Here is a 53500-nt window from a genome sequence, read left to right on the forward strand (position 1 = left end):
GGCACCGTCAGGCGCACAAGACAAGTTCTGGCTGCTCGCGGGGCGGGGGCCTCAATCGCGGCGCCGGAAGTGTGTGCAACGACCGGGGACCCACCACCATTCCCCGGCGGGGGCCGGCGGCGGGGGCCGCTTGCCTTCCTCGGCCGTGCACCGGGATACAACGCCACCACCCCCCGACCCATTCCACCGTCGGGGTGCCGCCCACCACCAACCAACCGGACAAACCTCTCAGCCCACGCACTCGGGTTCCGCCCCGGCCCCCGCACCGCTCCGGCGGAGCACCCACGGAGGTGCCTCAGGACCGCCCAGACACCCACCCCGTTCCACCCACCGCCGACCAAACGCCGAAGGGTGGAACACCACGGGTGCCTCAAGGCCACGCAGACACCCATGACGTTCCACCCACCAGGAACTCCCCGCCCCGCATGCGACAAGCGCCAGCGATCATGAGGTTAACCGGACCTGGTGCCCGATTTGTCGGCGCCAACTTCATGATCGACGCAGACGGGGCAGGCGGGCCGTCCCGGGATGGGTTACGGCTCGAACTTGTAGCCCAGGCCCCGGACCGTGACGATGTAGCGCGGCGCGGACGGTTCCGGCTCGATCTTGGAGCGCAGCCGCTTCACGTGCACGTCGAGCGTCTTGGTGTCGCCCACGTAGTCGGCGCCCCAGACCCGGTCGATGAGCTGCCCCCGGGTGAGCACCCGGCCGGCGTTGCGCAGCAGCAGCTCCAGCAGCTCGAACTCCTTGAGCGGAAGCTGGACGCCCGCGCCCTCCACGGTCACCACGTGCCGCTCGATGTCCATCCGGACCGGGCCGGCGGCCAGCGTCGGCGCGCCCGACTCGCTCGCCTCGGTGCTCTGCCGGCGCAGCACCGCCCGGATCCGGGCGACCAGCTCACGGGGCGAGTACGGCTTGGTCACGTAGTCGTCGGCGCCGATCTCCAGGCCGACCACCTTGTCGATCTCGCTGTCCCGGGCGGTGACCATGATGATCGGGACGTGCGACCGCTGGCGGAGCTGGCGGCAGACCTCGGTGCCCGACATCTCCGGCAGCATCAGGTCGAGCAGCACGATGTCGGCGCCGGTCCGGTCGAACTCGGTGAGGGCGGAGGTGCCGGTCGCGGCGACCGAGACCTCGAACCCCTCCTTGCGGAGCATGTAGGACAGGGCGTCGGAGAACGACTCCTCGTCCTCGACCACCAGTACGCGGCTCAACGGGTGTTTCCTTTCCTGTGGTCAGACCTGCCGGAGCTCGGCCGGGCCGGCCTCGATCCCAGCGGAGGCGAGTGTCGCCTCCAGGTCGTCCGGGGGGCGGGCAGGCAGCCGGAGAGTGAACGTCGAGCCCCCACCAAGGGTGCTCGACACATCCACCCGACCGCCATGGTTGCTGGCGATGTGTTTCACGATGGCCAGCCCCAGGCCGGTGCCACCGGTCGCCCGGGAGCGGGCCTGGTCGGCGCGGTAGAAGCGCTCGAAGATCCGGTCGACGTCGTTCGGGGCGATGCCGATGCCCTGGTCGGCCACCGCGATCTCGACGTGTTCGTCGGTGGCCCGCGTGGTCACCCGGACCGTGGTGTCCTCGGCCGAGTAGGTGACCGCGTTCTCCACCAGGTTGGCCACCGCCGTGGCGAGCTGGCTGTCGCTCCCGTACGCGGTCAGGCCCCGCTGCCCGGCCACGACGATCTCCACCCGGCGGGCGGTGGCCGCGGTGCGGGTCCGGTCGATCACCTCGGCGAGCACCCAGTCCAGCGAGACCGGCTCGGGCGGGGGCTGGGGTTCGGCGCCCTGGAGCCGGGTCAGCTCCAGCAGCTCCTGCACCAGCCGGCCGAGCCGGGTCGACTCGTGCTGGATCCGCTCGGCGAACCGCCGCGCGGCGATCAGGTCCTCGGACAGGCCGGGCCCGTCGTCGGCGGCCGGCTCGGTGGCGTCCACCAGCGCCTCGGCGAGCAGTTGGAGCGCGCCGATCGGGGTCTTCAGCTCGTGGCTCACGTTGGCCACGAAGTCGCGGCGGACCCGGGCCAGACGGTGCGACTCGGTGACGTCGACCGCCTCGATCGAGATGTAACCGGCGCCGAGTCCCATGGCCCGCAGGTGCACGCCGAGCGGGTTGTCACCGGCGCTGTCGCGACCTCGGGGCAGGTCCAGCTCGATCTCGCGCCGCACGCCCGTGCGGCGGACCTGACCGGCCAGCGTACGGATCAGCGGGTGCGCCGCGATCGAGCCCGGCGTCGCCCCGGCCCGGAGCAGGCCCATCGCGCGGGCCGCCGGATTCACCAGCACCGGCACGTCGTTCGGGTCGAGCACCACCACGCCGGCGCGCAACGAGTCGATCGTCTTGCGGCCGAGCCCGGAGAGGCCCCCCTGCGCTTCGTCCGGAATCGTCGGCCTCCCTGCGTCCCGGCGGGCGGTCCCGCCGCCCCGCGACGCCCACCGGCGCCGCCACTGCTCCACCGGCCCGGACAGCATCGACCCGGCGACCAGTCCGGTCACCAGCGCCACGGCCACCGCGATGGCCACCGCCCATTCCACCCGGCGATCGTAGGGTCATTGTTAACCCAGGGATCGGTCAGAAGGGGATGAATCACTCTCGCTTCCGGGAATGTTCACCCACGGGTCCCGCGTCGTTCATCCGCGTTCACCCTGGTGCCGGCCGCCCGGCCTACCGTGGGGCGCGCACCTGCTCATGCCGTACCCGAAGGAAGTGACGATGCGCGACGAGTTCCGGGCCGACCTGCAGATTGTCAGCCAACTGCTGGTGGACATGGCCGAGGCGGTGCGCGCGGCGATGCGGCAGGCCACCAGAGGGCTGCTCACCGCGGACCGCGTGGCGGCCGAGACGGTGATCGCGCGGGATGCCGAGATCGACGATCTCTACCGGCACGTGGAGGAGCGGGTCTGCGACCTGCTGGCGCGACAGGCTCCGGTCGCCTCCGACCTGCGGGCCATGATCACCGCGTTGCACGTGGCGGCCGACCTGGAACGGATGGGCGATCTGGCCGACCACGTGGCCAAGACGGCGTTGCGCCGGCACCCCTCCCCCGCGGTGCCGGCCGAGCTGCGGCCGGTCTTCACCGACATGGCCGGCATCGCGGACCGGATGGCCGAGAAGATCGGCGCGGTGCTGGCCAAGCCCGACGCCGACGTCGCCGCCGAACTGGACCGCGACGACGACGTGATGGACGACCTGCACAAGAGCCTGTTCGGCGTGCTGCTCGGCGACGACTGGCCGTACGGGGTGGAGACCGCGATCGACGCGACGCTGCTGGGCCGCTTCTACGAGCGCTTCGCCGACCACGCGGTGAACGCCGGTGAGCACGTGGTCTACCTGATCACCGGATCCTCGTCCGCCTGACCCGACCCGCACCGGGGGGGGGAAGAAGGGGTCCCTTCTCAACAGGGGAGTGTTGAGAAGGGACCCCTTCTCTACCAGAGGCGTCAACAAGGGGCCCGGCCTTACATCAGCGGCCCTGGTTGGCGACCGCGGCGGCAGCCGTCTTGGCCGCGTCGGGGTCGAGGTAGGTGCCCCCGAGCACCTGGGGGCGCAGGTCGGCGTCCAGGTCGTAGCGCAGCGGGATGCCGGTCGGGATGTTCAGCTTGGCGATGGCCTCGTCGGAGATCTGGTCGAGGTGCTTCACCAGGGCGCGCAGCGAGTTGCCGTGCGCCGCCACCAGCACCGTCCGGCCGGCCAGGATGTCCGGCACGATCGAGTCGTACCAGTAGGGCAGCATCCGGTCGACGACGTCCTTGAGGCACTCGGTGCGCGGCATCAGCTCGGTCGGCAGCAGCGCGTACCGGGGGTCGCCGACCTGCGACCACTCGTCCGCGTCGTCGATCGGCGGCGGCGGCGTGTCGTACGACCGGCGCCAGAGCATGAACTGCTCCTCGCCGTACTCGTCCAGGGTCTGCTTCTTGTCCTTGCCCTGGAGCGCGCCGTAGTGGCGCTCGTTGAGTCGCCACGACCGGCGTACCGCGATCCAGTGCCGGTCGGCGGCGTTCAGCGCCAGCTCGGAGGTGCGGATCGCCCGGCGCAACAGGCTGGTGTGCACCACGTCCGGCAGCAGGTCGTGCTCACGGAGCAGCTCGCCGCCGCGCCGCGCCTCGGTCTCGCCCTTCTCGGTCAGGTCGACGTCCACCCAGCCGGTGAAGAGGTTCTTGGCGTTCCAGTCGCTCTCGCCGTGCCGCAGCAGGACCAGCGTCCCGATGGTGGGCCCTTCGCTCGCAGTCATGCGGATCATCCTGCCGTACCGGCCCGGTGGACACGCGGGGACCGGTGGTGACGACCACCACGTGGAAATGCGGGTGACCGGCGTTCCGGCAGGCCACTAGGTTGTAAGGCGTCTGAGTTTGATCGGTCATTACCAACGGGGGGCGTCGGGGATGCGGACGGTACAGGGCTGGTTCCGGGACACGGCGGGCGGCTTGCCGCGTTCCTTCTGGTACCTCTGGACCGGCACGCTGATCAACCGGCTCGGCTCGTTCGTGCTGATCTTCCTCGCCATCTACCTGACCCGGGAGCGGGGCTTCTCGGCGGTCCAGGCCGGCCTGGTGATCGGCCTCTGGGGTGTGGGTGGCGCGATCGGCACCACGGTCGGCGGCACGCTCACCGACCGCTGGGGGCGGCGGCCCACGCTGCTGACCGCGCACCTCGGCGCGGCCACCATGATGGTCGGGCTCGGCCTGGCCCGCCCACTCTGGGCGGTGGCGGCGGGCGCGTTGCTGCTCGGCCTGTTCGCCGAGGCGGCCCGCCCGGCGTTCGGCGCGATGATGGTCGACGTGGTCCCGGAAAAGGACCGGCTCCGCGCGTTCTCGCTCAACTACTGGGCGATCAACCTCGGCTTCGCCTGCGCCGCCGTGCTGGCCGGGCTCGCCGCCCAGGCCGGGTACCTGCTGCTCTTCCTGGTGGACGCGACCACCACGCTGGTCACCGCGCTGATCATCTTCACCCGGGTCAGGGAGACCCGGGTCGCGCCGACGGTCGTGGTCACCAAGGGCGCGGCGGTTCCGGCCGGCGCGCTGCGCACCATCCTCCGGGACCGGGTCTTCCTCGGCTTCGTGGCGCTCAACCTGTTCGCCGCGCTGGTCTTCCTCCAGCACATCTCGATGCTGCCGATCGCCATGGGCGACTCCGGGCTCAGCCCGGCCACCTACGGCTCGGTGATCGCGCTCAACGGCGTGCTCATCGTGGTCGGGCAACTCTTCGTGCCCCGGCTCATCTCCGGCCGCAGCCGGTCGCACGTGCTGGCGTTGTCCGCGCTGATCATGAGCGTCGGGTTCGGGCTGACCGCGTTCGCGGACACGGTCTGGCTCTACGGCCTCACGGTGCTCATCTGGACGCTCGGCGAGATGCTCAACTCGCCGTCCAACGCCACCCTGATCGCGGAGCTGTCGCCGGCCGCGCTGCGCGGGCGCTACCAGGGCGTGTTCTCCCTCTCCTGGCAGCTCGCCGGCGCCAGCGCGCCGATCCTCGGCGGCCTGCTCCGGGAGCAGGCCGGCAACACCGCGCTGTGGCTGGCCTGCGCCGCGATCGGCGCGCTGACCGCGATCACCCACCTGGTCTCCGGTCCGGCCCGGGAACGGCGGGCCGCCCAGCTCCGCGCCGCCGGCACCCCGGTCACGCCGGTCACCCTCACCCGCACCCCGGCGCCGGAGTCCGCCGAGGCCGCGGCGGCGTCCCCCGCCGCGCCGGTCCGGACCGGTTCCTGAGTACGCCGCGCGCACCCGTGACGGACGCGGTCGCTACCGTGTCGGAAGGGATCAGTAAGGAAACCTTCCTGGAGGACGGGTGCGCGGCCTGCGACGCTGGTGGGACGACACGGCCGGCGGGCTGCCCGCCACCTTCTGGTACCTCTGGTCCGGCCTGCTGATCAACCGGGCCGGCGCGTTCGCGCTGCTGTTCCTGTCGCTCTACCTCACCGCCGCGCGGGGCGCCTCGCCGTCGCTGGCCGGGCTCGTCGTCGGCGCCTACGGGATCGGCGGCGCGGCCGGCACGCTGCTCGGCGGCGTGCTGGCCGACCGCTGGGGCCGGCGGGCCACCCTGCTCGCCGCCCACCTCGCCGCCGCCGGGCTGATGGCCGCGCTGGCGTTCAGCCGGCACCTGGCGGTGATCGCCGTGCTGGCCACGCTGGTCGGGGTGGCGCACTCGATGCCGAGCCCCGCGTTCGTGGCGGCCATCGTGGACGTGGTGCCGGAGGCCCGCCGGTCCCGCGCGTTCAACCTCCAGTTCTGGGCGTTCAATCTGGGCATAGCGGTCGCCTCGCTGCTGGCCGGGGTGCTCGCCGAGGCGAGCTTCCTGGCGCTGTTCCTGGTCGACGCCGGGGCCACCCTGGCGGCGGCGGTGGTCATCGCGCTCAGGGTGCCGGAGACGCTGCGCCACCGCCCGGCGGTGACCCCGGAGGCGGTGGTGGGGCGGCGACCCGGGCTGCACACCGCGCTGACCGACCGCACCTTCCTCGCCTTCGTCGCGCTGACGTTCCTGCTGGCGGTGCTGACCATGCAGACGTCGACGATCATGCCGTTGGCGATGCGGGCGGACGGCCTGCGCCCGTCCGCGTACGGGCTGGTGGTGGCGCTCGGCGGGGCGCTGATCGTGGCCGGGCAGCTCTTCGTGCCACGGCTGATCGAGCCGTACCGGCGCTCGACCGTGCTGGCCGTCTCGACCGGGCTGATGGCGCTCGGCTTCGGCACGCTGACCGTCGCCGACGGGCTGCCGCTCTATCTGGGGGCAGCGGTGGTCTGGACCGCCGGGCAGATGCTCGCCGCGCCACCGAACGCGCAGATCAACGCGGATCTCGCGCCACCGGAGCTGCGCGCCCGTTACCAGTCGGTGTTCTACCTGACGTTCCCGGCAGCGTCCTTCGTGGCGCCGGCGCTCGGCGGGCTCAGCCTGGAGCGGCTCGGCGACCGGCACTGGCTGGTGGTGGGCGGGCTGGGCCTGCTGGCCGCCGCCGGCCACCTGATCGCCGGGCCGCCACGGGAGCGCCGGGTCGCCGCGCTGCGGGCCGCGTCCCGACCGGTGGAGACGATCCGCCGGTGAGAACGGCCGAGCGCCCACCCCGACCCCCGTCGAGATGGGCGCTCGCACCGTACGCCCGGCGGCGGCGGGCGACACTCACCCCCGTAAGCGTCGCCCGCTCGCGCCGCCGGTTTCCCCGGGCGGCACCGTCCCCCAACGGTGTGCTCCGCCCGATCTTCGCGTCGCACCTGCGCGGATCTGATCGATCCGCCGCTCCCCCGAACGAAAACAAGCGCGACGCGGTGCAATAAAGTTAGTTCGCCCGGATTCCGGATTCAACCCGGATCGCTGTCTTACCCGTCACAGCATCCGTGTCGGGAATCCGGCTGTCCCTGCTACGGCCTCCCGGGGTGGCCAACACGCGGATTCCCGCCGGCCATTCCCGTAAACCTCAGCCGTCCTCGCGATTCGGGTTCTCGGTACGGAAGAAGTTGCTCTGCCGACCGTCCCGCAACTGCTCCTGGTAGATCAGATTGAGCCGCCGTGAGTCGAACGTCCGGAACCAGGCGTCCCAGGTGATCTCCCGGAGCCGGCTGCTCTCCCGGTAACCCGGCAGGTTGAACGTCAACACGCCGGGCCGGTCGCCCCGCTCGGTGCCGGCGATGGTGGCCGGTTTCGCGCCCCGGGCCCGCGCCCAGCGCTGGATCACCTCGTGGTTGCGGGTCACCAGGCTGCGCCCCGGGCGCTCCGGACGGTCCGCGAGAGACGTGATGAGCTGGGACGATCCGATCGACCGGCTGGACGCCGGCCCGCGCGTCGGCGCCGCCTGCGCCCGTGCCGGGGCCGACTTCCGTGCCGACGCCGCCTTCGCCCGGGACGAGGTGGCCCCGGCCCGCGCCGACGCCGCCTTCGCCCGGGAGGGCACCGCCCTGGCCCGCGCCGGTGCCGCCTTCGCCCGGGAGGGCACCGCCCCGGCCCGCGCCGGTGCCGCCTTCGCCCGGGCGGCGGTCGCCTTCGCGCGGGCGGGGGCCGCCTTGCGCGTACCCGTCGCCTTGGCCCGGGCGCCGGTGGCCCGGGTGGCCGGCGCGGCCTTGGCCGCCGACGTGGCCTTCCGGCGGGCCGGCGTGGTCTTCCGGGCGGCGGTCTTCTTCGCGGCGGTGGTGGTCTTCTTCGCCGCCGCCGGGCGACCGGCCGGGCCGGTGCTCCGCCGGGCCGCGCCGCCGCGCCCCTCCGCGCGCATGGTGCGCGCGAGCGTCTTCACCAGTTCCGGCTTGCGCAGCGTGGAGGTCCCGGAGACCCCGCGCCGGCGGAGCTGGCCCCGGATGTCGTCGACCTTCATCCGGGAGATCTCGGACTCCGACACCTGCGGGGTGTTCGGCGTCCGGTTACCGGTGTGCCGCTTGGTCCGGGTCGCGGTCGTGCCGCGACCTGAGCTGTTGCGCTGAGCCATGGGACACGCTCCTCGACAGTCCGTCCTCGGCGCGCGGCGGGTCCCGATGCTCCGCACCGCGCGAGGCGGCATACCCGTCAGGCGGGGCCTGAACCTCCGGCGGCCGGGCCGGCCGGGGTCGACGGCTCGAAGAGATGGGCGAACGCGGCCAGGTTGGCGGTCGACTCGCCGCGCTTCACCCGCCACTCCCACTCCCGGCGGATGGCGGCCCCGAAGCCGATCTCCAGCATGCTGTCGAACGACTCGTCGGCATAGGTCAGCACGGAGCCGAACAGGCGGTCCAACTCGTCGGCGTCGAGCCCGGCCAGGTTGACCCGGCCGGTCAGGTAGACGTCGCCGACCGCGTCGATGGAGAACGAGACGCCGTACATCCGCGCGTTGCGTTGCAACAGCCAGGCCCACAGCTCCTCGCGGCGCTCGTCGGGCTGGCGCATCACGAACGCCTCGATGCGCAGCGCGTGCTCGCCGACGATCAGGTTGCAGATCGTCTTGAGCTTGTGCGTGCCCGGCAGGGTCACCGCGTACGACGCCTCGCCGGTGGACTCCCACTCCAGCTCGCGCTCCGCGCAGACGGCCTCGATCAGCGCGGCGACCTCACTCGTACGGCTCATCGCGTCCACTCTACGGTCGGCCGGGCCTCCTCGCCCGACGGGCGGTCACCAGGAGCAGCTCAGCGCCGGGTCGCCGAGCCGGCCGGCCAGCCGGGCCCGGTGCTCGGTGATCGCCTCCCCGTAGACCGCGAGCAGCCCGGCGACGGTCCGGTGCCAGGAGAAGTCGCGGGCGTGCCGCTCGGCGCCCCGGGCCAGCACGGCGCGACGCCTCCGCTCGGGCAGCAGGCGGGCCAGGGCGTCGGCCCAGTCGACCGGGTCGTGCCCGTCGATAAGCATCCCGCTGACGCCGTCGCGTACCGCGGTGACCAGCCCGCCCACGGCGGCGGCCAGCACCGGCGTGCCGCATGCCTGCGCCTCCAGCGCGACCAGCCCGAACGACTCGTTGTGCGACGGCACCGCGACCAGGTCGGCGGCGCGGTAGAGCGCGGGCAGGTCGTCGCCGGTCCGCGGCGGGAGGAAGCGGACCCGGTCGGCCACGCCGAGCGAGTGGGCCAACTCGATCAGCGCGGTGGGCCGGTCCAGCCCGCTGCCGCTGGGGCCGCCGCAGATCACCACCGTCAGCTCGTCGGCGAGTGCCGGGTCCCGCTCGCGCAGCGCGGCGACGGCGCGGACCAGCACGTCCGGGGCCTTGAGCGGCTGGATACGGCCGACGAACGCGACCACGTAGCCGTCGACCGGCAGACCGAGCCGGCGGCGGGCGGCCCGGGTCGCGGCCTCCCGGTCACCGGCGGCCGGGCGGAACCGGTCCAGGTCCACGCCGGGTTCCACCACGGCCACCCGGTCGGGGTCGGCGGCGTACCTGTCGAGCAGGTCGCGGGCCTCCACCCGGGTGTTGGCGACGAGCCGGTCCGCCTCGGCGACCACCTGCTCCTCGCCGATCACCCGGGCCTTCGGCTCCGGCCGGTCACCGGTCGCGAGCCGGGCGTTCTTGACCTTGGCCAGGGTGTGCGCGGTGTGCACCAGCGGGACGCCCCAGCGCTCCTTGGCCAGCCAGCCCACCTGGCCGGAGAGCCAGTAGTGCGAGTGGATCAGGTCGTAGTGGCCGGGCGGGCGGGCCGCCTCGGCACGCAGCACGCCGGCGGTGAACGCGCAGAGCTGCCCGGGTAGCTCCTCCTTGGTCAGCCCCTCCAACGGCCCGGCGGTGACGTGCCGGACGGTCACCCCGGGCGCCATCTCCACCACCGGGGGCAGGTCACCGGCGGTGGCCCGGGTGAAGATCTCCACCTCGACGTCGGCCTCGGCCAGCCGCCGGGCGACCTCCAGGATGTAGACGTTCATGCCGCCCGCGTCGCCCGTGCCGGGCTGGTGCAGCGGCGAGGTGTGCACCGACAGGGTGGCGATGCGACGTGGCCGGGGCCACGGCAGGGCACCTCGCTGACGACCGACACCGGTGTGCACATCCGCCACGTCCGCTCCCTCTGTCACGGTTGATGCCGTCCCGCACGACCGGCGCCTCTTGGTCAACCCGTACGCCGGGTGTCATCTTCCCCATCGGGGTTCGGAAATGCCTGCCGCGGGTTCCCGGGCGTGACGGACCTCATCACGTCGCGGACCGCGACGGCGGGTGAGAATGACCGGATGACCTCAGTCGCCATCGTCACCGGAGCGTCCAGCGGGATCGGCGCGGCCACCGCCCGCCGGCTGGCCGCCGAGGGTTTCCACGTGCTGGCCGCGGCCCGGCGTACCGACCGGCTGGCTGCGCTGGTCGCCGAGATCGAGGCGGCCGGCGGCGCGGCCACCGCGGTGGCCTGCGACGTGACCTCGGACGAATCCGTCGCCGGCCTGGCCGCCGCCGCGGACGCCGCGCCCGGGCCGGTCACGCTGCTGGTGAACAACGCCGGCGGCGCACGCGGCCTGGACCCGGTCGAGACCGCCGACGTCGGCGACTGGCAGTGGATGTACGACGTCAACGTGCTCGGCACGCTGCGGGTCACCAAGGCGCTGCTGCCCGCGCTGGAACGCTCCGGCGCCGGCACCGTGGTGATCGTCAGCTCGACCGCCGGGCACGTCGTCTACGAGGGCGGTGGTGGCTACACGGCGGCCAAGCACGCGCAGACGGCGATCGCCGGCACGCTCCGCCTGGAGTTGTGCGGCCGGCCGGTCCGGGTGGTCGAGATCGACCCGGGCATGGTGCGGACCGAGGAGTTCGGCCTGGTGCGGTTCGACGGTGACGCGGAGCGCGCCGAGGCGGTCTACGCCGGCGTGGCCGAGCCGCTTGTCGCCGACGACGTGGCCGACTGCGTCGCCTGGTGTGCCACCCGCCCGCACCACGTCAACGTCGACCGGCTCGTGGTCCGCCCGCTGGCCCAGGCCGCGCAGCACAAGGTGCACCGGGTCTAGCGTGAAGCGCGAGGAGTGAGCCGGGTCCGGGAGCCCCGCACCCGCGAACCGGGGAGGCGCTGATGAAGCCCCTGGGCGTCGTCACCCGCGGCACGACGAACCCGAACCGGCTCCGGCGGGTGGACAACTGGATCGTCGGGGCCTGCGGCGACGCGCTCCGCGCCGCCGCCGACCCGCTCGTGGTGGACCTCGGCTACGGTGCCACCCCGGTCACCCCGGTCGAACTGCGGGCCCGGCTCGCGACCGGCGTCCGCGCGGACGTGCGGGTGGTCGGGCTGGAGATCGATCCGGTACGCGTGGCCGCCGCCCAGCCGGCCGCGGACCCGCCCGGGCTGACGTTCGCCCGGGGCGGCTTCGAGCTGGCCGGGTTGCGTCCGGCCCTGGTGCGGGCGTGCAACGTGCTGCGCCAGTACGACGAGAGCGAGGTCGCCGACGCCTGGCGCACGATCACCGGGCAGCTCGCGCCGGGCGGGCTGCTGGTCGAGGGGACCTGCGACGAGCTGGGCCGGCTCGGCGCCTGGGTGCTGCTGGACGCCACCGGCCCGCGCACGCTCACGCTGGCCGCGAAGCTGACCACGCTGGGGAGCCCGGCGTCGCTCGCCGAGCGGCTGCCGAAGGCGCTGATCCACCGCAACGTGCCGGGTGAGCGCGTGCACGAGCTGTTCGGCGCGCTGGCGCACGCCTGGCGCTCGGCCGCCGGCTACGCCCCGTTCGGCCCCCGCCAGCGCTGGCTGCGCACCCTGGCCGCCCTGAAGGAGGCCGGCTGGCCGGTCCAGGACCGCCCCCGGGCCTGGCGTCACGGCTACCTGACCCTCCCCTGGCCCGCCATAGCCCCCACCGACGGGGTCAGAGGGTGCAGTTGACCAGGACGGGTTCGGGGTGGAGGGGGATGCCGAAGCGGGCGTGCACGCCGTCGCGGATCTCCCGGGCCAGGGCCACCAGTGCGGCGGTGCTGGCGGTGCCGGACCGGTTGGTGAGCGCCAGCGTGTGCTTGGTGGAGATGGCGACGCCCTCCGGGCCGGCGTACCCCTTGCCGAAGCCGGCCCGCTCGATCAACCAGGCCGCGCTGATCTTCACCACGTCACCGGCGCCCGGCCAGGCCGGCGGCTCACCCACGCCCAGGCCGGCCGTGCGCGCCCGGAGCAGCTCGTACGCCTCGCGGTCGAGCACCGGGTTGGTGAAGAACGAGCCGACCGACCAGGTATCCGGATCGGCCGCGTCGAGCACCATGCCCTTGCCGGCGCGCAGTCGACGCACGGTGGCCCGGGTGTCGGCCAGAGGCGCCCGGTCCCCCACCTCGACGCCGAGCGCGCGGGCCAGCTCGGCGTAGCGGATCGGGGCGGACAGCGGCGAGCGGGTGAGCCGGAAGTCGACCGAGAGCACCACCCAGCGGTCGCTGTACTTGAAGATGCTGCCCCGGTAGGCGAACCCGCAGTCGGCCGCCGGGATGCGGACCACCTCGCGGTGCGCGCGGTCGTACGCCTCGACCGCGACGATCGTGTCGGCCACCTCCTGGCCGTACGCGCCGACGTTCTGGATCGGCGTCGCGCCGGTCGAGCCGGGGATGCCGGAGAGGCACTCCAGGCCGGCCCAGCCGCGCTCGACGGTGGCCGCGACCAACTCGTCCCACGGCTCGCCGGCGGCGACGCGTACCGTGACGGTGTCGCCGTGCTCGGCGACGACCGTGAGGCCCCGGGAGCGGACGAGCACGACGGTGCCGGGGAAGCCCTGGTCGCCGATCACCACGTTGCTGCCGCCGGCCAGCACCAGGACGGCCTGGTCGCGGGCCTCCGCCTCGCGAATCTTCCGGACGATCCCGGCGGCGTCGCCGGCGATCTCCAGCCGGCCGGCCGGGCCGCCGAGCCGCAGCGTGGTGTAGCGCGCCAGGGTCGCCGGATCGGTCGGTCCGGCGGCGGTCGTCGGTTCGGCGTAGACGTCTGGCACGCCTTTCACCCTAGGCTGAGGGGTAGCCGTGGCACCCACTGGTGGCCCGGTCACCCCCGGGAGGATGGCGATGAGCAGACTGCACCACACGAAGGACTTCTGGATCGGCGCGTTGCGGACGGAGGGGCCCGCGTTCGCCACGGCGGTGGCGGAGGCTCCTCCCGAGACACCCGTGCTGTCCTGTCCCGGCTGGACGGTCACCGATCTCGCCCATCACCTGAGCCGTGCCTACCTCTGGGTGGGCACGGTGCTGACCGCCGGTGGGACGGCCCGTCCGGAGCGGCACGAGGTGGAGCCGCCGGCCGGTCTCACCCCGGCCCAGTGGTACGCCCAGGAGTACGAGCGGCTGACCGCGCTCCTGGAGGGGCTGGACCCGGAGGCGCCGGCGTGGAACTTCGCGCCCCAGCCGAAGAAGGCCGGTTTCTGGCCGCGTCGGGTGGCGCACGAGACGGCGGTGCACCGTTGGGACGCCCAGCTCGCCATCGGCGCGGGCGACCCGATCGAGGCCAAGCTCGCGGCCGACGGCGTGAGCGAGGTGCTGGACACCTGGCTGCCGGCGGGCCGGCGGGTGCGGTCCGGCCAGTGGCACGGGGTGGTCCAGTTGACCGCCACCGACGCCGCGCAGGAGTGGTACCTGCGGTTGCGGGGCGAGGGGGTCGCGCTGCTGGACACCGCGACGATCCTCGACCACGACGACCACCGGGCGCGGGCGCAGGTGACCGGCACGGCAAGTGATCTGCTGCTGGCGCTGATGGGTCGGATCAGCTTCGACACGCTGGGCGTGGCCGGTGACCGCACGCTGTTGGACGGGCTACGGGTGGGCTGACCGAGGCTGCGATACCGGGCGGAGAGGGGCGGGATCGACCCCTCTCCGCTTTTTTCGGGCACTAAGAGAGCGCTCTCTTGACAGGATCGAGGGCATCGACCACGCTCTCGTGAGAGCGCTCTCTGAGTACCGGAACCGCCCTCCACCACCCCTTACGACCCCGAGAGGTCAGGACAGCATGCTCACCTTCACGCGCCGTCGACTGGCGGCGGTGGCCCTCGTCGCCGCCACCGCACTGCTCGGCGCCACCGGCTGCGGCGGCGGCGACGAGCCCGCCGCCGACGGGCCGGTCACGCTCACCGTCGACGTCTTCGGCCAGTTCGGCTACGCGGATCTCTACCAGGAGTACATGGCCAGCCACCCCGACGTGAAGATCGTCGAGCGGGGCACCGGCAGCAACCTCGACGAGTACTCGCCGAAGCTCACCCAGTGGCTCGCCGCCGGCAAGGGCGCCGGCGACGTGGTCGCCATCGAGGAGGGGCTGCTGGTCGAGTACAAGGCCAACCCGCAGAACTTCGTGAACCTGCTCGACCACGGCGCGGCCGACCTGAAGGGCAACTTCCTCGACTGGAAGTGGAACCAGGGGCTCACCGCCGACGGCAAGCAGCTCATCGGTCTCGGCACCGACGTCGGCGGCATGGCCATGTGCTACCGCAAGGACCTGTTCGCCAAGGCCGGCCTGCCCACCGACCGGGAGGCCGTGTCCGCGCTCTGGCCCACCTGGCAGGACTACGTCAAGGTCGGCGAGCAGTTCACCGCGAAGAAGACCGGCGCCGCGTTCCTCGACGCCGCGACGAACACGTTCAACACCATCCTGCTCCAGACCGCCGGCAACACCAGCGGCTACAGCTACTACGACACCAGCAACAACCTGGTCGTGGGCAGCAACCCGGCGGTACGGCAGGCGTACGACACCACGATGGACATCATCGACTCCGGGCTCTCCGGCAGGTACGGCTCCTGGTCCGAGGAGTGGGTCTCCGCGTTCAAGCAGTCGAAGTTCGCCACCATCGCCTGCCCGGCCTGGATGACCGGCGTGATCGAGGGCAACGCCGGCCCGGCCGCCAAGGGCAAGTGGGACATCGCCCAGATCCCCGGCAACGGCGGCAACTGGGGCGGCTCCTTCCTCGCCGTGCCGAAGCAGAGCAAGCACCAGGCCGAGGCGATCGAGCTGGCCAAGTTCCTGACCAGCGCCAAGGGTCAGATCGGCGCGTTCAAGCTCAAGGGCCCGCTGCCCTCCTCCCCGCAGGCGCTGGCCGACCCGGCGATCGTCGACTCGAAGAACGCCTACTTCTCCGAGGCCCCGGTCGGCAAGATCTTCGCCGAGGGCGCCAAGAGCCTGAAGCCGGTCTACATGGGCCCGAAGAACCAGGCCGTCCGCACCGAGGTGGAGAACGCCGTGCGCACCGTGGAGCTGGGCAAGCGCTCCCCGCAGCAGGGCTGGACCGACGCCGTCGCCAACGCCGAGAAGGCCGCCGCCAAGTAACCCGGGCAACGCGTGCGGGCGGTCCCGGCGACGGGTGCCGCCCGCACGGCGGAAAGGAGTTCTCAGGTCATGGCCGTCCAGCTCGACGCCCGCCCGCCGGTCGCACCGGCCCCCCGGCACAGCCGTCCCGTCCGGGGCGCCCGGCTCAGCCGGTTCGACACGAAGTACTCGCCGTACCTCTACATCGCTCCGTTCTTCCTACTGTTCGGCGTCTTCGGGGCGTACCCGCTGGCGTACACGTTCTGGGTCTCGCTGCACGACTGGGACCTGCTCGGCGCGGAGCACCCGTTCATCGGCCTCGACAACTACAGCCAGCTCCTCGCCGACCCGGACTTCTGGCACTCCGTGGTCAACACGCTGGGCATCTTCGTCATCTCCACGGTCCCGCAACTGCTGGCCGCGCTCTGGCTGGCCAACCTGCTCAACCGCCAGCTCCGGGCCCGCACCACGTGGCGGATGGCGGTGCTGGTCCCGAACGTCACCTCGACCGCCGCGGTGGCGATCGTGTTCGCGGTGCTGTTCGGCCGCGAGTTCGGCATGATCAACTGGCTGCTCGACCACGTCGGCGTGAGCGCGATCGACTGGAAGGCGAACAGGTTCGCCGCCTGGGTCGCCATCTCCACCATGGTCGACTGGCGGTGGACCGGCTACAACGCGCTGATCTTCCTGGCCGCCATGCAGGCCATCCCGCGCGACCTGTACGAGTCGGCGTCGATCGACGGCGCCGGCCGGGCCCGGCAGTTCTGGTCCATCACCGTGCCGCTGCTCAAGCCCACCATCATCTTCGCGGTCATCATCTCCACCATCGGCGGCCTGCAACTCTTCACCGAGCCGCGGATGTTCAACTCCGGCACCAACGCGATCCGCGGCGGGCCGCTGCGCGAGTCGCAGACCGTGACCATGTACATGTTCGAGAACGCGTTCGCGCCGCACTACAACTTCGGTTACGGCTCCGCCATCGCCTGGCTGCTGTTCGCGCTGATCGCGGTGGTCGCGGCGATCAACGTCCTGCTCCTGCGCCGGCTCGGCGGCGGCTCCCGCAAGGAGGTCTCCCGATGACCCGCGTCTGGTCGGCCAGCCGGCTCACCTACCTGGCCCTGGGGCTGTCGGCCCTGCTGTCGATCTTCCCGATCTACTGGATGTTCGTGGTGGCCAGCCGCACCAGCGACGCGATGGGGCAGGTCCCCCCGCCGCTGACCCCCGGCGGCAACCTCGGCGCCAACATCGCCCGACTCTTCGACAACACCGACGCGTACTTCCTCACCGGCCTGATCAACTCGACGATCGTGGCCGTCACGGTGACCGTCTCGGTGGTCTTCTTCGCCACGCTGGCCGGATTCGCGTTCGCCAAACTGCGCTTCCGCGGTCGCAACGCGCTGCTGCTGGTCATCGTCGCCACCATGATGGTGCCCACCCAGCTCGGCGTGATCCCGCTCTACCTGCTGATGACGAAGTTGAACTGGAACGACCGGCTGCCCGCCGTGATCGTGCCGGCGCTGGTCACCGGCTTCGGCGTGTTCATGATGCGGCAGTACGCCGGCCAGGCGGTCAGCACCGAGCTGATCGAGGCGGCCCGGATGGACGGCTGCAACACCGCCCGGATCTACTGGAACGTGGTGCTGCCCGCGCTGCGCCCGGCCGCCGCCGTACTCGGCCTGCTCACGTTCATGACCACCTGGAACGACTTCCTGTGGCCGTACGCGGTGCTCAACGACCCGGAGAACCCCACCGTGCAACTGTCGCTGCGGGCCCTCTCCGACGGTTACTACCAGGACATGTCGCAGGTGTTCACCGGCACGGCCATCGCCACGTTGCCGCTGCTGCTGGTCTTCGTCCTGTTCGGCCGCCAGATCATCGGCGGGATCATGGAAGGTGCGGTCAAGGCATGACGGATCTCCGATTTCCCGAGGGCTTCGTCTGGGGCGCGGCCACCGCCGCGTACCAGATCGAGGGCGCTGCCCGCGAGGACGGCCGCGGCCCGTCGGTCTGGGACACCTTCAGCCGTACGCCGGGCGCGGTGCACTCCGGCCACACCGGCGACGTGGCCTGCGACCACTACCACCGGTACGCCGAGGACGTCGCGCTGATGGCCGAGCTGGGGCTGGGCGCGTACCGGTTCTCGGTGGCCTGGCCCCGGATCCAGCCGGACGGCACCGGCCCGGTCGAGCCGCGCGGGCTGGACTTCTACGACCGGCTCACCGACGCGCTGCTGGCGCGGGGCATCGACCCGATCGTCACGCTCTACCACTGGGACCTGCCGCAGTCGCTTGAGGACCGGGGCGGCTGGACCGTCCGGGAGACCGCCGAGCACTTCGCCGACTACGCGGTCGCGGTGCACCGCTGCCTCGGCGACCGGGTCCGCACCTGGACCACGCTCAACGAGCCGTGGTGCTCGGCGTACCTCGGCTACGGCAACGGGGTGCACGCGCCGGGCCGGCAGGACGCCGGGGACGCGTTCCGGGCCGTACACCATCTGCTGCTCGGCCACGGCCTGGCCGCGCGGGCGCTGCGCGCGGCCGGCGCGGAGACGCTCGGGATCACGCTCAACCTGGCCGACGTGCAACCGGCCGACGCCGGCAGCGCCGCCGACGCCGAGGCGGTACGACTCGTCGACGGGCTGCACAACCGGATCTTCCTGGACCCGCTGACCGGCGCCGGCTACCCGGAGGACGTGCTGGCGCACGTCAGCCGGATCGTGGCGACGGACTTCGTGCGGGACGGCGACGAGAAGATCATCGCCGCGCCGCTGGACCTGCTCGGCCTGAACTACTACTCGCCCACCTACGTCGCCGGGCGGGCGGACGGCGCGGGCGGCAGCGCGTACCCGGGCACCGAGGGCGCGGTCGAGTTCCTGCCGGCCGCCGGGCCGCTCACCGACATGGGCTGGGCCATCGAACCGGCCGGGCTGACCCGGCTGCTGGAGCGGGTGGCCGCCGACCACCCCGGGCTGCCGCTGATGATCACCGAGAACGGCGGCGCGTTCCCGGACGCCACGCTCGACGAGACCGGCCGGGTGGCCGACGCCGACCGGACCGCCTACCTCGACGGCCACCTCCGCGCCGCGCACCGGGCCATCGCCCGCGGGGTCGACCTGCGCGGCTATCTCGTATGGTCGTTGCTGGACAACTTCGAATGGGCCGAGGGTTACCGGAAGCGGTTCGGGATCGTCCACGTCGACTACCTGACCCAGCGGCGCACACCCAAGCAGAGCGCCCGCTGGTACCAGGAGGTGATCGCCCGGAACGGGCTGTGACGAGGTGGTGGTAACGGGGATGACGACGGCACAACGGCCGACCCTGGAGGCGGTGGCCCGGCGGGCCGGCGTCTCCCGGGCCACGGTCTCCCGGGTGGTCAACGGCTCGACCACGGTCGCCGAGTCGATCCAACAGGCGGTCCGTCGGGCGGTCGAGGAACTCGGGTACGTCCCGAACCTCGCCGCCCGCAGCCTGGTCACCCAGCGCACCGACTCGGTCGCGTTGGTCATGCCGGAGGCGGCCACCCGGGTCTTCTCCGACGACCAGGTCTTCCCCGGCATCATCCGGGGCGCCGCCCAGGAGCTGGAGGCGGCCGACAAGCAGCTCGTGCTGATGCTGGCCGGCTCGCCGGCCGGGCACGAACGCGTCGAGCGGTACACCACCGGGCGGCACGTCGACGGTGTGCTCTTCGCCTCGCTGCACGGCGAGGACCCGCTGCCCGGCCGGCTCGCCCGGCTCGGCATCCCGGTGGTGTGCAGCGGCCGGCCGCTCGACGGCGCCGACGTGCCGTACGTCGACGTGGACCACGAGGGCGGCGTCACCCGGGCGGTGGAGCACCTGATCGCCACCGGCCGGCGGCGGATCGCCACCATCGCCGGCCCGCAGGACATGGTCGCCGGCATCGAACGGCTGATCGGCTACCGGGCCGCGCTCACCGCCGCCGGGCTGCCGGAGCGGGTCGCGTACGGCGACTTCACCCGGGAGTCCGGCACCGCCGCGATGCGCGAACTGCTCGCCGCCGACCCGGAGCTGGACGCGGTGTTCGCCGCCTCCGACCTGATGGCGCACGCCGCCCTGCGAGCCCTGCGTGAGGCCGGGCGGCGGGTGCCCGGGGACGTCGCGGTGATCGGGTTCGACGACATCGAGACGGCCGCCTACACCGAGCCGCCGCTGACCACCGTGCGACAGCCGATAGTGGAGCTGGGCCGGGCGATGACCCGGCAACTCCTGCGCATCGCCGCCGGCGAGCACGTCGAGCAGGCGCTGATGCTCCCCACCGAGCTCATCCTCCGCGACTCCGCGTAAGCGGGGCCACCTGTTGACGCATTCCGCATAGCAGGGGGCCCCGCTCAACAAACCGTTCGCGGTGCCGGCGCGGGGTGGCTAGCGTCGCCCGGATGAGTGAAGCCCTGATCCGGCCCGCCCGTGTCGACGACGCGCCCGCCGTGGTGGCGCTGCGCGCGCTGGTCTTCCCCTACCTGGTACGCGGCGTCGAGTCGACCCGCCGGATGATCGGCCAGCCGCCGCCCGGCGAGGACTGGGCGGCCTGGGTCGCCGAGGCGGACGGGCAGGTGGTCGGCTGGGTGTCGGCGTACCGCAACACGCAGACCTCGACGCCCGGGGTCGGTGAGATCTCCACGCTGCACGTCCACCCGGGCCATCGCGGCCGGGGCACCGGCACCGTGCTGCTCGACACCGCGCTCGACCATCTGCGGGCGCTCGGGTCGACCCGGGTCCTCACCCACGCCCGCGCCGAGTCGCTCCCGTTCGCCCAGCGGCACGGCTTCACGCCCAGCCGGGAACTGCGCTACTCCGCGCTCGACCTCGACCCGACCCCACCGGCGCCGGAGCCGCCGCCGGGCGTACGGCTGCTGCCGACCGCCGGGCTCGACCCGCGCCGGGTCCATCGGGTGGACTCCGAGTCGGCCCGCGACGAACCGGGTGACGTGCCGACGGACGCGCTCGGCTACGACCTGTGGCTCCACGAGTGCTGGGAGAACCTCGGACTGGACCGGGAGGCCAGCACCGTCGCCGAGATCGACGGCGAGCTGGTCGCGGTGAGCCTGGTGAAACGCGACGGCGACCGGATGTGGTCGGACTTCACCGGCACGCTGCCGGCGTACCGGGGTCGGGGGTTGGCCCGGCTGACCAAGCAGGCCGCGCTGCACGCCGCCGCCGCGCGGGGGGTGCGGACCGCGTACACCTCCAACGACGAGGCGAACGCGCCGATGCTGGCGATCAACGCGGCGCTCGGCTACCGGCCGGTCGACAGCCAGTGGTCGTGCCGACGCACGCTCACCTGAACCGCCCGGCGAAGCGGTAGCCGGCCGGCGCATGCTCAGCGTCGTGCCGGCACACGCTCAGCTCGGTCGCCCGGCGGCGACCCGCACCGCGGTCGCGTACGCGTCGGCGCCGAACAACACCAGCCGGGCCTCGACCAGGTGCGCCGGGTCGGCCGCGTGCAGCACGGTCAGCGCCTGCGCGACCGCGTCCTCGACCGGCCAGCCGTAGATCCCGGCGGAGATCAGCGGGAACGCAACAGTCAGCGCGCCCAGCTCGTCGGCGACGCGCAGGCTGTTGGCGTAGCAGTCGCGCAGCAATGCCGAGCGGTCGTCGCGCGGCGAGAAGACCGGCCCGACGGTGTGCACCACCCAGCGCGCCGGCAGGTCGCCCGCGGTGGTGGCGACCGCCTGCCCGGTCGGCAACCCTCGCCCGTAGCGGGAGGCGCGCAGCGCCCGGCACTCGGCCAGGATCGCCGGCCCGCCGCGCCGATGGATCGCGCCGTCCACGCCCCCGCCGCCGAGCAGCGACGAGTTCGCCGCGTTGACGATCGCGTCGACCTGCTGGGCGGTGATGTCGCCCTGGATCAGCACCGTGTCCATGGTGTCAGCGCTCCTCGTCCATGGTGTCAACGCTCCTCGACATGCTGCCCGAGCGACCGGCGGGTCAGCAGGGCGGCCCCGGCGACGGCGGCCGGCATGACCAGCACCGCGCCGAGCGGGATCAGGAAACACAGGAAGACCGCCACCCCGAAGCCCAGCGCGGTCGGCCGGTCCGCCCGTAGCCTCGACCGCCGGTCCGGCAGCCGCAGCCCGCGCCGCTGGAACGGCGCGCCGACCAGCTCCAGCGCCAGGAACCAGCCGCCGACCAGCGCGCCGACCACCGGCACCACCGTCTGCCCCACCAACGGGATGAAACCGGCCACGAACAGCGGTACGCCGACCAGCGCGGAGATGGCCACCAGGCGCAACGAGTCGGCGATGCTGCGCCGCATCGAGGCCCAGAACGGCACCTCCACCATGCCCGGGGTGCCGCCGAGGCGGTCCTCGACCCGCTCGGAGATGGCCTCGTAGAACGGGTCGCCGACGGCCAGCGTGACAGCGGTGAACGTGAGCACCCCGACCAGCGCGGCCACCCCGACGACGGCCAGCCCGGCGGCGACCCGCAGCAGCCCGCGCGCGGTCGACGACCAGTCGTCGGCGAACGGGGTGAGCCAGGCGGCCAGGTCGTCCACGAAGTAGAGCAGGGTGGCGAAGAGGGCCAGGTAGAGCACGCCGGAGATGAGCGCCGGCACGACGCCGAGCAGCATCAGTTTCGGACTGCGGACGTACATGCCGAAGCCACGCAGCAGCAGGCCGGCGCCGCCGAGGAAGCGGGTCGCCGCGCCGGTGACAGGCGCGACGGTACGGGAGGCGTTCACGACGGCACAGCCTAGTGGGCCCGCGCCCGCACAATGGGTGGGTGCGTGCGTCGCGGCTGATCTCGTTGGTGCTGCTGCTCCAGTCCCGGGAGACGATGACGGCGGCCGAGCTGGCCCGCGAACTGGAGGTCTCGGAACGCACCGTCTACCGGGACGTGCTGGCGCTCTCCGCCGCCGGGGTGCCGGTCTACGCCGACCGGGGCCGGGCCGGCGGCTACCGGCTGCTCGGCGGCTACCGGACCCGACTGACCGGGTTGAGCCGCGACGAGGCCGAGGCGTTGTTCCTGGCCGGGCTGCCCGGGCCGGCCGGCGACATGGGACTGGCCGACGCGGTGGCCGCCGCCGAGTTGAAGGTGCTGGCCGCGTTGCCGCCGAGCCTGCGGGACGCGCCCGCGCGTACCGGTCAGCGGTTCCACCTGGACGTGCCGGGCTGGTTCCGGGAGAGCGCGCCGCCGCCCCGGCTGGCCGAGCTGGCCGGGGCGGTCTGGCGGGACCGGACCGTCGAGCTGCGCTACCGGCGCGGTGACCGGGAGGTGACCCGCACGCTGGCGCCGTACGGGCTGGTGCTGAAGAACGGCGTCTGGTATCTCGTCGGCCGCGTCGGCGACGGGTGGCGGACGTACCGGGTGGACCGGGTGGTCGACGTCGAGGTGGGCGCGGAACGCTTCGACCGGGACGAGCGCTTCGACCTCGGCGCGTACTGGCGGGAGCAGGCCGGGGCGTTCCTGCGCGACCTGCTGCGGGACCGGGTCACCGTGCGGCTCGGGCCGGCCGGGCTGCGGGTGCTGCGGCACCTGGTGGACGCGCCGTTCGTGTACGAGGAGGCGGTCGCCGCGGCCGGCCGGCCCGACGGGCAGGGCCGGCTGGTGCTCCGGCTGCCCGTCGAGTCGGTCGACGTGGCGTACGGCCAACTGCTGGCCCTCGGCCCCGAGGTGGAGGTGCTGGCGCCGCCGGAGCTGCGGGCCCGGTTCGCCGAGGCGGCCCGCCGCGCGGTGGCGCTCTACACGGACGACGCCGGTCAGCGGTAGCCGGTGTCGTCGGCCGGCTTGCCCGGCGCGACCACCTCGTCGTGGTAGCGGGCCCAGTGCGGGCGGGTGCCGTCGAGGTCGGTGAAGCCGTACACCTGGGCCAGGCCGCCGCTGTCCAGCGACTGCCCGTTCCAGCGGGCCCGGTCCGGGTCGGCGGCCAGCGCGGCCACGGCCCGGCCCACGAACGCCGGCGTCTCGGACATGACGAAGTGCGGGTCGGTCTTCGCCCCGTCGCGCCAGTTCGTCTCCGTGACGCCGAAGTGCTCCAGCATCGCCTCGGAACGCAGCCAGCCGGGAGTGAGCGCGACCGCCGTGCCGCCGTGCGGGGCCAGTTCGTGCGCCTGGGTGAAGCCGAGCCGGTTCACCGACACCTTGGCCAGGTCGTAGAAGACGGAGAGGCGGTACGTCGCGTCGTTGTACGCCTTCGTGCCGTCGCCGATCTCGACGACCAGCCCGCCCGGGTTGCGGATCAGCAGCGGCAGCGCGAAGTGGCTGGTGATGATGTGGGTGTCGACGGCCAGGCGCAACGTGCGGAAGCCGGCGTCGAGCGGCTGCTCCCAGACCGGCTTCTCCCAGGTGATCAGTGGGTCCGCGCCCCAGATGTCGTTGACCAGCACGTCGAGCCGGCCCTGCTCGGCGTCGATCCGCTCGACCAGGCGGCGTACCTGTTCCGGGTCGAGGTGGTCGACGGCGACCGCGATGCCGGTGCCGCCGGCGGCGGTGACCAGCTCAGCGGTCTCCTCGATGGTCTCCGGCCGGTCCATCTCCGAGCGGCGGTCCCGGGTGGTGCGGCCGGTGGCGTAGACGGTGGCTCCGGCGGCGCCGAGCTGCACGGCGATCTGCCGGCCGGCGCCCCGGGTCGCGCCCGCGACGAGCGCGACCTTTCCGGTCAGTGGTGAGTTCATGGGTTCACCGTTTCACCGATACCTGACAGCCGAAGTCCAGTTTCCGGGACGATCCGGATCAGCGATCATGACGGCATGCACCTGCTGCTCTCCGGCATCGTCGGCTCGGTCGCGTACGGGCTGGCCGGCCCCGGCTCGGACACCGACCGGCTCGGCGTCTTCGCGGCACCGACGGTGGCGTTCCACGGTCTGCGCCCGCCCCGGGAGTCGGTGGTCACCACCGAGCCGGACGTCACGCTGCACGAGGCCCGGAAGTACGCGCTGCTGGCGCTGAGCGGCAACCCGACCGCCACCGAGCTGATGTGGCTGCCGGACGACTGCTACGAGACCCGGACCGGGCTCGGCGATCGACTGATCGACATCCGGTCGGCGTTCCTCAGCGCGCCCCGGGTCCGGGACGCCTATCTCGGCTACGCCGCGCAGCAGTTCCGGCGGCTGACCACCGCGCCGGCGGACGTGGGTGGCCGGCGACGGTCGGCCAAGCACGCCCGGCACCTGGCCCGGCTTCTGCACCAGGGCCGGGTCCTCTACGCCACCGGCGTGCTGGAGATCCGGCTGGCCGACCCGGAGTGGTTCCGGGCGTTCGGCGAGCGGGTCGCCGGTGGCGCGCTGGCCGAGGCACACGCGCTGGTGGCGTGCGCCGAGGCGGACTTCGCCCGGATCCGCACGCCGCTGCCGGAGCGACCGGACGAGAAACCGGTGGAGCGGTGGCTGCTCGACGTCCGGGCGGCCCACCTGCCCCGCTGACTCAGTCCGCGAGGCGGACCCGGACCCGGCGGTTGGCCCGGCCCTTGCTCTCCACCTTGACCACCTGGACCTTGCCGATCTGGGCGGTGGAGGCGACGTGCGTGCCGCCGTCGGCCTGCACGTCCAGCCCGACGATGTCAACGATCCGCACCTCCTGCTCGTCCGGCGGGATCAGGTTGGACTGGGTTCGGATGATGTCCGGCAGCGCCAACGCGTCGGCGCGCGGCAGCACCCGGACCGCGACCGAACGGTCGGCGGCCACCTCGGCGTTGACCAGCTCCTCGATGCGGGTCTTGAAGTCTGACGGCACCTCGGGGAGGTTGAAGTCCATCCGGGCCTCGCCCGGTTCCATGTTGCCGCCGGTGACCAGCGCGCCGAAGTCCCGGAACACCACGCCGCAGAGCACGTGCAGCCCGGAGTGGGTCCGCATCAGCATGGTCCGGCGGGCGTCCTCCACCGCGCCGGTGACCTCGACGCCGACCGGCGGCACCGGGTCACCCTCGGCCGGGATCAGCCACAGGTCGTCGCCCTTGCGGGTGCCCACGATCCGGGTCTGTACGCCCTGCCAGAGCAGCACCCCGTGATCCGGTGGCTGGCCCCCGCCGCCGGGGTAGAACGCCGACCGGTCCAGCACGATGCCCTGCTCGGGGTCGGCCGCCAGCACCCGGCACGTCCACTCGCGCAGCGTGGGGTCGGCGAGGTCGAGGCGGTGCGTACGACCGTGGTGTGTGACGCCCATGCCGCCCGACGTTACCCGTTGAGGAACGCCGAGATGCGCTCCCGTACGTCGGCGCGTTCGGTCCAGAGGACGCCGGGCCGGTCGTACACGTGCAGGGTGGCGGCCGGCAGCGCGGCGGCGAGTTGCTCGGCGACGGCGACCGGGTGCAGCTCGTCGTCGACGCAGCCGATCACCAGCGCCGGGGCGGTGACCGCGGCGAGCGCGGCGGCGTCGTCCAGCGGGGCCTCGCCGGGCAGGCTGGCCAGGCCGGGAGCGAGCCCGTCGCGCAACAGTTGGTCGAGCCGTTGCCGCAGGTAGGCCCAGCCGGCCGGGGTGTTGCGGACCGACGGTGGCAGCTCCAGCGACACGACCTCGGCGAGCGCGTGCGCGTCGCCGTCGGCCACCGCGTCGAGCAGGCCGGTGAGGCGGGCCCGCGCCACCTCGCCGCGTGGCGCGTCCAGCACCGCAGGGAGGAAGAAGACGAGTTTCTCGAAGCGTTCCGGACTCTCGGCGAGCAGCCGGCACAGCGCGCCCGCGCCGAGGCTGGCGCCGAACGCCCGGGTGGCGCCGCCCAGGTCGGCGACGGCGCGCAGGTCACGGGCGAGGTCGAGGTAGGTCCACGGCCCGGGTGGGGAGTCGGACCGGCCGTGCCCGCGGAACTGGAAGAAGATCCGCCGGCCGGTGACGCCGCTGCCGAACGGCCGGGTGGTGGCGATGCCGTTGCCCAACCCGTGCGCGAACACGGTGACCGGATCGCCGACGCCGGTGACCAGGCGTTCCAGGCTCACCCCGTGCGGGGTGTCAACAAGCTCGGTGTCCGGCTCGGGCAGCGCGGGCCGGCCGGTCCGCGGCCCGCCGGGGCCGGGCCCCCAGGTGCGGGGGCCGCCGTCCGGCGGCGGGGGCCAGCGGAAACCTCTCACCAGGACCCTCGGCCGTCGTGCAGGTCCCGTAGGCCGGGTCGCACGTCGAGCAGGTAGATGAGACCGGCCGCGATGCCGACCAGTCCGAAGAGGCTGATCGGACCGAAGCCCAGCAGCGTCAGCAGCAGGCAGACCGCCAGGATGGCGACCCAGCCGCCCTTGGGCAGCGTGCCGAGCGCGGCGAAGCCGTCGCCGCGCTGGGTGATCGCATGCACCAGGGCCACACCCTGGATGACCAGGGCGAAGACGAGCAGGATCAGCTGAATCACATTGCGGACTTCGAACGCGAAGATCGGCGCGGCGTAGGCCATGTCGGCAAGCTTATGCCGAGACCCCGGAAACGTCCGACAGGACGCTGTCCGGGGTCTCGGTGGAGGGTCGGGTCACTCGGCGGCCGGGCGGGTCCGCTTCGTGGCCTTCGGCAGCTTCGCCGACGGGGTGGCCGGCTTGCCGGCGGCGGCCCGGGTGGCGGTCGCCTTGGTGGCCCGGGTCCGCTTCACGGCGGCCGGCTGGGCGGCCACCGCCTCGGCGACCTCGGCCGGGCTCGGCACCTCGGTCTTCGGGGCCTCGGTCGTCCCGGTCTTCGGGGCCACGGTCGACACGGCGGCCGGGGCGGTCTCGGCGGTCGCCTCGATGTCGGCGTTCACCGTGTCGGCGGCCTCCAGCACGCCGGCGCCGACGACCCGCTCGCCCCGGGCGACCAGCTCGGCGTACGCGGCCAGGGCGCGCTCCTGCGCGGCGTACGCGCCGGACACCACGGCGGCGGCGTTGCGCGTGGCGACCTCGCGGAGCTTGTCCAACTGAGCAGCCTCGCGGAGCTTGGCCAACTGGGCGGCCTCGCGGAGCTGGTCGAGGTCGGTGGAGCGCAGCCCGGCGGCGGTCAGGTTGGCCGTCTTCAGCGTCTCGGTGGCCTTCTGGCGCAGCTCGTAGCCGGTGCCGACGGCCTTGCCGCCGAGGTCCGCCACGACCCGCGTGCCCAGGCCGCTGACCACGGTGGGCAGCTTGCGGAGCTGCTCCAGGGCCAGCTCACCGGCGCCGGCGGCGGCGTAGAGGGGGGCGGGGATGCGGTTGGTCTTCGGCTGGGTCATGACTGCTCCTCTTCGGCCGCACCGGCGGCCTTCCGGGCCGCCCGGCGGGCGGTCGTGCGTTCACGGGCGGCGGTGGTCGGCGCGGGCGCGGGGCCCGCCTCGGTGACGGCCACCGATTCGAGGACCGCCTCGGTCGGGGTGCCGTCGGGTGTCACAGGGCCGGTCGCGGCCGGCGCGACGGTGGCCGGGGCCTCGGGCGCGGCGGCCGGCTCGGCGGGCTCAGCACCCTCCGCCGGCTCGGACGTGGCAGCCGTCGGCCCGGACGTGGCAGCCGTCGGCTCGGACGTGGCAGCCGTCGGCTCGGTGGGCTCCACCGGACCGGCCGTGCCGGTCGCCTCGGCGAGGCGCGCGTTCTCCCGGCGGAACGTCTCGTAGATCTGGGTGAGCGACTGCTTCTGGGCCATGGTCAGCTCGGCGTCGACCGCGATGGCCGCGAGCACGCCCTGTCCCTCCTTGTCGTCAAGCAGTCCGGCCCGCAGGTACATGGCCGGGGTGGAGACGCGGAGTGCGCTGGCGAGCTGCTGGAGCACCTCGGCGCTCGGCTTGCGCAGCCCGCGCTCGATCTGGCTCAGGTACGGGTTGCTGACGCCGGCCTGCTCGGCGAGCTGACGCAGTGAGATCTTCGCGTTGCGCCGCAGGTCGCGAATGAACCCGCCGACATCGGGAAGGTCCTTGCTGGTGGCCATGACTCAACGCTAGCGCGCACTGCTAGCTGCTGCAAGCAGAGTGCTAGCCAGAGTTAGCGACGTCACCCGAAGTGGGTTGCGGGGTCGGCGTCCGCCTCCGTACCGTTCCGCCGTGACGAAGATCGAGATCAACGGCGCGACGCTCGCCTACGACGAAGCGGGCAGCGGCAGCGCCGTGGTGCTGCTCCACGCCGGCATCGCGGACCGGCGGATGTGGCGCGACCAGGTGCCGGCGCTCGCCGCCCGGCACCGGGTGATCGTCCCGGACCTGCGCGGCTACGGCGAGTCGGAGCTGCCGCCCGAGCCGTTCGCCCACCACGACGACGTGGTCGGGCTGCTCGACGCGTTGGGCGTCGAGCGGGCCGCGCTGGTGGGCTGCTCGTTCGGCGGCCGGGTCGCGGTGGACACCGCGCTGGCCCACCCGAGCCGGGTGAGCGCGCTGGCGCTGTTCGGCGCCCCGCTCTCCGGCCACGAGTGGTCCGAGGAGACCGAACAGCTCTGGGAGAGCCTGGTCGGCGATGTGGACCCGGAGGACTTCGGGGCCACCGCCGCCGGCGAGGTGCGGTTCTGGGTGGTCGGCCCGAGCCGGCAGCCGGCCGACGTCGACCCCGAGCTGATCCGGTTCGCCGAGGAGATGGACCGCCGGGCGCTCGCCGCCGAGCAGGCGCTCAGCGCGATCGAGGTGGGCGAGCTGGACCCGCCGGCCGCCGACCGCCTGGGCGAGCTGCGGATGCCGGTGCTGGCCGCGGCCGGCGCCGACGACATCCCCGACATCCGCCGCCTGGCCGACCGCATCGCCGCCGAGGCCCCGCACGGGGTACGCCTCCCCGACCTCCCGAACGCCGCCCACCTGTTCCCCCTGGAGCACCCCACCGAGGTCAACACCGCCCTCCTCACCTTCCTCCCCTGACCACCCCTCGTTGATCTTGCAGTTGCTGCCCCGGCAAACCGGGCACAACGGGCGAGACAGGGGCCGCAAGTGCAAGATCGGCGGGGTCACCAGAGGGGGCGGACGGCGCCTACCGGGAGACCGCCGCCCAGCAGGGGCACCTCGGCGTACTCGGTGAGGATGGGGGCGGTCAGGCCCAGCCGGGCCAGGGCGGAGGTCAGGACCGGCATCCGCGGGCGGGCGGCGCCGTCGTCGATCTTGAGGGCGACCGCGCCGACGCCCGGGACCGCCGCCGCGATCACGCCCTCCGCGCCGATCTTGGCGAGCAGACCGGGTACGCCACGCATCAGCCGGGTGTCGTCGGCCTGGGTGCCGCCGACCAGCTCCGGGTACGCGCGCATGGCGTCCGCCACGATTCGCTCCACGGTGCCCGGCTCGGCGGTGACCAGCCGCAGGAAGGCGCGCGCCAGCCCGGTCACCGACACGGCGTGCACGGGCGCGCCGCAGCCGTCCACCCCCACCGCCGCCGCCCGCTCCCCGGTGAACTCCTCGACGGTGGCGGTCAGCCGCTGCTGGAGCGGATGCTCCGGCCGCCAGTACCCGTCCTGCGACCAGTCGGCGGCCCGGCAGGTCAGCAGCATGCCGGCGTGCTTGCCGGAGCAGTTCATCAGCACCCGGGACGGGCCGCCACCGGCCCGCAGCACCGCCTCCCGGGCGGCCTCACCGAACGGCAGGTCCGGCGGGCAGTGCAGCGCCTCCGGGGTCAGGCCGGCGCCCCGGAGCAGCGCGGTGACGCGTTCGACGTGGAACTCCTCACCGGCGTGGCTCGCGGCGACCAGCGCCACGTCGGCCGGGTCGGTCAGCGCGAGCCCGGCCCGGAGCATGCCGATCGCCTGCATCGGCTTGTTCGACGACCGGGGGAAGATCGGCGAACCGACGTCGCCGGCGCCGGCGACCGGCCTGCCGGCGGCGTCCAGCACCACCACGGAACCACGGTGGACGCCCTCCACGAACCCGGACCGGACCACCTCGGCGAGCGGCACGCCGCCCTCGTACGTCTTTCCCACAGGGTGGACGGTACCGACGGGACCATCACGGACGGCAGCGGGGTGACCTGGGACGCCGGCCGCACGCGTACAGGTGCGGGTGCTCGTGCGCCGCTTACACGCCGAGCAGCGCGCGGGCCTCGGCGGTGGTCAGCGGCGGGCGCTGGGCGAGTTGGGCGAAGCCGACCGCGCGCGCGACGAGCTGCATGTTGGACTCCACCGGGCGGCCCTTCGCGTAGGTGACCGTGTCCTCCATCCCGACCCGCAGGTGACCGCCGGTGGCGAGCGAGGACAGCATCACCGGGATGGTGCTGCGGCCGATGCCGGTGGCCGCGAACGTGGTGCCGTCGGGCAGGTCGCGGAGCATCTGCTGGGCCGCGACGAGAGTGGCGGTGGTGCCCGGCATGCCGCCCGGCACGCCCATCACGAAGTCGACATGGACGTGCCCGCCGTGCGGCAGGCCGTACTTGCCGAGCAGCCGCTGCAACGCGGTGAGGTGGCCCAGGTCGAAGATCTCGTACTCGGGGACGACGCCCCGCTCCTGCATCCGGGTGTGCAGGTCGACGATGAACTCCCAGCGGTTGAGGAACACGTCGTCACCGAAGTTGACCGTGCCCATGGTGCAGGAGGCCATGTCCGGCCCGGCGTCGAGCACCGCGAGCCGGTGCGCCTCCGGGTCGGTCACCGCGCCGCCGGAGGAGAGCTGCACGATCAGGTCGGTGCTCTCCCGCAGCGCCGACACGGTGTCCCGCAGCCGGCCCGGGTCGAGCGTGGGCCGCGCCTCGTCGTCCCGGATGTGGACGTGGATCACGGCCGCGCCGAGCGCCTCGCACTCCTTGGCGGTCAGCAGCAGCTCGTCGAGCGTCACCGGCAGCGCCGGCACCTCCGCCTTGGCCGACTCCGCGCCGGTGGGGGCAACCGTGATCAACGTCCCTGTCGTCATGCCCCGGATCCTAGACCGGCCACCAACCGCAAGTCTTCCCGTGTATGACGTGTTGAGCGGGGGCCCTTTCTCTATCGGAGGCGTTAACAGGGGGTCCTTCCTTACACGTCGACGGCGGCGGCGGTGTCGCCCACCATCAGGCGGGCGTCGTCGGGGGTGTTGCGCTTGAGCACGGCGAGCGCGATCTGCCCCAGCTCGTAGTGGTGCACGGCGGTGCCGACGAAGCCGACCGTGCGGCCGTCAAGCGTGACCGGCGTACCGGCGGACGGTGGCTGGTCGGTGGTCACGCCGTCCAGGTGCAGCAGCGCGAGCCGGCGCGGCGGCTTGCCCAGGTTGTGCACCCGGGCCACCGTCTCCTGCCCCCGATAACAGCCCTTGTCCAGGTGCACGGCCGGGGCGATCAGGTCCACCTCGGCGGGGATGGTGCGGTGGTCGGTGTCCACCCCGGCCCGGGCCCGCCGGGCGGCCACCCGGATCGCCTCGTACGCCCACAGGCCGGCCACCGGCACGCCCGCGCCACGCAGCCCGGCCACCACCTCGGCCATGGCCGGGCGGGGCACCAGCAGGTCGACGCCGAGCGCCACCCGCCGGGCCCAGCCGCCGGACGGCAGCGGCTTGACGTCGTACACCACGGAGGGCCGCGCGGGCAGCTCGCCGGAACGGAACTTCGGACCCGGCACCCCGACCAGGTCGGGTGCGGCCAGGCCGGTGACGCCGAGCGTGCCGAGCGCGTCGACCGCCGCCGGCCCGACCAGCGAGAGCAGCGCGTGCTCGGCGGTCGCGTCGCGCGGGTCGACCTTGCTGAAGAAGCGCATCTTCTCCAGGTACGACAAAAGCCCGCCGGTCATCCCCGGCTCGGTGTCCAGCCAGGTGGTCTCGCCGTCCTCGGCGACCAGCGCGTGCTGCTCGACGTGCCCGTTCGGGGAGAGCACCAGCAGCTCGGTGCCCTGTCCGGGCGCCAGCGCGGCCAGGTGCTGGCTGGTCAACGTGTGCAGCCAGCCGATCCGCTCCTCGCCGGGCACCGCGATGACGCCCCGGTGCGAGCGGTCGACCAGGCCGACGCCGGTGGCGAGGACGCGCTGTTCGCGCATCGGATCGCCGTAGTGCGCGGCCACCGGCGCGACGCCGGCCGCCCGGTGGGCCGGCTCGGGCTGGTCCCGGGTCTCCTCGTCGATGGCGTCGGCGGCCACCGCGCCCGCGATGTCGATCATTTGCGTTCCCCGTCCTGTACGCACCGACCGCAGACCCCGAAGAGGGCCACGTGCCCGATGTCGACCTGAAATCCGCGCTGCCCGGCGAGCTGGTCGGCGAGCGGCCCGAGCATCTCCGGGGAGATCTCGTCGATCGCCCCGCACTCCCGGCACACCAGGTGCACGTGCTCGTGCTCGCCGGCCGCGTGATAGGTCGGCGAGCCGTGCGACAGGTGGGTGTGGGTCACCAGGCCGAGCCGTTCCAGCAGCTCCAGCGTGCGGTAGATGGTGGTGATGTTGACCCCGGCCGCCACCTCGCGGACCGCCGTGTGCACCTGCTCCGGGGTGGCGTGCCCCAGGTCCAGGACGGCCCGGAGGACCAGCTGCCGCTGCGCCGTGAGCCGCAGCCCGCGCGAGCGGAGCAGTTCCGCGAGGGAGGATTCCGACACCCTCCGATCATAGTTCGGCCGCCGTGCCGGTCCCGGTCGCCGCCGGGGTACGCCGCTACGCTGCGCCGGTGGAGGGTGCGCGGCAGCATGGCCGGCCTGATCGCCGCCCGGGTGCCGAGCGAGGCGTGACCCGGGTGGCGGTGCCCGGCCGAGGGCTGGTCCCGGCCGGCGAGCCGGTGCTGCGCGGCGACGACCGGGGCGTCCTGCACGGCGACGGCCTGTTCGAGACGCTGCACCTGCGCGCCGGCCAGCCCTGGCTGCGCGACGCCCACCTGGCCCGGCTGCGGGCCGGCGCGGCGGCGATCGACCTGCCGTTGCCGCCGGTCGAGGCGCTGGTGGAGCTGCTGGACGCGGTGCGGGTCGGCTGGCCGGCGGAGACCGAGGGCGCGTTGCGGCTGGTCTGCACGCGCGGGCCGGAGGACGACGGCCCGCCCACGGTGTACGCCACGCTCGGCGAGGTGCCGGCGGCGGTTCGGCGGGCCCGGCGGGACGGGGTGACGGTGGCCACCCTGCCGCTCGGCGTGGCCGCCCGGTCCCGCCCCGAGCTGGGCTGGCTGCCGGCCGGTGTGAAGTCCATCTCGTACGCGACGAGCACCGCGGCCCGGCGGTGGGCGCGACGTGCCGGCGTGGACGACGTGCTCTGGGTCTCGACGGACGGCTACGTGCTGGAGGCGCCCACCGCGAACGTGGTGTGGCTCAGCGCCGGCACGCTGCTGACCGTGCCGGCGGCGGCGACCGGCGTACTGCCCGGCGTGACCGCGGATCACCTGCTGGCAAGGGCGCCGGAACTGGGCCTGACCGGGGCCGAGCACCTACCCACCGTCGCCGACCTGCACCACGCCGAGGCGATCTGGCTGACCAGCTCCCTACGTGGCCCCACCGAGGTCAGGTCCCTGAACGGAACCCCCCGCCCCCGTTCCCCCCTGACCCCCCACCTGCAATCCCTCCTGGGCTTCCCCACCCCGCCCTTCCGGCGTTGATCAAGGAGTTTGCGTCGGAGTTGATCTCCCTGTTGACGCAAACCTCTTGATCAACGCGCCGGGAAAGGGGGGAGGGGGGAAGGGAGGTGGGGGGGGAGGGGGACAGTCAGCCGGCTACTCGGGTCAGGCGGGCGGAGAGGTGGGGGGTCAGGGGGTGGCCCATGGCGGCCATCTCCTGCGCGTAGAGCAGCGCGCCCTCCACGATGCCGAACAGGCGGGCGCCGGCGGTGACCTCCTTCGCGGTGGCCGTGCGGACCACCGCGTCGCTCGCGAACTCGATCTGGGTGCCCTTGCGCTTGCCGATGTGCAGCTCCATCACGCCGGTCGGCACGCTCATCAGCGCCTCGATCTCGTCGGTGACCCGCTCGCCGTCCAGCACCGGACGCCACCAGCCCACCTCGCGACCGGCCGGGCGGACCGGGCGGCTCTGCTCGTCCAGGATCCACGCCCGGGACTCGTAGAACAGGAACGGCCGGCCGTCGTGGCTGATCCGGATCTCCTGCGCGTAGTCGAAGTCCTCGATAGTCGGGAACCCGCCCCGGCCCCGGCCCCGCCACACCCCGATGTACGGCAGGAGCCCGTCCAGGCTCGGGTGCAGCTTGGGACCGACCCGCAGGTCGTGGCTCTCCTCGTACGGGTACGGGTCGACCGGCGGCGCGTTCAGCCACGGCGGCTGGAGCGGATTCTCACTCACGGGTTCACCACTTACCTCTTGCGATCCGGACTGCGACATAGACCAGGCCGCCGGCGAGCGCGCCCAGACCGGCGACCAGCAGGCTGACGAACCCGATCTCGGTAACCATCCGGGCCATCCTATGCTGGGCGGCATGACGCGCACTCTCGTCGTCAAGGCCACCGCCGGCGCGGACGCCCCGGAGCGGTGCGCCCAGGCGTTCACCGTCGCCGCCACCGCAGCCGCGGCCGGGGTCGACGTGTCACTCTGGCTGACCGGCGAGTCGACCTGGTTCGCGCTGCCCGGGCGGGCGGAGTCGTTCGAGCTGCCGCACTCGGCGCCGCTGGGCGAGCTGCTGCACGTGGTGCTGGCCACCGGCCGGGTGACCGCCTGCACCCAGTGCGCGGCCCGGCGGGACATCGGCCCGGACGACGTGATCCCGGGCGTACGCATCGCGGGCGCGGCGGTCTTCGTCGAGGAGGCCGTCGCCGACGGCGCGCAGGCCCTGGTCTACTGACCCGCGCGCCGGGTTGTCCATTCTGACCGGTGCGCCGATCCTGACCCGATATGCCGGGTACCCGCCTACCATTCTGATGTGAGTGAGGCGATCGAACGGTTCTTCGCGTCGTTGCCGGCGCGTGCCCCCGCCGTGCTGCGCAGCCCGATCGGCGGCACGCTCCGGATCGACCTGGCCGACGGCAACCGCACCGAGCACTGGTATGTGACGCTGGCGCCCGGGTCGGCCCGGGTAGGCCGGCAGGAGGACCGCCCACCCGACGCCGTGCTGACTGTCAGCACCGAACTCTTCGAGCGGCTGGTCACCGGCCGGGAGGCCGGCATGGCGACGGTGCTGCGCAACGAGGCCACGTTCGGCGGGCACGTCGTGCTGTTCCTGGCGCTCCGCCGCTTCCTGCCCGACCCGCCCGGCGTGCGGGACCCGAGGGAGACCGCCCGCGAGCACGCCCGGCGGTCGGCGTGAAGGAACGGGTCAGCATCCTCGACGGCAACACGTTCCTGGTGAGCGACCGGCGCGGCAACATCGAGCCGTCGTACGACTTTCCCACCGGGCTGTTCTCCTTCGACACCCGGTTCCTCTCCACCTGGGTCCTGTCCCTGGACGGCCAACTGCTGCACGCGCTCTCCATCGACGACGCGCTGTCGTACAAGACGCGGTTCTTCATGGTTCCCGGAGAGCCGACGCACTACCTGGACGCCGACGTCTCGGTGATCCGCAGCCGCTCGATCGGCGGCAGCTTCGACGAGGAGCTGACCCTGCTCAACCACTCCGCGCAGGAGAAGGAGTTCCGCCTCCGGCTCGACATCGCCTCCGACTTCGCCGACCTGTTCGAGATCAAGCACCGGCGGGAGAAGAAGGGCAGCACCACGCCCACCGTGGAGGAGAACGGGCTGCGGCTCACCTACCGGCGGCAGGGGTTCCACCGGGAGGCGAGGATCAGCAGCACCGCCCCGGCCGAGGTGGACCGGGGCGGGATGACGTTCCGCATCCGTATCGGGCCACACGGCGAGTGGACCACCCGACTGCACGTCGCCACCATGATCTACGGGGCCCGGGGCGAGGACATCCGGGCCACGCTGCCGCTGGGCGGCCACCGCTCGGTGGCGGCCATCGAGGCCGAGCACCACGAGCTGATCGAGCGCGCGCCGACGCTGGGCTGCGACTGCGAGCCGCTGGCGGGCGCGTACCGGCGCAGCCTCACCGACCTGGCCGCGCTCCGGTACGAGTCGATCACGCTCGGCGTCCGGCTGGTCGCCGCCGGCCTGCCCTGGTTCATGACGCTGTTCGGCCGGGACAGCATCTTCACCTCGCTCCAGATCCTGCCGTTCGTCCCCGAGCTGATCCAGCCGACCATCCTCATGCTGGCCGGGCTCCAGGGCAGCCGGATCGACGACTTCCGCGACGAGGAGCCCGGCAAGATCCTGCACGAGCTGCGCTACGGCGAGACCGCCGGTTTCGAGGAGCAGCCGCACTCGCCGTACTACGGCGCGGCCGACACCACCGCGCTCTTCGTGATCCTGCTCGACGAGTACGAGCGGTGGACCGGGGACGGGAAGCTGGTACGGCAACTGGAGTACGAGACGCGGGCGGCACTGGACTGGCTCGACACGTACGGAGACCTGCTCGGCACCGGTTACGTCTGGTACATGTCCCGCAATCCGGCGAGCGGGCTGCCGAACCAGTGCTGGAAGGACTCGCCGGACGCCATCTCCTACTCCGACGGCCGGCTGCCGGAGTTCCCGCGCGCCACCTGCGAACTTCAGGGATACGCGTACGACGCCAAGCTGCGCGGCGCCCGGATGGCCCGCGAGTTGTGGGGCGACCCGGCGTACGCGGACCGGCTGGAACGCGAGGCGGCGGCGCTGAAGGAACGGTTCAACCGCGACTTCTGGATTCCCGAGCGGGAGTACTACGCGCTGGCGCTCGACCCGCAGGGACGACGGGTGGACGCGCTCACCTCGAACATCGGCCACCTGCTGTGGAGCGGCATCGTCGACGACGCCAGGGCGCCGGCGGTCGCCGCCCACCTGCTCGGCCCACGCCTCTTCTCCGGCTGGGGCGTGCGCACGCTCGCCGACGACCAGGGCCGGTACAACCCGATCGGCTACCACATCGGCACGGTGTGGCCGTTCGACAACTCGATCATCGCGTGGGGCCTGTGGAAGTACGGCTTCCGCGAGGAGGCCGGCCGGATCTGCGAGGCGATGCTGGACGCGTCCCGGTATTTCGACGGGCGACTGCCCGAGGCGTTCGCCGGCTACGAGCGTGCCCTCACCGACTACCCGGTGGAGTACCCGACCGCGTGCAGCCCGCAGGCCTGGTCCGCCGGCACGCCGCTGCTGCTGCTGCGCGTCATGCTCGGGCTGGAGCCGCAGGGCGAACACCTGATCATCGACCCGGCCGTGCCGCCGGGGATGGGCCGGGTGGAGCTGCTCGACATCCCGGGCCGGTGGGGTCTGGTGGACGCGTTGGGCCGCAGTCGCACCCCGGACGACGAGAACCGGGGGCGCTGACCGGTCGGGTCAGGATCGGCAGGGGCTGGTGACCGCCACCCGGGCCCGCCCGTCGACCCGCTCGGCCAGCACCGCCGGGTCACCCGGGCGGGCGTACCGGTCGGCGGAGTCCACCACCGGCGCGGCGCCGGCGCCGAACGCGGCGGCCAGCGGCTGGTCGGCCGCCACGGTGGCCTCGCCCCGGGCGGTCCGCGCCGTCCCACCACCCGGGCACGGCGCGGCCAGCACCTGGACCGCCCCGGTCGGGCCGCCCCAGCGGCCCAGCGCGCGGGTCAGCGCGGCCGACTCGGCGGCGGCGTCGACAGCCGGCGCCCGGTAGCCGTCACCGACCGGACGGCAGCCGGTGTCGGCGGTCAGCAACACCCGACCGGGCCCGCCGGAGCGGCCCTCGACCGCCACGAAGTCACCGGCGTCGGCACGCAGCAACGGCTCGCCGTCGAACGTCGAGACGCCCGCCCGCCACTCCGGCGGCAGCCGGTCGGCCACCCCGCGCAGCAGTTCGCGGACGTCACCGTCGGCGGTCGCCACCTCGATGCCGCGTTCCAGCGACGCGCCGGCGTCGATCGGCGTCACCCGGCAGCCCCGCTCCAGCCGGTCGGGCAGGAGCGCCGGCACCCCGGCCGACCCGATCGCGGCGGTCAGCTCCCCGATCGCCCGGTCCACCACCGGGCCCGCCTGACTCAGCGAACGCTGCTCCTTGACGGTGGGCGGGTCGGTGCGCACCGACCACCAGGTCAGCCCCGCGAGCAGCACGGCCCAGACCACGGTGGCGACCAGCAGCCAGCGTTGCCGACGCCGGCCGGACGGCTGCTGGTGGGGACCGGACGGCGGGGCGTACCCCGGCTGGACGACACCGCTCACCGCGCCATGGTGTCACGCCCCCACGAACCGCCGACCGTGACCGGTCACCCCGACGTTCAGATCCTGGAACGGGACGGCCTCACGGGGCACGTTCGGCCCCGGCACGGCTCGGGCCGGTCACCCCTGGGCGGGGCGACCGGCCCGAGCCGATGCGCGTGGTACGGAGGTGTGAAGCGGGCCCCCTCCTATACCGGAGGCGTTAACCGGGGCCCCTCCTTACGCCTTCACGGTGACGGTGACCTCGTTGATGCCGCGGGCGGCCGTCACGGCCGTGTCGCCGTTGCCGTGCCGGGAGAGCGCCCGCAGCGTCCACGAGCCCGGCGCGGCGAAGAACCGGAACTGACCGGCCGGGGACGTCACCACCTCGGCGGTGAACTCGCCGGTCGAGTCGAGCAGCCGGACGTACGCGCCCGGCACCGCCTCGCCGGACTCGGCCAGCACCTGACCGGTGATGACGGTTTCCTTCTCCAGGTCGAGGCTCGCCGGCAGCGGGGCGGCCTGGTCCGGCGCGGCGCAACCGGCAGCGGTGGGAGCGGTCGGAGCAGTCATGTCAGGCCTCCCCGGGCTCGTCGCCGAGCGCCACCGGCACGCCGACCAGCGAGCCGTACTCGGTCCAGGATCCGTCGTAGTTCTTCACGTTGCGGTGCCCGAGCAGCTCCTGGAGCACGAACCAGGTGTGCGAGGAGCGCTCGCCGATCCGGCAGTACGCGATGGTCTCCCGGCCGGCGTCCAGCCCGGCGTCGGCGTAGATCTTGCGCAGCTCGTCGTCGGACTTGAACGTGCCGTCCTCGTTCGCCGCCTTGGACCACGGCACGCTGATCGCGGTCGGCACGTGGCCGGCGCGCTGCGCCTGCTCCTGCGGCAGGTGGGCCGGGGCGAGCAGCCGGCCGGCGTACTCGTCGGGGCTGCGCACGTCGACCAGGTTCTTGGTGCCGATGGCGTCGACCACCTCGTCGCGGAACGCGCGGATCGAGGTGTCCGGCGCCTGCGCGACGTACTGCGTGGCCCGGCGGGTCACCGCGTCGGTGACCAGCGGGCGGGCGTCCAGCTCCCACTTCTTGCGACCGCCGTCGAGCAGCTTGACGTCGCGGTGGCCGTAGAGCTTGAAGTACCAGTACGCGTACGCGGCGAACCAGTTGTTGTTGCCGCCGTAGAGGATGACGGTGTCGTCGTTGGCGATGCCCCGCTCGGAGAGCAGCTTCGCGAACTGCTCCTGGTTGACGAAGTCGCGGCGGACCTGGTCCTGGAGGTCGGTCTTCCAGTCGAGCTTGATGGCCCCGGCGATGTGGCCGGTGTCGTAGGCCGAGGTGTCCTCGTCGACCTCGACGAAGACGACGCCCGGGACGTCGAGGTTCTTCTCGGCCCACTCGGCCGAGACGAGTGCGGTGTCGCGACTCATCAGATCACTCCCTGTGAGGATGGGTGGTGAGCCTGCGCGCGGAGATCGAAGCCGGTGGTAGTCGCACCACGCGCGGGACCCTGAGCTAGGAACGGATCACGGGTACGTGCGACGGCGCCGCTGCCGGGCGTTCGGGGGGTGAGAGGAAACCCTTGGTGCCGGTGGCCGCTAGGCGGCCGGAGACAGCCCCGCCGTCAGATGACGGGGCGACACAGGCAGGTGGCCACGCGGCACAGGTCGACCGCGCGCCGTTTGGTGAGGTGGGTCCCCATGGGAAGGCACACTACCAGCCGACCCGGCGTGTGCCACCGGGCCGACCAGCATGCGAGACGTCAGCGGGCGGAGTTGATCGGCACGTTCGCGGCGTCCGCGGTGACCACCAGGCCCTCCGGCCTCGGCTCCACCTTGCGGACGTTGAGCTGGAACGGCAACTCCGGCAGCGGCACATCGATCGAGATGCTCCGGGCGTAGTTGGCCAGCAGCGTCCGCGCCAGCGCCACGTTCGGCAGGCCGTCGGCGGTGAGGTCGCTGAAGCGCAGCGCCACCTTGCCGTCGGCCACCGTCACGGCGGCGGTGCCGTTGACGGTCAGCTTGACGCCGAGGATGTCCACCGGGGCGGTGACCGCCAGCTTGCCGTCCCGCTCGCCGAGCGTCAGACCGGGCCGCTTCAGCAGCTTGGCCAGGCTGTCGTAGGTGACGGTGCCCCGCCCGTCGACGCGCTCGGCCACCACGTCGCCCCGGCCGGAGCGGATCGTGTCCAGCGACGCGGTCACGTCGCGGGCGTCCACGTCCAGCCGCGGCACGTCGACCGTGTCGCCCTGCACGCTGCCCTTGACGTCGGTCAACTGGATGGAGATGCGCTCGTACCTGCCGGCGAGCACCTGGTTGAGGAACGGGAAGCCGCCCACCTCGACCTTGGGCGCGGCGGACTGGGCGTCCTGCTTGGCGACCTCCTGCCGCACCTGGTCGGCGATCGCCCGCTCGGCCACCCCGGCGGCCACCCGGTCGGCGACGACCAGCAACCCGGCGAGCACCACCAGCAGCACGAGGAAACCGATCAGCACCTTCCGACCCCGGCGACGGGGCCGGCCCTCCGCCGGGTACGCCTCTGCCACGCCGCCTCCAGTCCTCGCCGCCGTCACCGCGCCTCGCGGCGCAACCGTACTTACCCGGGGCGAGCTTCCCGCAACCGGGCGATCAGAGGAAGAGCACGCACATGGCGTACGCGGCCGGCGCGGCAAGCGCGAAGCCGCCCAGCGGCCCCTGCATGTGCCGGGCCGCCCACATGGTCGGCGGCTCCCCCGCCATCAGCCGGCCCGCCTCGGCGTACCCGACGGCGAGATCGGCCAGCACGGCGGTGGCGGCGGTGACCACCCCGACCAGCGCGGCGCTGGTCGGGGTGAAGCCGACCAGGTAGCTGCCGAGCACGGCGCTGGTCAGCGTGCCGAGCATGGCGCCCGCCACCACGCCGGCCGCGCCGCGCGGCACCTGGGGGGCGAGCCGGGGCCACGGGGCCACCGCGTCGGTCAGCCGGGCCACCAGCAGGGCCACCCCGGCGGCGGTGAGGCAGACCGTGATCGCCTGGGTGCCCTTGGGAATCCGGCTGAGCACGATGAGCGAGGCGAAGGCGACCACCCCGACCACGATGAGCAGGGTGCCGCCCAGCGAGTCGGTCACCCGGACCCGGTCCACCCGGCGGACGAGCTGGCCCAGCACACCGAGCACCAGGCCGGCGACCGCGGCGTACCCGAGCGGGGCCAGGCCGGCGACGTCGGCCCGTACGGCGGCGACGTCGGCGATCACCGCGGTGCCGGCGCTGACCAGCGCGACGACCAGCAGCGCGGGCGGTCGCATGGCCATCGTCCAGGCGAGCACGTAGAGCAGTTGGACGCCGAAGATGATGGCCGCGAACGGCAGCCGGTGCCCCGGGCCGGCGGTCTGCGCGCCGAGCACCAGGCCGACGCCGAGCAGCGCGGCGAAACCGGCCACGGTGAGCGCCAGCGGCCGGCGGAACTCCACCGGCGGCACCTCGTCCTCGGGCGCCTCGTCGGGGGCGTCGTCGGGGCGCCGGCTCGGGCCGCCCTTGCGGAGCCGACGGGGGCCCTTACGGTCCCGCGGCTCCCCCTCCTCCGCACCCGTCCCGGCGCGCGGGGCGGGCGGGTAGCCACGGGCCGGGCCGGACGGCCCGGAGGACGGGTCGTCGTCGGCCCACGGTTCACGACCGGCGTCGCGCGAGGTGGAGGGAAACACGCCCCGATCGTGCCAGACCCGGGCGGCCCGGCGGAGGTCACGGTTTCGGCAACGTTAAAACCTGCGCCGCGATCAAGGGCAGAAAGGGCAAACGGGAAAAGGCGCGAAGGTGACGGCCGGACCATCGGTTACGCTCAACCCGTTACCCGCCCGTCAGCGACGCCGGGACCCACGCAAGTTCACAGCGCCGCCCCCACCCGGGCGTGCCGCTGGTCGCGCGCGGCCGAAGGGCCGCCGGGACGGAGGTGATCGTGGAGCTCCTGCTGCTCGTGACCGCACGGGCCGGTGAGCCGTCGGCGGTGTTGCCGGCACTCGACCTGCTGCCGCATTCGGTGCGCACCGCACCCCGTGACGTCCGCACGCTGGTCTCCGGCCCGACGCCGGACGCCGTCCTGGTGGACGCCCGCTCCGAGCTGAGCGAGGCGCGGGCCACCTGTCGCATGCTGCACGCCACCGGGCTCGGGGTGCCGCTTGTCGCGGTGGTCACCGAGGCCGGCCTGATCGCGCTGAACGCCGACTGGGGCGTGGACGACGTGATCCTCGCCGGCGCCGGTCCGGCCGAGGTGGAAGCGCGGCTGCGGCTCGCGGTCGGCCGGCTGAACAACGCCGTCGCGGGCGCCGGCGGCTCGATCCGGGCCGGCGAGCTGAACATCGATCCGGACACGTACGCCGCCAAGCTGAAGGGCCGGCCGCTCGACCTGACCTACAAGGAGTTCGAGCTGTTGAAGTTCCTCGCCCAGCACCCGGGGCGGGTGTTCACCCGGGACCAGTTGCTGCGTGAGGTCTGGGGCTACGACTACTTCGGCGGCACCCGCACGGTCGACGTGCACGTCCGGCGGCTGCGCGCGAAGCTCGGCTCGGAGTACGAGTCGATGATCGGCACGGTCCGCCAGGTCGGCTACAAGTTCGTCGTGCCGCCGTCGCGCTCGCTGCCGGAGACGGAGCCCGCCCCGCTGCCGGTCTGACCACCACCCCCGAGGGCATTTTTCTTATATGCCCCATTTGAGCACTGAGCCGCTCATATCCTGACTGCCGGATTGGTCAGGTTGAGGGGGGCCACGGTGCGCGCGGTGATCACGGGGGCGGCGAACGGCCGGTACCACTGATGTCCGGCTCGACGCTCAAGGCGGCGGCGGTGGTGACGGCGGTGCTCATCGGGCTGCTGGCCTCGGCGTACGCGCTGGGCCGCAGCCTGGTGCCGCAGCGGCATCCGACCGCCACCGGCGTGACCACCCCCGCCAACGCCCCGCACTACGCCGACCAGCCGCCGGACACCGGCCGGCCGAGCCCGGACGCCACCGCGAGCGCGCCGGCCGCCATCGGCGACGGCGACGGACCGTACGGCGCGCACGTCACCACCGGTTCGTCCCGGGTCGCGTTGACCTTCGACGACGGCCCCGACCCCCGGTGGACGCCACAGGTGCTCGCCCTGCTGAGCCAGTACGGCGTCAAGGCCACGTTCTGCGTCGTCGGCGAGAACGCGGAGAGCTACCCCGACCTGGTCCGCTCCATCGCGGCCGAGGGGCACACGCTGTGCAACCACTCCTGGAGGCACGACGTCAACCTGGGCCGGCGCACTCCGGAGACGATCCGGGCGGACCTGATCCGCACCAACGACGCGATCCTGGCCGCCGCGCCGGGCGCCCGGATCGCGTACTACCGCCAGCCGGGCGGCGCCTGGACCGGCCCGGTGGCGTCGGCCTGCGCGGAGTTGGGCCTCACGCCGCTGCACTGGAGCGTCGACCCGTCGGACTGGCGGGCGCCGGGGGCGGCGACCGTGGCGGCGCGGATCCGCGCGCAGATCGCGCCCGGCGCGATCGTGCTCGTGCACGACGCGGGCGGGGACCGCTCCGGCACGGTCGCGGCGTTGCAGCAGATCCTGCCCGAACTGCTCGCGCGGTACGAGTTGGAACCGCTGCCCACCCGCGTCCCGTGACGAGCGCCACCGCACGCCGTCGCCGCTCACCGGGAACGACCGCCCGCCGGCCGCTACCGTGACGGGGTGAGCAGCACCGAGCCCACCAGCGGTCCCGAATCCGAGACAGCGACCCCGCCCGGCCCTGTCGCCGCCACCGACCGGCTGACCACGGCCGAGGTCGCCGACGTGCTGGCGCTGGCGGGCGCGGCCGGCGACACCGACGGCGCCGATCCGCTCGACGAGCACGTGCTGCTGCGGCTGCGCGACCCGGCAGCGCCGGCCGTGCACCTCACCGCCCGCGCCGCCGACGGCACCCTGACCGGGTACGCGCACCTGGACACCACCGCCCCGGCCGAGGGCGTCGGCGTGGAGCTGGTGGTGCACCCGGCGCACCGGCGGCGGGGCATCGGCCGGGCGCTGGCCCGCGGTGTGCTGACCGCCGCCACCGGACCGCTGCGCGCCTGGGCGCACGGTGACCACCCGTCCGCCGCCGCGCTCGCGGTCGACCTCGGCTTCACCCGGGCCCGGGTGCTCTGGCAGCTCCGCCGCCCGCTGACCGGGGCGGTGCCCACGCCGGCCCTGCCGGCGGGGGTGGAGCTGCGCGCGTTCCGCCCCGGGGAGGACGACGAGAACTGGCTGGCGGTCAACAACGCGGCGTTCGCCCAGCATCCCGAGCAGGGCCGGTGGACGCTCGACGACCTGCGCGTACGCCTCGCCGAGCCGTGGTTCGACCCGGCCGGCTTCCTGCTCGCGGTGGACGCCGCCACCGGCCGGTTGCTCGGCTTCCACTGGACCAAGGTGCACGAGCGCCCCGGCTCGGCGCGGATCGGCGAGGTCTACGTGCTCGGGGTGGACCCGTCCGTGCACCGGGGCGGGCTCGGCCGGGCGCTCACCGCCGCCGGCCTGGCCCACCTGCGCGAGCAGCGCGGGCTGGACCGGGTGATGCTCTACGTCGACGAGAGCAACACCGGCGCCGTCTCGCTCTACGAGCGGACCGGTTTCGCCCGCTGGTCCGCGCACGTCAACTACCAGCGCGGCTGAGCACCGACGGACCGCCGAGCGGCGGTCACGGGAGCATCACGCCGGGGGCTCGGCGCGATAACGACCGCCCGGATAAATCACGCTAAAAGCGATAGCGGGTCGCGAGTTCACGAAATGGACAGGCCCACCTCAGCGTACGGCCACCTCGCCGGCCGGACGTGTTCATCCCGCGTTCACTTCCGACCGGCGAACCGTCCACCTGGTCCTCCTAACTTTCACGTCAAGCCGGTCAGCGCCGGCCCCCGGCAACCCCGGGCGACCTGACCAAAGACGTGAAGGGAAACCCCTCAAGTGAAGCTCCAGCGGCACGGCGCCATCGCCTGTCTCGCTCTTACCGCGGTTCTCGGTCTCAGCGCCTGCGGCTCGGACAACAACGAGCCGGCCGGCGCGTCCGCCTCCGGCTCCGCCGCCGCCGTCGACTGCGGCAAGGGCACGCTGAACGCGCAGGGCTCCTCCGCGCAGAAGAACGCCATGGCCGAGTGGATCAAGGCATACCAGCAGAAGTGCGCGGGCACCACGATCAACTACGAGCCGAGCGGCTCCGGCGCCGGCATCCAGGCGTTCATCGCCGGCACCGCCGACTTCGCCGGCTCCGACTCCGCGCTCAAGCCGGAGGAGCAGCCGCAGGCCGACGCCAAGTGCGCCGGCGGCCAGGCCCTCAACCTGCCGATGGTGATCGGCCCGGTCGCGGTCGTCTACAACGTCAGCGGCGCGGACAACCTCCAGTTCAGCCCGGCCACCCTGGCCAAGATCTTCGCCGGCAAGGTCACCAAGTGGGACGACCCGGCGATCAAGGCCGACAACCCGGACGCCAAGCTGCCGTCGGCCGCGATCCAGGCCGTCCACCGCTCCGACGAGTCGGGCACCACCGACAACTTCACCAAGTACCTCGCCAAGACCGCCGCGTCCGACTGGACCTTCGAGAACTCGAAGGCGTGGAAGGCGCCGGGCGGCGTCGGCGCGGCCAAGTCCGACGGTGTGGCCAGCAAGGTCAAGAGCACCGACGGCACCATCAGCTACGTCGAGTGGTCGTACGCCGAGAACTCCGGCCTGAAGATGGCCAAGGTCAAGAACGGCGCCGGTGAGTTCACCGAGCTGACCGCCGAGTCGGCCGGCAAGACCATCGCCGGGGCCAAGTTCGAGGGCCAGGGCAACGACCTCAAGATGTCGATCGACTACAACACCAAGGAGGCCGGGGCGTACCCGATCGTCCTGGCGACCTACGAGATCGTCTGCAGCAAGGGCCTCGCCGCCGACAAGCTCCCGCTGGTCAAGGGGCTGCTCGGCCACGCGGCCAGCGCGGAGGGCCAGCAGGAGCTGGTCGAGCTGGGCTACGCCCCGCTCCCCGACGAGGTCCGCACCAAGGTCGAGGCCGCGGTCAAGAGCCTCTCCTGACGCCCTGATCGACACCACCTCAACGCGAAACGAGCGAGCAGATGGGTGACACCCCTCAGCGCTCGGCGCACGCCGGCACCGGCGGGACCCCCGTGGCCACGAGCCACGAGCGGCCCGCCGGTGCCTCGGCGCGTGTGGCCGAGCGCTCCGGCAACCCTGGCCGCCCCGACGGCGGCCTCGGCGGGGGCGGCGGCCTGCCCCGCGCCCGCGCCTTCGGCGCGGAACGGGCGTTCCGTGGCCTGACCCTGGCCGCCGGCAGCACCGTACTGATCGTCATCGCGGCCATCGCGATCTTCCTGATCGCCAAGGCCGTACCGGCGCTGCGGGCCAACACCGAGTCGTTCTGGACCTTCGAGGGCTGGTTCCCGAACGACAACCCGCCGAAGTTCGGCATCGGCGCGCTCGCCTTCGGCACCGTCCTGAGCTCGCTGCTGGCGCTGCTCGTGGCCGTGCCCGTCGCGCTGGGCATCGCCCTCTACCTGTCGCACTACGCCCCGCGCCGGCTCGGCAACAGCCTGGGCTTCCTGATCGACCTGCTGGCCGCCGTGCCGAGCGTGGTGTTCGGCCTCTGGGGCCGGGACTACTTCGCCGGCCCGGTCGCCGACCTCTCCGCCTGGCTGAACAGGTACTTCGGCTGGATCCCGATCTTCGGCGAGGGCCCGTACGGCAGCTCGATCCTGCTCGGCTCCGTGGTGCTGGCGATCATGGTGCTGCCGATCGTCACCTCGCTCTCCCGCGAGGTGTTCCGGCAGACCCCGACCGCCAACGAGGAGGCCGCGCTCGCACTCGGCGCCACCCGCTGGGAGATGATCCGCACCGCGGTCCTGCCGTACGGCCGGCCGGGTGTCATCGCCGCGGTGATGCTGGGCCTGGGCCGGGCACTCGGCGAGACCATCGCGCTCGCGCTGACGCTCGGCTCGACGTACGCCATCTCGTTCAACATCCTCGAAGCCGGCGGCAACTCGATCGCCGCGAACATCGCCAACCGCTTCGGCGAGGCGAACGACACCGGCCGCGGCGCGCTGATCGCCTCCGGCCTGGTGCTGTTCGCGATCACGCTGATCGTCAACATCACCGCGCGGGCGATCATCTACCGTCGCCGCGAGTTCACGGAGTCGGCTGCCTGATGACCACCACACTCCCCACCCACCGCCCGCGCCCGCCGGCCCAGCCGGCCACGCTGCGGGCGAGGCGGCTTCCCGCGTACGCCGCGCCCGCCCTCGCCGTCGCGGCGCTGCTGCTGTCGGCGGGCCTCGTCTACGGCGCCGGCATCGGCGGCCCGGTCCTGGTCGTGGTGGTCGGCGCGCTGCTCTACCTGGTCGGTCTCTTCGTCGCGGCGAACGCGGTGGAGGGCCGCCGGTCGGCCCGCGACCGGACCTGGAGCGCGCTGATCCACTCCGCGTTCGTGCTGGCCGTGCTGCCGCTGGCGTCGGTGGTCTGGACGCTGGTGAGCAAGGGCTCCGAGCGGCTGGACGCGAACTTCTTCGGCACCTCGATGAACAACATCGGGGCGCGGGACGCCAACGGCGGCGCCTACCACGCGATTATCGGCACGCTGGAGCAGGTCGGCATCGCCGCGCTGATCACCGTGCCGCTCGGCGTGCTCTGCGCGATCTACATCGTCGAGTACGGCCGCGGCCGGTTCGCGTTCACCATCCGTTTCTTCGTGGACGTGATGACCGGCATCCCGTCGATCGTCACCGGCCTGTTCGTGCTGGCGTTCTGGGTGCTGATCGTGTCGCCGTGGTTCAACGACGGCCGGCCGGGCTTCTCCGGCTTCGCCGCCGCGCTGGCGCTGAGCGTGCTCATGCTGCCCACCGTGGTCCGCTCCACGGAGGAGATGCTCCGGCTGGTGCCGGCGCCGCTGCGGGAGGGCGCGTACGCGCTCGGCGTGCCGAAGTGGAAGACCATCCTGCGGGTCGTGCTGCCGACCGCGCTGCCCGGCATCGTCACCGGCATCATGCTCGCCATCGCGCGGGCCGCCGGTGAGACCGCGCCGGTGCTGCTCGTCGCCGGCGGCGGCGCGGCGATCAACTTCAACCCGTTCGAGAACAACCAGTCGTCGCTGGCCCTCTTCGTCTACCAGCAGGCCGGCGAGGCGTCGAAGTACTCACCGGCGCGGGCGTGGACCGCGGCGTTGACCCTGGTCGCGCTGGTGCTCGTCCTGACCGTCGCGGCGAAGCTGCTGGCCCGTCGAAACCGGCTCGGCCGATGAACCCCGGAGGTACCGCCACCATGGCCAAGCGCGTCGAAGCCGCGAACGTCACCGCCTACTACGGCGGGTTCAAGGCGATCGAGAACATCAACCTCACCGTCGAGCCGAAGACCGTGACCGCCCTGATCGGCCCGTCCGGCTGCGGCAAGTCGACGTTCCTGCGGTCGATCAACCGGATGCACGAGGTGCTCCCCGGTGCCCGGGTCGAGGGCAACCTGACCATCGACGGGCAGGACGTCTACGACCGCGACGTGGACGTCACCGCGGTCCGCCGGATGATCGGCATGGTCTTCCAGCGGCCGAACCCGTTCCCCACCATGAGCATCTTCGACAACGTGGTGGCCGGCCTGCGACTCAACGGCGTACGCCGCAAGTCGATCCTGGAGGAGGCGGCCGAGCGGGCGCTCCGCTCGGCCAACCTCTGGGACGAGGTGAAGGACCGGCTGGGCAAGCCCGGCGCCGGCCTCTCCGGCGGCCAGCAGCAGCGGCTCTGCATCGCCCGGACCATCGCGGTCGAGCCGCAGGTGGTGCTGATGGACGAGCCGTGCTCGGCGCTGGACCCGATCTCCACGCTGGCCATCGAGGATCTGATGTTCCAGCTCAAGGACAAGTTCACCATCATCATCGTCACGCACAACATGCAGCAGGCCGCGCGGGTGTCGGACCGCACCGCGTTCTTCTCGATCGAGAAGACCGGCGACCCGGGCCGCCTGATCGAGTACGACAACACCCAGAAGATCTTCAGCAACCCCACCCAGAAGAAGACCGAGGACTACATCACCGGCCGCTTCGGCTGAGGTGTAAGGCGGGGCCCCCGGTTAACGCATTCCGCATAGGAAGGGGCCCCGCTCAACAGCCACGCTCAGCGCAACACGAAGCGCGGCTCGGCCCCGTCCAGATCCTCGATGTGCGGCACGATCGGCGTACCCGGATCGCGTTCCGCGGCGGCGCGCGCCACGCCGGCGAGGTCGCCGGCGGCGGCGATCTCGCCGAGCGTGACCATGGTCGGCGGCAGCATGGTCAGCTCGCCCGCCTCCGCCCGGGCCAGCGCGTCCGCCGGGCGGAGCCACAGCGTGTGGTCGGCCTCGCCGGAGACGTCCCGGGTCCGCTGCCCCTCGGGCAGCAGGGCGACGAAGAAGTACGTGTCGAAGCGGCGCGGCTCGAACTCCGGCGTGATCCACCGGGTCCACGGCAGCAGCAGGTCCGACCGGAGCGTGAGCCCGCGCCCGGCCAGCAGGTCGGCGAAGCCGCTACGCCGGCCCACCAGGTCCTGCCGAGCCGCCTCCCAGTCGTCGCCACTGACGTCGCCGACCACGGTCGCCTCGTCCGGGCCGGCCAGCAGCACGCCCGCCTCCTCGAAGACCTCGCGGGCGGCGGCGCAGACCACCGCCTGCGCGTCCGCCGGGTCGAGCCGGAACCGCTCACCCCAGGCCGCCGGTGTCGGCCCGGCCCAGCCGAGGTGCGCCTCCGAGTCGGACCGGTCCACCCCGCCACCGGGGAACGCGTACATCCCGCCGAACGTCATCGCCGCCACCCGCCGGATCAGGTAGACCTCGAAGTCGTCGCCGGCCGGGCGCAGCAGCAGCACGGTCGCGGCGACCCGGGGCACCGCGGGCTCGCCGCCCTCGGCGTGGAACCGGCGGGCGTGCTCCACCAGGGCGGGGGGTACGGCGAAGCCGTCGATCGTCATGCGCCGAGCCTAGTTCCCGGCCCGGCGACCCGAAGCGGGCCGGGGCGGGCCCGTCGAGCGAGGTTACCCGCAGGGCTCAACCCACGCGGTGAAGTGTTGTTCGAGGTGGGCTGGGCGCTGCCCATCGTTCAGCTCGGCGAGTTGGCTGGCGGCCTCCTCGTGCATTCTCAGGAGGTACGCCCTCAGTTCGGCCTCTCGCTCGCGGTACTTCGCGAGAAGGTTGAGCTTCGCCGTGGAGCACGGCCAAGCCACCCCGCAGGCCCGGCAACGCCAGGTAGGGCGCGACGGGATGTGGTCGGCGGGGCGGGGGCGACGGGCCATCAGCCACCCGCCCGGACCGGCATGCGGCGGATCGGGGACCGGCGGCGGGTCAGCGCCGGGCCCGGCGGCACGGTCAGCAGGCGCACTCCGGCGAGCATCACGAACAGCTCGCGGCGGGCGACCGCGCTTCCGTTCGCACCGAGCTGGTAGATGTCGATCCACTCCCACCCGTACGGAGGCGGGGAGGGCAGGTCGCACACGCGGATCACGCGGACCACGATGGGTGTCACGAACTGCGGTGAGGCCGCGCGGGTCAGGTGAAGGACGTCGCCGCCCCGAAGCTCCCGCACACCCGGCGGGACGTTCTCGCGGCGGGCCGACGTGTTCACCGCTCGCCCTCCCGGCGCGGGAAGACGGTCGTTGCGGCCGGCGACGACAACCAGCGCGACACCGGAACGCGGTTCGGCCGGGCCGGCGGTACCCGCTGCGGGTCGGTCGTCTGCTTCTCCTCGGGCACTGCACGCTCCTCTCGGGGGACTGGGAGGGGGCCGCCCCGCGCACTGCCTGCGGGACAGGGCGGTCCCCTTGACTGGCACGACCGCCGGTACCTCCCCTGCCGGCCGCGCCGTCTGGTGACACTCTGCTGTGGAGCCCTTACGCTCGGAAGGCCAATCGGGCGTCCGGGCTGAGCTGGCCGAACGTGGTCCCGCTGTGGGGCGTGCCGAGTAGTCGATCTCTACTTTGGGAGGCTCTGAGTGGGCTTCGTACCGAGTCCCCTCGCGGACTTCATCGTGGGCGAGATCCGCCGCGCCCGCGGAGCCGGCGGCATGACGCAAGAGGCGTTCGGCCGCGGGGCGGGCTTCAGCGCCTCGCACGTGAGCGCCGTGGAGAGTGGCACGCGGGCTCTCACCATGGACTTCATCCGCGGCGCGGACCGGGCATTCGGGAACGGCGGAATGTTTGAGCGCCTGGTGACGAAGCTCGGTGCGCCTTCGTGGTTCCTGCCCTGGCTCGACGCAGAACGGAGCGCGCGGCAGCTTCGGCTCTTCGAGCCGCTTCTGATCCCGGGCCTCCTGCAGACCGAGAACTACGCTCACGTGGTGATGCGCCTGAACGACCTCATGTCTACGGCCGAGGTCGACCAACAGGTGAGCGCCCGCATGAGCCGTCACAAGATCCTGACCGGCGAGACGCCGCCTCAGGTGGTGGCCGTCCTCGACGAGACCGCGCTTCGTCGCGGGGGCGAAGAGCACGCCGGCATCATGGCCGAACAGGTCGCCCATCTGATCGCGGTCGCCGAGCTTCCCCACGTTCACGTCCATGTGATCCCGGCGGCGGCGGGCCTCCACATCGGGCTCTCGGGGCCGTTCGCGATGGCACGGGTCAGCGACGGGAGTTGGGTGGGACACCTCGAAAACCAGCTAGACGGGATCGTGGTCGACAGCGAAGATAGGCTGGATAATCTTCACGCGAGGTGGGAGAACGTTCGGAACGAAGCGCTCCCGCGCCGGCCGTCCCTCGAACTGATGAAGGAAGTGCACAGCGATCATGGACCTCACTAACGCCACCTGGCGCAAGTCCAGGCGCAGCGGTTCGAGCGGCGGCAACTGTGTCGAGGTGGCCGACAACCTTGGCGGCGTCGTCGGCGTACGCGATTCGAAGGACCCGACCGGGCCGGCGCTGGTCTTTCCGGCGGCGTCGTGGCGGGTGTTCGTCGCGGAGGTCGCCGGCCGAGCCTGACGTCCCGACGGGTGGATCATGCTGCCGGTGAGCGGGCCCGGCGGGATAGCGTTCCGGGCATGACGCGTTGGGGAATCCTGGCCACCGGACACATCGCCGCCTGCTTCGCCACCGACCTGCGCCTGGTGCCGGACGCCGAACTGGTGGCGGTCGGGTCGCGCACCCGGGAGAGCGCCGAGACGTTCGCGCGGCGGTTCGACGTGCCGCGGGCGTACGCCTCCTGGGCCGAACTGGCCGCGGATCCGGACCTGGACGCGATCTACGTGGCCACGCCGCACGCCGCGCACCACGAGGCGGCGCTCGCCTGCCTGGCCGGCGGCAAGGCGGTGCTGGTGGAGAAGCCCTGCACGCTGGACCTGCCCACCACCGTCGAGTTGGTGGAGACGGCGCGCGAGCGCGGGCTCTTCTTCATGGAGGCCATGTGGATGCGGACGAACCCGCTGATCCTGCGCGTGCTGGAGCTGATCTCCGACGGCGCGATCGGCGAGGTCACCCACGTCCGGGCCGACTTCGGGGTGGCCGGGCCGTTCCCGCCGGAGCACCGGATGCGGGCCCGTACGCTCGGCGGCGGCGCGCTGCTGGACCTCGGCGTCTACCCGCTGAGCCTGGCCCATCTGGTGCTCGGTGTGCCACAGCACGTGCAGGCGTGGGCCCGGTTGAGCCCGGAGGCGGTGGACGAGAACACCGGCATGGTCCTGGGCTGGGACTCCGGGGCGGTGGCCACGCTGAGCTGCGGCATGGTCGGCGCCACCGCGATCACCGCGTCGATCACCGGCACCACCGGCCGGATCGATCTGCCGGAGCCGTTCTTCCGGCCCGGGTCGGCAATGCTGCACCGGCTCGACGCCGAGCCGGAGACGATCCCGGCGGACCTGACCGGTGGCGGCTACCAGTACGAGGCGATCGAGGTGCAGCGCTGCCTGGCGGCCGGGCTGACCGAGAGCCCGCTGGTGCCGCACGCCACCACGCTGGAGATCATGACTTTGATCGACGACATCAAGGCCCGGATCGGCGTCTCCTACGCGGCGTAAGGAGGGGGGGGGGGGGGGGGCCCCCGGGGGGGGGGGGGGGGGGGCGGCGCCGCGCCGCCGGGGGGGGGGGGGGGCCCCCCCCCCGCGGCAGCCCGCGGGGCGCCGGGGGGGCGCGGCGCGC

General features: G+C 73.1%; 59 protein-coding genes. 29 read left to right on the top strand and 30 right to left on the bottom strand.

The genetic code is table 11. The features are described from left to right. Positions 1-533: 533 nt before the first annotated feature. Both ACIA6B_RS15065 and ACIA6B_RS15070 read right to left on the bottom strand, forming a co-directional pair. A complete protein-coding gene (locus ACIA6B_RS15065; RefSeq protein WP_107160420.1) occupies positions 534-1217 on the bottom strand; it encodes a response regulator transcription factor in 684 nt (227 codons plus the stop codon). A gap of 21 nt (positions 1218-1238) precedes the next feature. Continuing rightward, complete coding sequence (locus tag ACIA6B_RS15070) at positions 1239-2507, bottom strand: sensor histidine kinase (RefSeq protein WP_396774137.1); 1269 nt, start codon at positions 2505-2507, stop codon at positions 1239-1241. 202 nt (positions 2508-2709) lie between these two features. Between ACIA6B_RS15070 and phoU the strand changes: the two genes are divergently transcribed. Further along, positions 2710-3354 carry a phosphate signaling complex protein PhoU gene (gene phoU, locus ACIA6B_RS15075; RefSeq protein WP_396773678.1) on the top strand — a complete coding sequence of 215 codons (645 nt, stop codon included), beginning with the start codon at positions 2710-2712 and terminating at the stop codon, positions 3352-3354. Positions 3355-3460: 106 nt separating this feature from the next. Here phoU and ACIA6B_RS15080 read toward each other — a convergent pair whose 3' ends face one another. Then, entirely contained in the window at positions 3461-4228 is a 768-nt protein-coding gene (locus ACIA6B_RS15080) for a phosphoglyceromutase (RefSeq protein ID WP_281938343.1), read from the bottom strand. A gap of 151 nt (positions 4229-4379) precedes the next feature. Here ACIA6B_RS15080 and ACIA6B_RS15085 point away from each other — a divergent pair, with 151 nt between their 5' ends. Continuing rightward, on the top strand, positions 4380-5705 hold the full coding sequence (locus ACIA6B_RS15085) for an MDR family MFS transporter (RefSeq protein ID WP_396773680.1): 1326 nt from the start codon (positions 4380-4382) through the stop codon (positions 5703-5705). Between the two features lie 79 nt (positions 5706-5784). Further along, complete coding sequence (locus ACIA6B_RS15090; protein ID WP_396773681.1) at positions 5785-7035, top strand: MFS transporter; 1251 nt, start codon at positions 5785-5787, stop codon at positions 7033-7035. 370 nt (positions 7036-7405) lie between these two features. Here ACIA6B_RS15090 and ACIA6B_RS15095 read toward each other — a convergent pair whose 3' ends face one another. The 3 genes from ACIA6B_RS15095 to mshA form a co-directional block, all read right to left on the bottom strand. Beyond that, the gene (locus ACIA6B_RS15095) at positions 7406-8293 is read right to left on the bottom strand and encodes a hypothetical protein (protein WP_396774138.1); all 888 of its coding nucleotides are present in this window, start codon (positions 8291-8293) and stop codon (positions 7406-7408) included. Between the two features lie 188 nt (positions 8294-8481). Then, complete coding sequence (locus ACIA6B_RS15100; RefSeq protein WP_396773683.1) at positions 8482-9015, bottom strand: YbjN domain-containing protein; 534 nt, start codon at positions 9013-9015, stop codon at positions 8482-8484. A 45-nt stretch (positions 9016-9060) separates the two neighbouring features. Next, positions 9061-10422 (bottom strand): D-inositol-3-phosphate glycosyltransferase, encoded by a 1362-nt coding sequence (gene mshA / locus ACIA6B_RS15105; RefSeq protein ID WP_396773684.1) that lies wholly within the window; start codon positions 10420-10422, stop codon positions 9061-9063. Positions 10423-10593: 171 nt separating this feature from the next. Here mshA and ACIA6B_RS15110 point away from each other — a divergent pair, with 171 nt between their 5' ends. Beyond that, positions 10594-11355 carry an SDR family NAD(P)-dependent oxidoreductase gene (locus ACIA6B_RS15110; protein WP_281938353.1) on the top strand — a complete coding sequence of 254 codons (762 nt, stop codon included), beginning with the start codon at positions 10594-10596 and terminating at the stop codon, positions 11353-11355. Between the two features lie 62 nt (positions 11356-11417). Continuing rightward, a complete protein-coding gene (locus ACIA6B_RS15115; protein ID WP_396773685.1) occupies positions 11418-12218 on the top strand; it encodes a class I SAM-dependent methyltransferase in 801 nt (266 codons plus the stop codon). On the opposite strand, the gene ACIA6B_RS15120 is transcribed toward ACIA6B_RS15115, so the two are convergent. Then, positions 12202-13299 carry a UDP-N-acetylmuramate dehydrogenase gene (locus ACIA6B_RS15120; RefSeq protein ID WP_396773686.1) on the bottom strand — a complete coding sequence of 366 codons (1098 nt, stop codon included), beginning with the start codon at positions 13297-13299 and terminating at the stop codon, positions 12202-12204. The genes ACIA6B_RS15115 and ACIA6B_RS15120 overlap by 17 nt on opposite strands. Before the next feature lie 70 nt (positions 13300-13369). On the opposite strand from ACIA6B_RS15120, the gene ACIA6B_RS15125 reads away from it, so the two are divergent. From ACIA6B_RS15125 to ACIA6B_RS15155, 7 genes are all read left to right on the top strand, one after another. Beyond that, on the top strand, positions 13370-14125 hold the full coding sequence (locus tag ACIA6B_RS15125; protein ID WP_396773688.1) for a maleylpyruvate isomerase family mycothiol-dependent enzyme: 756 nt from the start codon (positions 13370-13372) through the stop codon (positions 14123-14125). 178 nt (positions 14126-14303) lie between these two features. Beyond that, entirely contained in the window at positions 14304-15611 is a 1308-nt protein-coding gene (locus tag ACIA6B_RS15130) for an ABC transporter substrate-binding protein (RefSeq protein WP_396773690.1), read from the top strand. Between the two features lie 69 nt (positions 15612-15680). Continuing rightward, the gene (locus tag ACIA6B_RS15135; protein WP_107160442.1) at positions 15681-16670 is read left to right on the top strand and encodes a carbohydrate ABC transporter permease; all 990 of its coding nucleotides are present in this window, start codon (positions 15681-15683) and stop codon (positions 16668-16670) included. After that, the gene (locus ACIA6B_RS15140; RefSeq protein ID WP_107160444.1) at positions 16667-17500 is read left to right on the top strand and encodes a carbohydrate ABC transporter permease; all 834 of its coding nucleotides are present in this window, start codon (positions 16667-16669) and stop codon (positions 17498-17500) included. Before ACIA6B_RS15135 ends, ACIA6B_RS15140 begins: the two co-directional genes overlap by 4 nt. Beyond that, positions 17497-18864: a GH1 family beta-glucosidase gene (locus ACIA6B_RS15145; protein ID WP_396773693.1), complete on the top strand. Its 1368-nt coding sequence runs from the start codon at positions 17497-17499 to the stop codon at positions 18862-18864. The genes ACIA6B_RS15140 and ACIA6B_RS15145 overlap by 4 nt, the downstream gene beginning before the upstream one ends. A 19-nt stretch (positions 18865-18883) precedes the next feature. Next, positions 18884-19891: a LacI family DNA-binding transcriptional regulator gene (locus tag ACIA6B_RS15150; protein WP_396773694.1), complete on the top strand. Its 1008-nt coding sequence runs from the start codon at positions 18884-18886 to the stop codon at positions 19889-19891. 92 nt (positions 19892-19983) lie between these two features. After that, entirely contained in the window at positions 19984-20889 is a 906-nt protein-coding gene (locus ACIA6B_RS15155) for a GNAT family N-acetyltransferase (protein ID WP_396773696.1), read from the top strand. 57 nt (positions 20890-20946) lie between these two features. Here ACIA6B_RS15155 and ACIA6B_RS15160 read toward each other — a convergent pair whose 3' ends face one another. Both ACIA6B_RS15160 and ACIA6B_RS15165 read right to left on the bottom strand, forming a co-directional pair. Beyond that, positions 20947-21468: an O-acetyl-ADP-ribose deacetylase gene (locus tag ACIA6B_RS15160; protein WP_396773698.1), complete on the bottom strand. Its 522-nt coding sequence runs from the start codon at positions 21466-21468 to the stop codon at positions 20947-20949. 26 nt (positions 21469-21494) lie between these two features. Next, a complete protein-coding gene (locus ACIA6B_RS15165; protein WP_396773699.1) occupies positions 21495-22286 on the bottom strand; it encodes an EI24 domain-containing protein in 792 nt (263 codons plus the stop codon). Positions 22287-22327: 41 nt separating this feature from the next. Between ACIA6B_RS15165 and ACIA6B_RS15170 the strand changes: the two genes are divergently transcribed. Then, positions 22328-23314, top strand: a complete 987-nt coding sequence (locus ACIA6B_RS15170; protein WP_396773701.1) for a helix-turn-helix transcriptional regulator — start codon at positions 22328-22330, stop codon at positions 23312-23314. Here ACIA6B_RS15170 and ACIA6B_RS15175 read toward each other — a convergent pair. Next, positions 23305-24219, bottom strand: a complete 915-nt coding sequence (locus ACIA6B_RS15175; protein WP_396773702.1) for an SDR family oxidoreductase — start codon at positions 24217-24219, stop codon at positions 23305-23307. The genes ACIA6B_RS15170 and ACIA6B_RS15175 overlap by 10 nt on opposite strands. Positions 24220-24276: 57 nt before the next feature. On the opposite strand from ACIA6B_RS15175, the gene ACIA6B_RS15180 reads away from it, so the two are divergent. Continuing rightward, positions 24277-24966 carry a DNA polymerase beta superfamily protein gene (locus tag ACIA6B_RS15180; protein ID WP_396774139.1) on the top strand — a complete coding sequence of 230 codons (690 nt, stop codon included), beginning with the start codon at positions 24277-24279 and terminating at the stop codon, positions 24964-24966. 1 nt (position 24967) lies between these two features. Here the strand turns inward: ACIA6B_RS15180 and ACIA6B_RS15185 are convergent, their stop codons facing one another. The 5 genes from ACIA6B_RS15185 to ACIA6B_RS15205 all read right to left on the bottom strand — a co-directional run bounded on the left by ACIA6B_RS15185 (position 24968) and on the right by ACIA6B_RS15205 (position 28378). Further along, positions 24968-25705: an alanyl-tRNA editing protein gene (locus ACIA6B_RS15185; RefSeq protein WP_396773703.1), complete on the bottom strand. Its 738-nt coding sequence runs from the start codon at positions 25703-25705 to the stop codon at positions 24968-24970. An 11-nt stretch (positions 25706-25716) separates the two neighbouring features. Beyond that, entirely contained in the window at positions 25717-26604 is an 888-nt protein-coding gene (locus tag ACIA6B_RS15190) for an alpha/beta fold hydrolase (protein ID WP_396773705.1), read from the bottom strand. Beyond that, positions 26601-26915 carry a DUF2516 family protein gene (locus ACIA6B_RS15195; protein WP_396773706.1) on the bottom strand — a complete coding sequence of 105 codons (315 nt, stop codon included), beginning with the start codon at positions 26913-26915 and terminating at the stop codon, positions 26601-26603. The genes ACIA6B_RS15190 and ACIA6B_RS15195 overlap by 4 nt, the downstream gene beginning before the upstream one ends. A 72-nt stretch (positions 26916-26987) precedes the next feature. Beyond that, on the bottom strand, positions 26988-27692 hold the full coding sequence (locus tag ACIA6B_RS15200) for a hypothetical protein (RefSeq protein WP_396773707.1): 705 nt from the start codon (positions 27690-27692) through the stop codon (positions 26988-26990). After that, positions 27689-28378: a helix-turn-helix domain-containing protein gene (locus ACIA6B_RS15205; RefSeq protein ID WP_396773708.1), complete on the bottom strand. Its 690-nt coding sequence runs from the start codon at positions 28376-28378 to the stop codon at positions 27689-27691. Before ACIA6B_RS15205 ends, ACIA6B_RS15200 begins: the two co-directional genes overlap by 4 nt. A gap of 112 nt (positions 28379-28490) precedes the next feature. Between ACIA6B_RS15205 and ACIA6B_RS15210 the strand changes: the two genes are divergently transcribed. Continuing rightward, on the top strand, positions 28491-29288 hold the full coding sequence (locus tag ACIA6B_RS15210) for an alpha/beta fold hydrolase (RefSeq protein ID WP_396773709.1): 798 nt from the start codon (positions 28491-28493) through the stop codon (positions 29286-29288). An 86-nt stretch (positions 29289-29374) separates the two neighbouring features. Here the strand turns inward: ACIA6B_RS15210 and ACIA6B_RS15215 are convergent, their stop codons facing one another. From ACIA6B_RS15215 to ACIA6B_RS15230, 4 genes are all read right to left on the bottom strand, one after another. After that, the gene (locus ACIA6B_RS15215) at positions 29375-30334 is read right to left on the bottom strand and encodes an asparaginase (protein WP_396773711.1); all 960 of its coding nucleotides are present in this window, start codon (positions 30332-30334) and stop codon (positions 29375-29377) included. A gap of 94 nt (positions 30335-30428) precedes the next feature. Further along, on the bottom strand, positions 30429-31256 hold the full coding sequence (locus ACIA6B_RS15220; protein WP_281938383.1) for a 3-keto-5-aminohexanoate cleavage protein: 828 nt from the start codon (positions 31254-31256) through the stop codon (positions 30429-30431). 101 nt (positions 31257-31357) lie between these two features. Beyond that, positions 31358-32467 (bottom strand): YgfZ/GcvT domain-containing protein, encoded by a 1110-nt coding sequence (locus tag ACIA6B_RS15225; protein WP_396773713.1) that lies wholly within the window; start codon positions 32465-32467, stop codon positions 31358-31360. Next, entirely contained in the window at positions 32464-32895 is a 432-nt protein-coding gene (locus ACIA6B_RS15230; protein ID WP_396773715.1) for a Fur family transcriptional regulator, read from the bottom strand. Before ACIA6B_RS15230 ends, ACIA6B_RS15225 begins: the two co-directional genes overlap by 4 nt. Before the next feature lie 134 nt (positions 32896-33029). Between ACIA6B_RS15230 and ACIA6B_RS15235 the strand changes: the two genes are divergently transcribed. Beyond that, on the top strand, positions 33030-33875 hold the full coding sequence (locus tag ACIA6B_RS15235; RefSeq protein WP_396774140.1) for an aminotransferase class IV: 846 nt from the start codon (positions 33030-33032) through the stop codon (positions 33873-33875). 106 nt (positions 33876-33981) lie between these two features. Here ACIA6B_RS15235 and ACIA6B_RS15240 read toward each other — a convergent pair whose 3' ends face one another. Together ACIA6B_RS15240 and mtfM are read right to left on the bottom strand one after the other, a co-directional pair. After that, positions 33982-34608 carry an FABP family protein gene (locus tag ACIA6B_RS15240; protein WP_396773716.1) on the bottom strand — a complete coding sequence of 209 codons (627 nt, stop codon included), beginning with the start codon at positions 34606-34608 and terminating at the stop codon, positions 33982-33984. Next, positions 34574-34678, bottom strand: a complete 105-nt coding sequence (gene mtfM / locus ACIA6B_RS15245; protein WP_013288813.1) for a small membrane protein MtfM — start codon at positions 34676-34678, stop codon at positions 34574-34576. The genes ACIA6B_RS15240 and mtfM overlap by 35 nt, the downstream gene beginning before the upstream one ends. Positions 34679-34690: 12 nt before the next feature. On the opposite strand from mtfM, the gene ACIA6B_RS15250 reads away from it, so the two are divergent. The 3 genes from ACIA6B_RS15250 (at position 34691) to ACIA6B_RS15260 (ending at position 37578) form a co-directional block, all read left to right on the top strand. Continuing rightward, positions 34691-35065, top strand: coding sequence for a DsrE family protein (locus ACIA6B_RS15250; RefSeq protein ID WP_107160490.1), 375 nt, complete (start codon positions 34691-34693; stop codon positions 35063-35065). Positions 35066-35143: 78 nt separating this feature from the next. Beyond that, entirely contained in the window at positions 35144-35527 is a 384-nt protein-coding gene (locus tag ACIA6B_RS15255; protein WP_396773718.1) for an SCP2 sterol-binding domain-containing protein, read from the top strand. Further along, entirely contained in the window at positions 35524-37578 is a 2055-nt protein-coding gene (locus ACIA6B_RS15260) for a glycogen debranching N-terminal domain-containing protein (protein ID WP_396773719.1), read from the top strand. The genes ACIA6B_RS15255 and ACIA6B_RS15260 overlap by 4 nt, the downstream gene beginning before the upstream one ends. 9 nt (positions 37579-37587) lie before the next feature. Here ACIA6B_RS15260 and ACIA6B_RS15265 read toward each other — a convergent pair whose 3' ends face one another. The 6 genes from ACIA6B_RS15265 to ACIA6B_RS15290 form a co-directional block, all read right to left on the bottom strand. Next, on the bottom strand, positions 37588-38439 hold the full coding sequence (locus ACIA6B_RS15265; RefSeq protein ID WP_396773720.1) for a hypothetical protein: 852 nt from the start codon (positions 38437-38439) through the stop codon (positions 37588-37590). A 216-nt stretch (positions 38440-38655) separates the two neighbouring features. Beyond that, positions 38656-38988 (bottom strand): DUF1416 domain-containing protein, encoded by a 333-nt coding sequence (locus ACIA6B_RS15270; protein ID WP_396773721.1) that lies wholly within the window; start codon positions 38986-38988, stop codon positions 38656-38658. Position 38989: 1 nt separating this feature from the next. Next, the gene (locus ACIA6B_RS15275; protein ID WP_396773722.1) at positions 38990-39838 is read right to left on the bottom strand and encodes a sulfurtransferase; all 849 of its coding nucleotides are present in this window, start codon (positions 39836-39838) and stop codon (positions 38990-38992) included. Between the two features lie 194 nt (positions 39839-40032). Beyond that, entirely contained in the window at positions 40033-40110 is a 78-nt protein-coding gene (locus tag ACIA6B_RS15280) for an Ms5788A family Cys-rich leader peptide (protein ID WP_310503780.1), read from the bottom strand. A gap of 60 nt (positions 40111-40170) precedes the next feature. Further along, entirely contained in the window at positions 40171-40953 is a 783-nt protein-coding gene (locus ACIA6B_RS15285) for a DUF2993 domain-containing protein (RefSeq protein ID WP_396773723.1), read from the bottom strand. Positions 40954-41035: 82 nt separating this feature from the next. Beyond that, positions 41036-42088, bottom strand: coding sequence for a hypothetical protein (locus ACIA6B_RS15290; RefSeq protein ID WP_396773724.1), 1053 nt, complete (start codon positions 42086-42088; stop codon positions 41036-41038). 245 nt (positions 42089-42333) lie between these two features. On the opposite strand from ACIA6B_RS15290, the gene ACIA6B_RS15295 reads away from it, so the two are divergent. The 7 genes from ACIA6B_RS15295 (at position 42334) to pstB (ending at position 49454) form a co-directional block, all read left to right on the top strand. Further along, entirely contained in the window at positions 42334-43053 is a 720-nt protein-coding gene (locus tag ACIA6B_RS15295; protein ID WP_396773726.1) for a winged-helix domain-containing protein, read from the top strand. A 140-nt stretch (positions 43054-43193) separates the two neighbouring features. Next, positions 43194-44024, top strand: coding sequence for a polysaccharide deacetylase family protein (locus ACIA6B_RS15300; RefSeq protein WP_396773727.1), 831 nt, complete (start codon positions 43194-43196; stop codon positions 44022-44024). Between the two features lie 66 nt (positions 44025-44090). Next, on the top strand, positions 44091-45047 hold the full coding sequence (mshD, locus tag ACIA6B_RS15305) for a mycothiol synthase (protein ID WP_396773728.1): 957 nt from the start codon (positions 44091-44093) through the stop codon (positions 45045-45047). 291 nt (positions 45048-45338) lie between these two features. Further along, the gene (gene pstS, locus ACIA6B_RS15310; RefSeq protein ID WP_281938408.1) at positions 45339-46442 is read left to right on the top strand and encodes a phosphate ABC transporter substrate-binding protein PstS; all 1104 of its coding nucleotides are present in this window, start codon (positions 45339-45341) and stop codon (positions 46440-46442) included. A gap of 41 nt (positions 46443-46483) precedes the next feature. After that, entirely contained in the window at positions 46484-47569 is a 1086-nt protein-coding gene (gene pstC / locus ACIA6B_RS15315) for a phosphate ABC transporter permease subunit PstC (RefSeq protein WP_396773729.1), read from the top strand. Further along, a complete protein-coding gene (gene pstA / locus ACIA6B_RS15320) occupies positions 47569-48657 on the top strand; it encodes a phosphate ABC transporter permease PstA (RefSeq protein ID WP_396773730.1) in 1089 nt (362 codons plus the stop codon). The genes pstC and pstA overlap by 1 nt, the downstream gene beginning before the upstream one ends. A gap of 20 nt (positions 48658-48677) precedes the next feature. Continuing rightward, on the top strand, positions 48678-49454 hold the full coding sequence (pstB, locus tag ACIA6B_RS15325) for a phosphate ABC transporter ATP-binding protein PstB (protein ID WP_396773732.1): 777 nt from the start codon (positions 48678-48680) through the stop codon (positions 49452-49454). 65 nt (positions 49455-49519) lie between these two features. Here pstB and ACIA6B_RS15330 read toward each other — a convergent pair whose 3' ends face one another. From ACIA6B_RS15330 to ACIA6B_RS15340, 3 genes are all read right to left on the bottom strand, one after another. Continuing rightward, complete coding sequence (locus ACIA6B_RS15330) at positions 49520-50347, bottom strand: NUDIX hydrolase (RefSeq protein WP_396773733.1); 828 nt, start codon at positions 50345-50347, stop codon at positions 49520-49522. A gap of 320 nt (positions 50348-50667) precedes the next feature. Beyond that, complete coding sequence (locus ACIA6B_RS15335) at positions 50668-50997, bottom strand: hypothetical protein (protein WP_396773734.1); 330 nt, start codon at positions 50995-50997, stop codon at positions 50668-50670. Next, on the bottom strand, positions 50994-51125 hold the full coding sequence (locus ACIA6B_RS15340; protein WP_396773736.1) for a hypothetical protein: 132 nt from the start codon (positions 51123-51125) through the stop codon (positions 50994-50996). The genes ACIA6B_RS15335 and ACIA6B_RS15340 overlap by 4 nt, the downstream gene beginning before the upstream one ends. Before the next feature lie 238 nt (positions 51126-51363). Between ACIA6B_RS15340 and ACIA6B_RS15345 the strand changes: the two genes are divergently transcribed. From ACIA6B_RS15345 to ACIA6B_RS15355, 3 genes are read left to right on the top strand one after another with little or no spacing between them, the layout of a single operon-like run. Continuing rightward, positions 51364-52170: a helix-turn-helix transcriptional regulator gene (locus ACIA6B_RS15345; protein WP_396773738.1), complete on the top strand. Its 807-nt coding sequence runs from the start codon at positions 51364-51366 to the stop codon at positions 52168-52170. Then, on the top strand, positions 52157-52348 hold the full coding sequence (locus ACIA6B_RS15350; protein ID WP_396773740.1) for a DUF397 domain-containing protein: 192 nt from the start codon (positions 52157-52159) through the stop codon (positions 52346-52348). Before ACIA6B_RS15345 ends, ACIA6B_RS15350 begins: the two co-directional genes overlap by 14 nt. A gap of 59 nt (positions 52349-52407) precedes the next feature. Further along, positions 52408-53379 (top strand): Gfo/Idh/MocA family protein, encoded by a 972-nt coding sequence (locus tag ACIA6B_RS15355; protein WP_396773741.1) that lies wholly within the window; start codon positions 52408-52410, stop codon positions 53377-53379. Positions 53380-53500: the final 121 nt, after the last annotated feature.

It is taken from the genome of Micromonospora sp. NPDC051141 (assembly GCF_044455765.1).
Lineage (GTDB): Bacteria > Actinomycetota > Actinomycetes > Mycobacteriales > Micromonosporaceae > Micromonospora.

Coding starts and splice junctions, on each gene's coding strand:
- ACIA6B_RS15250 (WP_107160490.1), top strand. CDS start 34,691: ATGCTGGGCGGCATGACGCGCACTCTCGTCGTCAAGGCCACCGCCGGC.
- ACIA6B_RS15330 (WP_396773733.1), bottom strand. CDS start 50,347: ATGACGATCGACGGCTTCGCCGTACCCCCCGCCCTGGTGGAGCACGCC.
- ACIA6B_RS15150 (WP_396773694.1), top strand. CDS start 18,884: ATGACGACGGCACAACGGCCGACCCTGGAGGCGGTGGCCCGGCGGGCC.
- ACIA6B_RS15350 (WP_396773740.1), top strand. CDS start 52,157: ATGGACCTCACTAACGCCACCTGGCGCAAGTCCAGGCGCAGCGGTTCG.
- pstB (WP_396773732.1), top strand. CDS start 48,678: ATGGCCAAGCGCGTCGAAGCCGCGAACGTCACCGCCTACTACGGCGGG.
- ACIA6B_RS15115 (WP_396773685.1), top strand. CDS start 11,418: ATGAAGCCCCTGGGCGTCGTCACCCGCGGCACGACGAACCCGAACCGG.
- ACIA6B_RS15140 (WP_107160444.1), top strand. CDS start 16,667: ATGACCCGCGTCTGGTCGGCCAGCCGGCTCACCTACCTGGCCCTGGGG.
- ACIA6B_RS15125 (WP_396773688.1), top strand. CDS start 13,370: ATGAGCAGACTGCACCACACGAAGGACTTCTGGATCGGCGCGTTGCGG.
- phoU (WP_396773678.1), top strand. CDS start 2,710: ATGCGCGACGAGTTCCGGGCCGACCTGCAGATTGTCAGCCAACTGCTG.
- ACIA6B_RS15240 (WP_396773716.1), bottom strand. CDS start 34,608: ATGTCGCAGTCCGGATCGCAAGAGGTAAGTGGTGAACCCGTGAGTGAG.
- ACIA6B_RS15220 (WP_281938383.1), bottom strand. CDS start 31,256: ATGACGACAGGGACGTTGATCACGGTTGCCCCCACCGGCGCGGAGTCG.
- ACIA6B_RS15085 (WP_396773680.1), top strand. CDS start 4,380: ATGCGGACGGTACAGGGCTGGTTCCGGGACACGGCGGGCGGCTTGCCG.
- ACIA6B_RS15355 (WP_396773741.1), top strand. CDS start 52,408: ATGACGCGTTGGGGAATCCTGGCCACCGGACACATCGCCGCCTGCTTC.
- ACIA6B_RS15155 (WP_396773696.1), top strand. CDS start 19,984: ATGAGTGAAGCCCTGATCCGGCCCGCCCGTGTCGACGACGCGCCCGCC.
- ACIA6B_RS15145 (WP_396773693.1), top strand. CDS start 17,497: ATGACGGATCTCCGATTTCCCGAGGGCTTCGTCTGGGGCGCGGCCACC.
- ACIA6B_RS15300 (WP_396773727.1), top strand. CDS start 43,194: ATGTCCGGCTCGACGCTCAAGGCGGCGGCGGTGGTGACGGCGGTGCTC.
- pstA (WP_396773730.1), top strand. CDS start 47,569: ATGACCACCACACTCCCCACCCACCGCCCGCGCCCGCCGGCCCAGCCG.
- pstC (WP_396773729.1), top strand. CDS start 46,484: ATGGGTGACACCCCTCAGCGCTCGGCGCACGCCGGCACCGGCGGGACC.
- ACIA6B_RS15185 (WP_396773703.1), bottom strand. CDS start 25,705: ATGGGCGTCACACACCACGGTCGTACGCACCGCCTCGACCTCGCCGAC.
- ACIA6B_RS15160 (WP_396773698.1), bottom strand. CDS start 21,468: ATGGACACGGTGCTGATCCAGGGCGACATCACCGCCCAGCAGGTCGAC.
- ACIA6B_RS15280 (WP_310503780.1), bottom strand. CDS start 40,110: ATGGGGACCCACCTCACCAAACGGCGCGCGGTCGACCTGTGCCGCGTG.
- ACIA6B_RS15200 (WP_396773707.1), bottom strand. CDS start 27,692: ATGACCCAGCCGAAGACCAACCGCATCCCCGCCCCCCTCTACGCCGCC.
- ACIA6B_RS15130 (WP_396773690.1), top strand. CDS start 14,304: ATGCTCACCTTCACGCGCCGTCGACTGGCGGCGGTGGCCCTCGTCGCC.
- ACIA6B_RS15100 (WP_396773683.1), bottom strand. CDS start 9,015: ATGAGCCGTACGAGTGAGGTCGCCGCGCTGATCGAGGCCGTCTGCGCG.
- ACIA6B_RS15195 (WP_396773706.1), bottom strand. CDS start 26,915: ATGGCCTACGCCGCGCCGATCTTCGCGTTCGAAGTCCGCAATGTGATT.
- ACIA6B_RS15095 (WP_396774138.1), bottom strand. CDS start 8,293: ATGAAGGTCGACGACATCCGGGGCCAGCTCCGCCGGCGCGGGGTCTCC.
- ACIA6B_RS15225 (WP_396773713.1), bottom strand. CDS start 32,467: ATGATCGACATCGCGGGCGCGGTGGCCGCCGACGCCATCGACGAGGAG.
- ACIA6B_RS15110 (WP_281938353.1), top strand. CDS start 10,594: ATGACCTCAGTCGCCATCGTCACCGGAGCGTCCAGCGGGATCGGCGCG.
- ACIA6B_RS15175 (WP_396773702.1), bottom strand. CDS start 24,219: ATGAACTCACCACTGACCGGAAAGGTCGCGCTCGTCGCGGGCGCGACC.
- mtfM (WP_013288813.1), bottom strand. CDS start 34,678: ATGGTTACCGAGATCGGGTTCGTCAGCCTGCTGGTCGCCGGTCTGGGC.
- ACIA6B_RS15135 (WP_107160442.1), top strand. CDS start 15,681: ATGGCCGTCCAGCTCGACGCCCGCCCGCCGGTCGCACCGGCCCCCCGG.
- ACIA6B_RS15080 (WP_281938343.1), bottom strand. CDS start 4,228: ATGACTGCGAGCGAAGGGCCCACCATCGGGACGCTGGTCCTGCTGCGG.
- ACIA6B_RS15205 (WP_396773708.1), bottom strand. CDS start 28,378: ATGGCCACCAGCAAGGACCTTCCCGATGTCGGCGGGTTCATTCGCGAC.
- ACIA6B_RS15275 (WP_396773722.1), bottom strand. CDS start 39,838: ATGAGTCGCGACACCGCACTCGTCTCGGCCGAGTGGGCCGAGAAGAAC.
- ACIA6B_RS15270 (WP_396773721.1), bottom strand. CDS start 38,988: ATGACTGCTCCGACCGCTCCCACCGCTGCCGGTTGCGCCGCGCCGGAC.